At 70.5% G+C, this 56,969-nt stretch carries 48 protein-coding genes (1 of these 48 running past the window's edge); 20 read left to right on the top strand and 28 right to left on the bottom strand.

All coding sequences use genetic code 11. The features are described 5' to 3' along the window. The 3 genes from ABZT49_RS11350 to ABZT49_RS11340 form a co-directional block, all read left to right on the top strand. Positions 1-141 carry the end of an aspartate aminotransferase family protein gene (locus ABZT49_RS11350; protein ID WP_355286174.1) on the top strand. Its footprint begins 1,191 nt before the window's first position, so 141 of the gene's 1,332 nt are visible here — the last part of the coding sequence; its start codon lies off the left edge, out of view; it ends in the stop codon at positions 139-141. 238 nt (positions 142-379) lie between these two features. Beyond that, positions 380-1,876: a CoA-acylating methylmalonate-semialdehyde dehydrogenase gene (locus ABZT49_RS11345; RefSeq protein WP_355286173.1), complete on the top strand. Its 1,497-nt coding sequence runs from the start codon at positions 380-382 to the stop codon at positions 1,874-1,876. 469 nt (positions 1,877-2,345) lie between these two features. Next, positions 2,346-3,155, top strand: coding sequence for a GGDEF domain-containing protein (locus tag ABZT49_RS11340; protein ID WP_355286172.1), 810 nt, complete (start codon positions 2,346-2,348; stop codon positions 3,153-3,155). 209 nt (positions 3,156-3,364) lie between these two features. Here ABZT49_RS11340 and ABZT49_RS11335 read toward each other — a convergent pair whose 3' ends face one another. The 14 genes from ABZT49_RS11335 to rimP all read right to left on the bottom strand — a co-directional run bounded on the left by ABZT49_RS11335 (position 3,365) and on the right by rimP (position 19,152). Next, the gene (locus ABZT49_RS11335; protein WP_355286171.1) at positions 3,365-4,177 is read right to left on the bottom strand and encodes an ATP-binding cassette domain-containing protein; all 813 of its coding nucleotides are present in this window, start codon (positions 4,175-4,177) and stop codon (positions 3,365-3,367) included. Next, positions 4,174-5,028 (bottom strand): ABC transporter ATP-binding protein, encoded by an 855-nt coding sequence (locus ABZT49_RS11330; RefSeq protein ID WP_355286170.1) that lies wholly within the window; start codon positions 5,026-5,028, stop codon positions 4,174-4,176. Before ABZT49_RS11330 ends, ABZT49_RS11335 begins: the two co-directional genes overlap by 4 nt. Next, the gene (locus ABZT49_RS11325) at positions 5,028-5,876 is read right to left on the bottom strand and encodes an ABC transporter permease (protein WP_355286169.1); all 849 of its coding nucleotides are present in this window, start codon (positions 5,874-5,876) and stop codon (positions 5,028-5,030) included. Before ABZT49_RS11325 ends, ABZT49_RS11330 begins: the two co-directional genes overlap by 1 nt. After that, entirely contained in the window at positions 5,873-6,805 is a 933-nt protein-coding gene (locus tag ABZT49_RS11320; protein ID WP_355286168.1) for an ABC transporter permease, read from the bottom strand. Before ABZT49_RS11320 ends, ABZT49_RS11325 begins: the two co-directional genes overlap by 4 nt. Positions 6,806-7,215: 410 nt before the next feature. Continuing rightward, positions 7,216-8,736 (bottom strand): ABC transporter substrate-binding protein, encoded by a 1,521-nt coding sequence (locus ABZT49_RS11315; protein WP_355286167.1) that lies wholly within the window; start codon positions 8,734-8,736, stop codon positions 7,216-7,218. A 124-nt stretch (positions 8,737-8,860) separates the two neighbouring features. Then, entirely contained in the window at positions 8,861-9,772 is a 912-nt protein-coding gene (locus tag ABZT49_RS11310; RefSeq protein ID WP_355286166.1) for a LysR family transcriptional regulator, read from the bottom strand. A 121-nt stretch (positions 9,773-9,893) separates the two neighbouring features. Then, on the bottom strand, positions 9,894-10,499 hold the full coding sequence (locus ABZT49_RS11305) for a hypothetical protein (RefSeq protein WP_355286165.1): 606 nt from the start codon (positions 10,497-10,499) through the stop codon (positions 9,894-9,896). A gap of 160 nt (positions 10,500-10,659) precedes the next feature. Next, positions 10,660-11,085 carry a thioesterase family protein gene (locus ABZT49_RS11300; protein ID WP_355286164.1) on the bottom strand — a complete coding sequence of 142 codons (426 nt, stop codon included), beginning with the start codon at positions 11,083-11,085 and terminating at the stop codon, positions 10,660-10,662. An 18-nt stretch (positions 11,086-11,103) separates the two neighbouring features. Next, positions 11,104-12,129 (bottom strand): tRNA pseudouridine(55) synthase TruB, encoded by a 1,026-nt coding sequence (truB, locus tag ABZT49_RS11295; RefSeq protein WP_355286184.1) that lies wholly within the window; start codon positions 12,127-12,129, stop codon positions 11,104-11,106. 104 nt (positions 12,130-12,233) lie between these two features. Next, positions 12,234-12,665, bottom strand: coding sequence for a 30S ribosome-binding factor RbfA (gene rbfA, locus ABZT49_RS11290; RefSeq protein ID WP_407943488.1), 432 nt, complete (start codon positions 12,663-12,665; stop codon positions 12,234-12,236). 168 nt (positions 12,666-12,833) lie between these two features. After that, on the bottom strand, positions 12,834-15,863 hold the full coding sequence (infB, locus tag ABZT49_RS11285) for a translation initiation factor IF-2 (protein ID WP_355286162.1): 3,030 nt from the start codon (positions 15,861-15,863) through the stop codon (positions 12,834-12,836). A gap of 114 nt (positions 15,864-15,977) precedes the next feature. Then, positions 15,978-16,769, bottom strand: a complete 792-nt coding sequence (locus ABZT49_RS11280; protein ID WP_355286161.1) for an RNA-binding protein — start codon at positions 16,767-16,769, stop codon at positions 15,978-15,980. A 14-nt stretch (positions 16,770-16,783) separates the two neighbouring features. After that, positions 16,784-18,484 (bottom strand): transcription termination factor NusA, encoded by a 1,701-nt coding sequence (nusA, locus tag ABZT49_RS11275; RefSeq protein WP_355286160.1) that lies wholly within the window; start codon positions 18,482-18,484, stop codon positions 16,784-16,786. 50 nt (positions 18,485-18,534) lie between these two features. Further along, positions 18,535-19,152 carry a ribosome maturation factor RimP gene (gene rimP / locus ABZT49_RS11270; RefSeq protein WP_407943487.1) on the bottom strand — a complete coding sequence of 206 codons (618 nt, stop codon included), beginning with the start codon at positions 19,150-19,152 and terminating at the stop codon, positions 18,535-18,537. A gap of 368 nt (positions 19,153-19,520) precedes the next feature. Between rimP and ABZT49_RS11265 the strand changes: the two genes are divergently transcribed. Beyond that, positions 19,521-19,877, top strand: a complete 357-nt coding sequence (locus tag ABZT49_RS11265; protein WP_355286159.1) for a nucleotidyltransferase domain-containing protein — start codon at positions 19,521-19,523, stop codon at positions 19,875-19,877. Between the two features lie 46 nt (positions 19,878-19,923). Here ABZT49_RS11265 and ABZT49_RS11260 read toward each other — a convergent pair whose 3' ends face one another. Continuing rightward, positions 19,924-20,289, bottom strand: a complete 366-nt coding sequence (locus tag ABZT49_RS11260) for a hypothetical protein (RefSeq protein ID WP_355286158.1) — start codon at positions 20,287-20,289, stop codon at positions 19,924-19,926. On the opposite strand from ABZT49_RS11260, the gene ABZT49_RS11255 reads away from it, so the two are divergent. Then, on the top strand, positions 20,273-20,638 hold the full coding sequence (locus tag ABZT49_RS11255; protein ID WP_355286157.1) for a hypothetical protein: 366 nt from the start codon (positions 20,273-20,275) through the stop codon (positions 20,636-20,638). The two genes, ABZT49_RS11260 and ABZT49_RS11255, sit on opposite strands and share 17 nt — an antisense overlap. Before the next feature lie 47 nt (positions 20,639-20,685). Here ABZT49_RS11255 and urtE read toward each other — a convergent pair whose 3' ends face one another. From urtE to urtA, 5 genes are all read right to left on the bottom strand, one after another. Continuing rightward, positions 20,686-21,381, bottom strand: a complete 696-nt coding sequence (gene urtE, locus ABZT49_RS11250; RefSeq protein WP_109971356.1) for an urea ABC transporter ATP-binding subunit UrtE — start codon at positions 21,379-21,381, stop codon at positions 20,686-20,688. A gap of 14 nt (positions 21,382-21,395) precedes the next feature. Next, positions 21,396-22,187 (bottom strand): urea ABC transporter ATP-binding protein UrtD, encoded by a 792-nt coding sequence (urtD, locus tag ABZT49_RS11245; protein WP_407943486.1) that lies wholly within the window; start codon positions 22,185-22,187, stop codon positions 21,396-21,398. Further along, positions 22,184-23,338 carry an urea ABC transporter permease subunit UrtC gene (gene urtC, locus ABZT49_RS11240; protein ID WP_355286156.1) on the bottom strand — a complete coding sequence of 385 codons (1,155 nt, stop codon included), beginning with the start codon at positions 23,336-23,338 and terminating at the stop codon, positions 22,184-22,186. Before urtC ends, urtD begins: the two co-directional genes overlap by 4 nt. A gap of 1 nt (position 23,339) precedes the next feature. Continuing rightward, entirely contained in the window at positions 23,340-24,929 is a 1,590-nt protein-coding gene (gene urtB / locus ABZT49_RS11235; protein WP_355286155.1) for an urea ABC transporter permease subunit UrtB, read from the bottom strand. A 194-nt stretch (positions 24,930-25,123) separates the two neighbouring features. Then, positions 25,124-26,410 carry an urea ABC transporter substrate-binding protein gene (urtA, locus tag ABZT49_RS11230; RefSeq protein ID WP_093570122.1) on the bottom strand — a complete coding sequence of 429 codons (1,287 nt, stop codon included), beginning with the start codon at positions 26,408-26,410 and terminating at the stop codon, positions 25,124-25,126. A 260-nt stretch (positions 26,411-26,670) separates the two neighbouring features. Between urtA and ABZT49_RS11225 the strand changes: the two genes are divergently transcribed. After that, the gene (locus ABZT49_RS11225; RefSeq protein WP_355286154.1) at positions 26,671-28,335 is read left to right on the top strand and encodes an alpha-amylase family protein; all 1,665 of its coding nucleotides are present in this window, start codon (positions 26,671-26,673) and stop codon (positions 28,333-28,335) included. A gap of 77 nt (positions 28,336-28,412) precedes the next feature. Here the strand turns inward: ABZT49_RS11225 and prfB are convergent. From prfB to ABZT49_RS11195, 6 genes are all read right to left on the bottom strand, one after another. Further along, positions 28,413-29,541 (bottom strand): peptide chain release factor 2 gene (gene prfB / locus ABZT49_RS11220; protein ID WP_143132133.1). Its coding sequence is split into 2 segments (ribosomal slippage): positions 28,413-29,471 and positions 29,473-29,541, totalling 1,128 coding nucleotides; the frame shifts between segments, so codons are not numbered across the junction. Between the two features lie 78 nt (positions 29,542-29,619). After that, positions 29,620-29,991 (bottom strand): type II toxin-antitoxin system PemK/MazF family toxin, encoded by a 372-nt coding sequence (locus tag ABZT49_RS11215; RefSeq protein WP_355286153.1) that lies wholly within the window; start codon positions 29,989-29,991, stop codon positions 29,620-29,622. After that, positions 29,991-30,257: an AbrB/MazE/SpoVT family DNA-binding domain-containing protein gene (locus ABZT49_RS11210; protein ID WP_355286152.1), complete on the bottom strand. Its 267-nt coding sequence runs from the start codon at positions 30,255-30,257 to the stop codon at positions 29,991-29,993. Before ABZT49_RS11210 ends, ABZT49_RS11215 begins: the two co-directional genes overlap by 1 nt. A 119-nt stretch (positions 30,258-30,376) precedes the next feature. Beyond that, a complete protein-coding gene (locus ABZT49_RS11205; protein WP_355286151.1) occupies positions 30,377-32,656 on the bottom strand; it encodes an HAD-IIIC family phosphatase in 2,280 nt (759 codons plus the stop codon). Positions 32,657-32,785: 129 nt separating this feature from the next. Then, the gene (locus tag ABZT49_RS11200; protein ID WP_355286150.1) at positions 32,786-35,215 is read right to left on the bottom strand and encodes a penicillin-binding protein 1A; all 2,430 of its coding nucleotides are present in this window, start codon (positions 35,213-35,215) and stop codon (positions 32,786-32,788) included. Positions 35,216-35,409: 194 nt separating this feature from the next. Beyond that, positions 35,410-36,723, bottom strand: coding sequence for an N-acetylmuramoyl-L-alanine amidase (locus ABZT49_RS11195; protein WP_355286149.1), 1,314 nt, complete (start codon positions 36,721-36,723; stop codon positions 35,410-35,412). A 761-nt stretch (positions 36,724-37,484) separates the two neighbouring features. Between ABZT49_RS11195 and ABZT49_RS11190 the strand changes: the two genes are divergently transcribed. From ABZT49_RS11190 to ABZT49_RS11155, 8 genes are all read left to right on the top strand, one after another. After that, the gene (locus tag ABZT49_RS11190) at positions 37,485-40,811 is read left to right on the top strand and encodes an Rne/Rng family ribonuclease (RefSeq protein ID WP_355286148.1); all 3,327 of its coding nucleotides are present in this window, start codon (positions 37,485-37,487) and stop codon (positions 40,809-40,811) included. A 308-nt stretch (positions 40,812-41,119) separates the two neighbouring features. Further along, the gene (locus ABZT49_RS11185) at positions 41,120-42,439 is read left to right on the top strand and encodes a methyl-accepting chemotaxis protein (protein ID WP_355286147.1); all 1,320 of its coding nucleotides are present in this window, start codon (positions 41,120-41,122) and stop codon (positions 42,437-42,439) included. Between the two features lie 87 nt (positions 42,440-42,526). After that, positions 42,527-42,916: a YciI family protein gene (locus ABZT49_RS11180; protein WP_355286146.1), complete on the top strand. Its 390-nt coding sequence runs from the start codon at positions 42,527-42,529 to the stop codon at positions 42,914-42,916. Then, positions 42,913-44,166: an RNA polymerase sigma factor gene (locus ABZT49_RS11175; protein WP_355286145.1), complete on the top strand. Its 1,254-nt coding sequence runs from the start codon at positions 42,913-42,915 to the stop codon at positions 44,164-44,166. Before ABZT49_RS11180 ends, ABZT49_RS11175 begins: the two co-directional genes overlap by 4 nt. A 106-nt stretch (positions 44,167-44,272) precedes the next feature. Beyond that, positions 44,273-44,683, top strand: a complete 411-nt coding sequence (locus ABZT49_RS11170; protein WP_355286144.1) for a glyoxalase/bleomycin resistance/extradiol dioxygenase family protein — start codon at positions 44,273-44,275, stop codon at positions 44,681-44,683. A gap of 59 nt (positions 44,684-44,742) precedes the next feature. Beyond that, the gene (locus ABZT49_RS11165) at positions 44,743-45,207 is read left to right on the top strand and encodes an SRPBCC family protein (protein ID WP_355286143.1); all 465 of its coding nucleotides are present in this window, start codon (positions 44,743-44,745) and stop codon (positions 45,205-45,207) included. Between the two features lie 18 nt (positions 45,208-45,225). Then, complete coding sequence (locus tag ABZT49_RS11160; protein ID WP_355286142.1) at positions 45,226-45,702, top strand: VOC family protein; 477 nt, start codon at positions 45,226-45,228, stop codon at positions 45,700-45,702. 64 nt (positions 45,703-45,766) lie between these two features. Beyond that, positions 45,767-47,170, top strand: coding sequence for a sulfatase-like hydrolase/transferase (locus ABZT49_RS11155; protein WP_355286141.1), 1,404 nt, complete (start codon positions 45,767-45,769; stop codon positions 47,168-47,170). Between the two features lie 225 nt (positions 47,171-47,395). Here the strand turns inward: ABZT49_RS11155 and ABZT49_RS11150 are convergent, their stop codons facing one another. Both ABZT49_RS11150 and ABZT49_RS11145 read right to left on the bottom strand, forming a co-directional pair. Next, positions 47,396-48,184, bottom strand: coding sequence for a methyltransferase domain-containing protein (locus tag ABZT49_RS11150; RefSeq protein ID WP_355286140.1), 789 nt, complete (start codon positions 48,182-48,184; stop codon positions 47,396-47,398). A gap of 13 nt (positions 48,185-48,197) precedes the next feature. Next, positions 48,198-49,364: an aminotransferase class I/II-fold pyridoxal phosphate-dependent enzyme gene (locus ABZT49_RS11145; RefSeq protein ID WP_355286139.1), complete on the bottom strand. Its 1,167-nt coding sequence runs from the start codon at positions 49,362-49,364 to the stop codon at positions 48,198-48,200. A gap of 186 nt (positions 49,365-49,550) precedes the next feature. Here ABZT49_RS11145 and ABZT49_RS11140 point away from each other — a divergent pair, with 186 nt between their 5' ends. The 6 genes from ABZT49_RS11140 to ABZT49_RS11115 all read left to right on the top strand — a co-directional run bounded on the left by ABZT49_RS11140 (position 49,551) and on the right by ABZT49_RS11115 (position 56,704). After that, positions 49,551-50,378 (top strand): DsbA family protein, encoded by an 828-nt coding sequence (locus tag ABZT49_RS11140; RefSeq protein ID WP_355286138.1) that lies wholly within the window; start codon positions 49,551-49,553, stop codon positions 50,376-50,378. Between the two features lie 256 nt (positions 50,379-50,634). Then, on the top strand, positions 50,635-51,129 hold the full coding sequence (accB, locus tag ABZT49_RS11135) for an acetyl-CoA carboxylase biotin carboxyl carrier protein (protein ID WP_355286137.1): 495 nt from the start codon (positions 50,635-50,637) through the stop codon (positions 51,127-51,129). A gap of 112 nt (positions 51,130-51,241) precedes the next feature. After that, positions 51,242-52,597 carry an acetyl-CoA carboxylase biotin carboxylase subunit gene (accC, locus tag ABZT49_RS11130; protein WP_355286136.1) on the top strand — a complete coding sequence of 452 codons (1,356 nt, stop codon included), beginning with the start codon at positions 51,242-51,244 and terminating at the stop codon, positions 52,595-52,597. A 260-nt stretch (positions 52,598-52,857) separates the two neighbouring features. After that, positions 52,858-53,142 carry a hypothetical protein gene (locus ABZT49_RS11125; protein ID WP_355286135.1) on the top strand — a complete coding sequence of 95 codons (285 nt, stop codon included), beginning with the start codon at positions 52,858-52,860 and terminating at the stop codon, positions 53,140-53,142. 157 nt (positions 53,143-53,299) lie between these two features. Further along, on the top strand, positions 53,300-53,962 hold the full coding sequence (gene aat / locus ABZT49_RS11120) for a leucyl/phenylalanyl-tRNA--protein transferase (RefSeq protein ID WP_355286134.1): 663 nt from the start codon (positions 53,300-53,302) through the stop codon (positions 53,960-53,962). Positions 53,963-54,235: 273 nt separating this feature from the next. Further along, on the top strand, positions 54,236-56,704 hold the full coding sequence (locus tag ABZT49_RS11115; protein ID WP_355286133.1) for a TonB-dependent receptor domain-containing protein: 2,469 nt from the start codon (positions 54,236-54,238) through the stop codon (positions 56,702-56,704). The last annotated feature ends 265 nt before the right edge of the window (positions 56,705-56,969 follow it).

Here is a 56,969-nt window from a genome sequence, read left to right as displayed (position 1 = left end):
TTCACCGACTGCTTCGAGAAGGGCCTGCTCATCCGCGTCACCGGCGACATCATCGCCCTGTCGCCGCCGCTGATCGCGGAGCCCGAGCACATCGACACGATGGCCTCGATGCTGGGCGAGGCGCTGCGGCGGGCGGCGTAACCCCCCTCATACCCTCCACGTCATCCCGGGGCCGCGAGAGCGGAACCCGGGATCCATAAACGCTGACGGTACAGGACGAAGCGGGACGGCTTCTGCCTTTGTCGTTCACGTCAGCGGTTATGGATCCCGGGTTCTCGCCTGCGGCGAGCCCCGGGATGACGCGGAGATTTACGGTCGATGTTCGGCTCGCGAAGCAGCGTGAGTTCGACGCAGTTTACCATTGGACCTGACAAGAACCATGACCACCATCGGACACTTCGTCGGCGGCACCCAGACGGCCGGCCGCTCGGGCCGCACCGCGCCGGTCTTCAACCCGGCCACCGGCGAGCAATCGGGCACCGTCTCCCTCGCCAGCGCCGACGAGGTCGGGGCAGCCGTCGCCGCCGCCCGCGCCGCCTTCCCGGCCTGGGCCGCCACACCGCCCCTGCGCCGCGCCCGCATCCTCAACAAGTTCCTGCGCTTCCTCGAGGAGCGCATCGACGAGCTCGCCGCGGTGATCACCGCCGAGCACGGCAAGGTGCTGTCCGACGCCAAGGGCGAGATCCAGCGCGGCATGGAGGTGGTCGAGTTCGCCACCGGCGCGCCGCAGCTCCTCAAGGGCGAGATCACCGAGAATGTCGGCACCCGCGTCGACAGCAGCGCGATCCGCCAGCCGCTCGGGATCGTCGCCGGCATCACGCCGTTCAACTTCCCCGCCATGGTGCCGATGTGGATGTTCCCCGTCGCGCTGGCCTGCGGCAACTGCTTCATCCTCAAGCCCTCCGAGCGCGACCCCTCCGCCGCCCTGATGATGGCGGAGTGGCTGAAGGAAGCCGGCCTGCCCGACGGCGTGTTCTCGGTGGTACAAGGCGACAAGGAGGCGGTCGACGCCCTCCTGCACCACCCCGACATCGCCGCCGTGTCCTTCGTCGGCTCGACCCCGATCGCGAAATACATCTACGAGACCGCGGCGCGGACGGGGAAGCGCGCGCAGTGCCTCGGCGGGGCCAAGAACCACATGGTGGTGATGCCCGACGCCGACATGGACCAGGCGGTCGACGCGCTGATGGGCGCCGCCTACGGCTCGGCCGGCGAGCGCTGCATGGCGATCTCGGTGGCGGTGCCGATCGGCGAGGAGACCGCCGACCGGCTGATGGAGAAGCTGATCCCGAAGGTGCGCGCCCTCAAGGTCGGTCCCGGCACCGATCCGGAGGCCGAGATGGGCCCGCTCGTCACGGCGCAGCACCGCGACAAGGTGAAGGGCTACATCGACCGCGGCGTGGCCGAGGGCGCCGAGCTGGTGGTCGACGGGCGCGGCCTGACGCTCCAGGGCTACGAGAACGGCTACTTCGTCGGCGGCACGCTGTTCGACCGGGTGACGCCCGAGATGACGATCTACAAGGAGGAGATTTTTGGGCCGGTGCTGGCCGTGGCGCGCGCGCCCGACTACGCGACGGCGGCGCGGATGATCAACGAGCACGAGTTCGGCAACGGCACGGCGATCTTCACCCGGGACGGCGACGCGGCGCGGGAATTCGCCCACCAGATCCAGGTCGGGATGGTCGGCATCAACGTGCCGATCCCGGTGCCGATGGCGTTCCACTCCTTCGGCGGCTGGAAGGCCTCGCTGTTCGGCGATCACCACATGCACGGGCCGGAGGGCGTGCGGTTCTACACCCGGCTCAAGACGATCACGACCCGCTGGCCCACCGGCATCCGCGCCGGCGCCGAGTTCGTGATGCCGACCATGCGCTGAACGCCGCGCGGACGGGCGGGGCCGGCCCCGCCCGAGATCGACGACATCAGGGACCGCGCCCCGCGCGGTCCCTTTTTTCGTCCGCGACCCCCGGGGATGCGAGCCGCGCTCCTTACGGGAAACGGCCTGGCCGGGCTCTCGGCACGCGCGAATGAGCGATTTTCGTCGATCCGCCACCATGTCTTCGCGGCGTCTTGTTGCACTGCGATCGTGCGATTGCTTTCAAGAACAAACATCGGATGCCACCCCCGTCCGACGATCTTGTTTCTTTAATTTCTCGATATGCCGATCGAATTTCGGCGTTAACTTTTACGATTTTGTCGATCCCGCCATCTATAGTCTTGTATAAAAACATGAATCGCGATACATCCCCAGGGGAAAGCCGAACACGGCAGACATCGTCTCTGTCCGGTCCTTGTCCAGGACCTGGCCCCGCTCACCGTTCGTCCGATTCCGGGATCCGCGCCTCATGGTCTCCCTCAGCCCGGTTCTCGACGTCCTGGCTGTGAGCATCGCGCTGCTCTCCCTCGCGCCGCTCCGGGACGTCGCGCGCCTGGCGCGCGAGCCGGCGGCGAAGCGGGGCTGGCAGGCCCTGCTGGCGGCAGTGGCGTTCTGCATGCTGCTCGTCACCATCAAGGCCGTCCGGGAACTCCACCACCCCCTCGACACCGCGACCGCGCTGCAGCTCATCCTCCAGCTCGTCGGCGCCTCGATCATCACGACCTTCGCCCAGCTGGCGCGCCGGACGGCCCTCGACGTCGTCCGGCTCGCGCGGTTCGAGGCGCAGGCCCTCACCGACGGGCTGACCGGGCTCGGCAACCGCCGCCTGTTCACCGAGCGCCTGGAGGAGGAGACCGCCCGCGCCCGGGAGACCGGCGCGTCCCTGTCGCTGGTCGTGCTCGACATCGATCATTTCAAGCGGGTCAACGACACCTACGGGCACGCGATCGGGGACATGGTGCTCAAGCACATCGCCGACGCGGCGATGGCCGGGATGCGCAACGCCGACACGGTCTGCCGGATCGGCGGCGAGGAGATCGTGATCATCATGCCGCGGATCGACCCCGCCCAGGCGGCGGAGATGGCCGACGCCTTGCGCGCCACCGTGGGGGCGATGGCGGTGTCGGTCGGCGACGGCCGTTCGGTCACCGCCACAGTCAGCCTCGGCTTCGCCACGCGCCAGCTCGAGGAAGGCGGCGAGTCGCTCTTTCGCCGCGCCGATGCCGCGCTCTACGCCGCCAAGCGCGACGGCCGGGACCGGGTGATCCTCGCGGCCTGACGCTCGGCAGGCAACCTCTGGGCAGAAAAAAGGCCGCCCTTGCGAGGCGGCCCGAAGTCTAGGGAGGAAACGCCCAAGAAGGGCAGCACCGCCGCGACGCCATCGCCGCGGTGCGTGAAATCGATTTCACACATCACGGCTCACACAGCAAGCGCCGGAATGGAGGGGCGGCCATGCGTCAACCACATGACGCGGGGTCGCCCCTCCCGTCACGCCCGGCGGCGCCTCTGGCCCAGCGCCGCGAGCGTCGGCTCGGCGGCGAGCAGGGTGCGGGTGTAATCCTCGCGCGGGTGATCCAGCACCTCGCGCACGGAGCCTTCCTCGACCAGGCGGCCCGACTGCATCACCCCGACCCGGTCGGCGATCTCGTCGACGACGCCGATATTGTGGGTGATGAATAGCACCGTCAGGCCGTGGCGGTCGCGCAGGGACAGGATCAGGCGCAGGATCTGGGCCTGGATCGAGAGGTCGAGGGCCGAGACCGCCTCGTCGGCGACGACGAGCTTCGGGTTGGTGATCAGCGCCCGGGCGATGGCGATGCGCTGGCGCTGGCCGCCGGAGAATTCGTGCGGATAGCGCTCGGCGGCGCTCGCCGGCAGGCCGACATCCTCCAGCGCGCGGGCGACCAGGGCGGCGCGGTCGCGGCCTCGCGGCGCGTCGTCGAGGAGATGGAGCGGTTCGGCGACGATGCGCCCGACCGAGTGGCGCGGGTTGAGCGAGCCGTAGGGGTCCTGAAACACCATCTGGAAGTCGCGGCGCTTGCGCGCCAGCGCCTTCGGCGTGAGCGCGAACAGGTCGTCGCCGCCGAGCCGCACCGCGCCGCCGGTCGGCCGGTCGAGGGCCATGACGATGCGGGCGAGGGTGGACTTGCCGCAGCCCGATTCGCCCACCACCGCGAAGATGCTGCCGGCCTCGACGTCGAGGCTCACGCCGTCGACCGCCCGCAGATGCCGCGTGACGCCGCCCTTGCCCCGGAGCGCGTAGTCGCGGGTCAGGTTCTCGATCGAGAGGAGCGCGGTCATCGGGCCCCTCCCGCGGCGCGGCGCGGCTCGCCGCCGGACTTGTCCTCGCCCGACCCAGTCTCGCCGAGGCCTGCCCGGGCGCGGCGCGGCAGGGCGGCGATCAGGTCGCGCGTGTACTGGGCGGTCGGGTGGCGCAGCACCTGCTCGGTCGGCCCCTCCTCCACCGCGCGCCCGCGGCACATCACCAGGGTCCGGTCGGTGCTGCGGGCGATCACCCCGAGGTCGTGGCTGATCAGGATCAGGGACAGGCCGAGATCGGCCACCAGCTCGTCGAGGATGTCGAGGATCTCCTTCTGCACCGTCACGTCGAGGGCCGTGGTCGGCTCGTCGGCGATCAGGAGGTCGGGCTTGAGCGCGAGCGCGATGGCGATGCCGACGCGCTGGCGCTGGCCGCCGGACATCTCGTGCGGGTAGCTGTCGATGCGCCGGGCCGGATCGGGGATCCGCACCCGCTCGAGCAGGCGGAGCGCCTCCGCCCGGGCCTCCGCGCCGCCGACGTCGCGGTGCAGGCGGATGCCTTCCGCGATCTGCTGGCCCGCGGTCATGGCGGGGTTGAGCGCCGTCATCGGCTCTTGGAAGATCATGCCGATGCGCCGGCCGCGCAACGAGCACAGCTCGCGCTCGCGCATCTGCAGGATGTCGCGGCCCTCGAGCAGGATCTCGCCGGAGGTGCGGGCGCTCTTCGGCAGGAGCCCGATGGTGGCGAGCGACAGCATCGACTTGCCGGAGCCCGATTCGCCGACGATGCCGAGGCTCTCGCCGCGGCCGACCGCGACCGAGACGTCGTCGACGACGCGGACCGGGCCGCCGGGGCGTGGGAAGGCGATGGAGAGGTTGCGGATCGCGAGCATCAGGAGGCCTGCCGGCGGCGCGGGTCGAGGCGGGCGGCGAGCCCGTCGCCCAGGAGGTTGAGGCCGAGCACCGCGGCCGCGATGGCGAGGCCGGGGGCGAGGGCCAGGTGGGGGGCCTGGAGCAGGTAGGTCTGCGACTCCGCCAGCATCCGCCCCCAGGTCGGAGCCGGCGGCGGCAGGCCGAGGCCGAGGAAGCTCAGGCCCGCCTCGGTCAGGATCGCCATGGCGAGCTGGATCGTGACCTGGACGATGACCTGGCCGGCGATGTTGGGCAGGACGTGCTCCAGGGTGATGCGCGGAATGCCCTTGCCGGCCATGCGGGCGGCCATGATGTATTCCCGCGCCCAGATCTGCATCGCCGCGCCCCGGGTGACCCGGGCGAAGACCGGGATCATGAACACCCCGATCGCCACGATGGCGGTGAGCGCGCCGGGCCCGAGCAGCGCGCCGAGCATGATCGCCGACAGGATCGGCGGCAGGGCGAACAGCGCGTCGCAGATCCGCATCAGGATCGCGTCGCAGGTGTGGTTCGCGGCCGCCGCGACGCCGGCGAGCGTGCCGAGCACCGCCCCGACCGCGACCGCCGCGAAGGCGGTGGTGAGCGAGTTGAAGGCGCCGCGCATCAGCATCGAGGCGACGTCGCGCCCGAGATGGTCGGTGCCGAGCAGCCCCGAGACCAGCGGCCCCTTGAGCTTCTGGAGGATACGCATCCGGGCCGGATCCTCGGGGGTCCAGACCAGGGAGGTGAGCGCGATCCCGACCAGGAGCGCCGTCAGGATGCCGCCGACGAGGAGGGTGACGCTGCCGGGGCGCCAGCCGCCCCGGAGCTTCAAGGCGAGGGCGGTCATGCGCGCTTCCTCAGGCGGGGATCGACCACGGTGTAGAGCAGATCCACCCCGAGATTGACCACGATGACGATGGTGGCGAACACCATCACGACGTTCTGGATCACGATCAGGTCGCGCTGCGCCAGGGCCTGCCAGGCGAGCCGGCCCATGCCCGGCAGGGTGAACAAGTTCTCGACCAGCACCGCGCCACCGATCAGGAACGAGATCTGCAGGCCGAGCATGGTGATGACCGGCACCAGCGCGTTCGGCACCGCGTGGCGCCACAGGGCGCGGGAGACCGAGGCGCCCTTGGCCCGGGCGGTGCGCACGAAATCCTCGTTCATCACCTCGACCACCGAGGCCCGCGTCACCCGGGTCAGCACCGCCGATTGCGGGATGGCGAGCGCCAGGGCCGGCAGGAGCAGGGCGCGCAGGGCCGAGCCCGGCGCGTCCCAGCCCGGAAAGCCGCCGGCCGGCAGCCAGCCGAGGCCGAGCGCCACCACCATGATCAGCAGGAGCCCGATCCAGAAGTTCGGCACCGCGATGCCGGCCTGTGCGTAGAGGGTGGCGGCGCCGTCGGGCCGCGAGGCCGCGGTGACCCCGAGCGGCAGGGCGATGCCGACGGCGAGCAGCACCGCGAGCCCGGTGAGCGGCAGCGTCACCGCCAGCCGCTCCCGGATCAGCGCGCCCACCGGCACGCCGTAGGTGTAGGAGGTGCCGAGATCGCCGCTCGCGAGCCCGCCGAGCCAGCGCAGGTACCGGACGAGCGCCGGCGCATCGAGGCCCATCTGGGCGCGCAAGGCCGCCAGGGTCTCGGGCGTCGCCGAGGTGCCGAGCATCGCCGAGGCCGGATCGCCCGGCACGATCTCCATCATGCAGAAGACCAGTATCGAGATCAGCAGGAAGGTGACCGCGAAGCCGGCGGCGCGGCGGGCGAGGTGCCTCAACATGGGGTGGGCTCGGGCATTGGAAGTGCTCTTGGTGTGGCAGTCATCGGAGCGAGAGACGCTCCCTCGCTCGACGAGGCGCGTATCTCGCCTCTCCCCGCCCGCGCAGGGCTGTCCGGGGGGAAAAATGGCGCGGGCTTTTCCCTCCCCCCTCTGCGGGGGAGGGTGGCCCCCGCGTCAGCGGGGGTCGGGAGAGGGGACGCCGCTTCCGGAGAGGTCGCGCGCTTGATGAAGGGCGCTACATCCTTCACCGTCGCGTTCCCCTCTCCCGGCTCACTCCGTTCGCCACCCTCCCCCGCAGAGGGGGGGGAGGGAAAAAGCCTGCGTCTTTTCGTTTCCCCGGACAGCTCTGCCGCCCGCGGGGAGAGAACAAGCTCACATCCCTCGCGCGAACTCACTCGCGACGAGATGTTTTACTCCGTCCAGCGCACTTCCGTCAGGTCGTTCGACGGCACCGGCTCGTTTTTCCAGAAGCCCGTGAGCTTGGCCTTCCACACGCTGAGCTTCGGCAGCACGAACAGGAACAGGGCCGGCACGTCGTCGGCCAGGATCTGTTGCGCGTCGCCGTAGAGCTTCAGCCGGGTCGCCTCGTCGGTCGCCTGCGCCGCCTGCGTCACGACCTCGTTGAAGGCCGGGTTCTTGTAGCCGAAATAGTACGGGTCGTTGGAATAGATCGCGATGTCGAGCGGCTCGGCATGAGCGATGACCGTCATGTCGAAGCTGCGGTCGCGCATCACCTCCTGCACCCACTTCGCCGGGAACTCGGTCGGCACGATGGTCATCGTGACGCCGACCTCGGAGAACATCGCCTGCAGGATCTCGGCGGTGCGGGTGGCGTAGGCCATCTGCGGCGACTTGAAGGTGAAGGTCAGGCCCTTGGCGTAGCCGGCTTCCGCCAAGAGCGCCTTCGCCTTCTTCGGGTCGTAGGGGTAGACCCCCGTCAGGTCCTTGTAGCCCGGGTCGTTGGGCGTGTAGTGGCTGCCGATCGGCGCGCCGTAGCCGGAATAGGCGCCCTCGATCAGGAGCTTGCGGTCGACGGCCATCATCAGCGCCTGGCGCACGCGCTTGTCGGCGAAGGGTTTTCCGGCATTGTTCACGCCGGCCACGACCTTCATCTCGGTCAGGCCCGGCTCCGCCTTGAACGCCTTGTCTTTCTGGAACGCGCCGTAGAGCTCGGGCGCCGGCAGGAGCGGGAAGGCGTCGACGTCGCCGGCCCGCAGCGCCGCGGCAGCGGCCTGAGGATCGCCGATGAAGCGGAACGTGACCTTGTCGAGATGGACCTTGCGAGCGGCATCCCAATGGTCGGGGCTGCGCGTCAGCTCGACCCGGTCGCCCTTGCGCCAGGCGGCGAAACGGAACGGCCCGGTGCCGACCGGATTGCTTTTCAGGCCGTCGCGCGACTTCGGCTCGACCATCACGGCCGCCGGCAGGCCGAGCCAGAACAGCAGGTTGCCGGAGGGCTTGGAGAGCGTCAGGACCAGGGTGGCGGGGTCCAGCGCCTTGACGTCGGCGATGACCGCGTAGAGCGCCTTCTGCGGATTGACCGAGCCCGGCGCCCGGATCGCGTCGAGGGCGAATTTCGCCGTCTCGGCGTTGAACGCCTCGCCGTTGTGGAACTTCACGCCCTGCTGGAGCGCGAAGGTGTAGGTCAGGCCGTCTGGAGAGACAGTCCAGCTCTTCGCCAGTTGCGGCTGCACCTTGCCGTCGCGGTCGACCCGGGTCAGGCCCTCGAACACGTTCTGCCACACCACCTGGCCGATCACGGTCGGGGCGGCGCTGGTCGGGTCGAGGCCCGGCGGCTCGACCGGCATGCCGAGCACGAGGTCGGTGCGCGGGGCGGCCAGGGCGGCACCGGCGAGCCCCGGCAGGGCGAGCGCGGCGAGAAGGGCGCCCGTCAGCAGGCAACGACGGGGGAAGCGCGTGCGTGAGACCATGGAACCCCTCGATTGGCGTTGGAACCGGCCGCCTCTGCCGTGCGGCTTCTCGGTTCCGCTAGGAGATCAGTATTTTTGGTGTGGCCGCAACAGCGATCTGGTGCGCACCCCGTAGCCGAAACCGCTACACCTCGCCGTCTGCGCGAAAACCGGGCATGTGCTGCTCCAGAACCGCCACCAGCTTGGCGGCAGCGAAGGAGAGCGGCCGGTCCTTGAGGTGCGACAGGTCGAGATGGGTGCGCACGCGCAGATCGCGAAAGGGCCGCGTCACCAGCGTGCCCGCCGCCTCGTCGCGGCGCACGGTGAAGGGGGGTAGGACCAGCAGCGCCCGGCCGCGGCGGGCGAGTTCGAGCTGGATCTCGAGGGCGCTGGTGGTGAAGACCGGATCGAGGGCCGGCAGGCCGGCCTCGCGCATCTGTCCGTCGAGGGCCTGGCGCACCCCGAAGGCCGCGTCCGGCACAGCCACCGGATAGGAGAGGAGATCGCGCGGGCCGACCTGCAGGCGGTCGGCGAGGGGATGATCGGGCGCCATCACGGCGGCATGGTCGACCGGCACGCGGCAGCGCACGGCGGTCTCGGCCTGCTGCGGCGTGAACAGGGTGACGGCGAGGTCCGCCTCCCCGTCGGCGAGGGCCTGCATGGTGCGCCCGACGCTCGCCACCACCACCTCGAAGCGCACATCCGGATAGCTCGCGGAGAAATCGGCCAGCGCCGGCACCAGCAGGCCGGAGGCCGCCGCCCCGCTGGCATAGACCGTGACGCGGCCCGCCCGCAGGCCCTTGAGGTCGTCGATCAGGGTGCGGACGTGGTCGAGCTCGCGCAAGGACCGGGCGGAGCGGGCGGCGAGCAGCTCGCCGGCGGCGGTGAGCCGGATCCCGGTCGGGTCGCGCTCCACCAGGGGCGCACCGAAATGGTATTCGAGGTTCTCGATCTGCCGGCTGATCGCGGTCGGCGCGATGCCGAGCTTCTCCGCCGCCCGCCGCATCGAGCCGTGCCGGGCGAGCTCGTTGAAGTAGATCAGGGCCCGCAGCTGCACGGCACGCACCATCCTGGCGATCGACAGGCCGTCGCGGCGGCCTGCCGCATGGATTACGGCGCGGCGGGGCCGGCGTCCACGCCTCTCGGTGCGTCCCTCGAGAAGCTGGGGACACAGCCCGTCACGCGGTCGGCGCCTCCTCCATGAGCGCTGCCAGTTGCAGGTCCTGCTCCGACAGGTCGCTCGCAGGGCGGATCGGGATCAGACCTTGCCTCCGGTACAAGGCCGTCAGGAACTCCCACTCGCGGAGCACGATCGCGTAGATGCCGCGATAGATGAAGTTCTTGGCCGCGAGCTCCCGGGCCGCGGCCGGACCGAGGAGGTCGGCGGCCGCCGCGACCTCCAGGTAGTTCACGACGACGTGGAGATACGAGGAATGCTCGTTCTCCGCTCCCTGCGGGAAGCCGATCGGCATCGAGGGGAGCGCCGCCCGGATCGACCGCCAGATCTCGCGCCAGCCGGACGGGTTGGTGTGCGAGTACCACGTCGCGTACCAGTGCATCTGCTCGTGCAGATAGGTGCACAGGATCGCCGGCTCGGCCCAGAGGCTGGTGTTCAAGGTCAGCACCGGGTGGCTGTAGGCCGGCCCGGTCGGGGCGATCCTGATGCGTCTCGTGTATTCGTAGCGGCCGAGATCGTGGGTCGCGCGGAGCTTGATCAGCGCGGCCCGGACACGCTCGGCGGAGGCCTGCGCCATGGACAGGTCGATGTCGATGCGATCGTCCATGTGCGGCCTCCCCCGGTCGGTGCGCGGCCGTCCGGGGACGACTCGATGTCTGCCCCATGGTAAGGTCTATTCCGCCGGCCGTCGACAACGCGCGACGACACCGTCGATCGGGGCGACCGAAAAATGGCATCCCCGGGAGAGGTTCGGCCGGCGCGTCCCCTCAAGCCCCCTCGATCACCAGCCGCGCCGCCGCCTCGCCGGCCGGCCCGAGCGGCGCCGGCCGGCGCGTCTCCTTCGACAACAGCACGCAGACCGATTCCGCCTCGCCCGCCACCGTATCGCCGGTGAGGATGCGGTGGTGGAAGCCGAGCGAGGTGCGGCCCGCGCGGGCGAGCCAGGTCGCGGTGCGGATCCGGCCCGGATAGTGCAGCTCCGCCCGGTAATCGATGACGAAGCGGGCGATGACGAAGAAGGTATCGGGGGTGAGCAGCGGGGTCAGGTGGGTTGCGAAGAACTGCACCCGGCCGCTCTCGCAGAAGGCGGCGAAGACCGCGTTGTTGACGTGGCCGTTGGCGTCGGTGTCGCGGTAGCGCAGGACGTCCTCGCTCCACAGCACCCGCGGATCGGCCATCAGCCCGTCGGTCATCGCCCCCTGCCCTCTTCTCTAGCCGTTGCGCGGGGCGGTGCCGCCGAGGTGGAACACCCGGTGCGGCACGAGCTCCCCCCGCTCGACGTCGCCGACCGCCACGAGCACGCCGCCGCAGGTCGCGTAGGCCTTGCCCTCGGTCGGCGCGTCGCGGCCGCGCAGGATCACCGGCTGGCCGCGCATCAGCCGCATCGCCATGTCGCGGGAGACCGGCACGTGCGGCACAGCGTCGAGGGCGGTCTCGACCGGGCGCAGGACCGCGGCGTTGGCCTCGGCCTCGGCGGCCTCGAGCGCCCCGATGGTGCAGGACTGGTCCTCGGCGAAGGGGCCGACGCGGGTGCGGCGCAGGGCCGAGACGTGGCCGTAGCAGCCGAGCGCCCGGCCGAGGTCGCGGGCGATGGCGCGCACGTAGGTGCCCTTGCCGCACTCGGCCTCGATCACGGTTCGCTCAGGACTGTGGGCGACGATCGCCAGCCGGTCGATCTGCACCGGGCGCGCGACCAGCTCCACCACCTCGCCGTCGCGGGCGAGGTCGTAGGCGCGCTCGCCCTGGATCTTGATCGCCGAGTAGCGCGGCGGCACCTGCTCGATCGCGCCGACGAAGCGCGGCAGCATCGCCTCGACCTGCTCCTGGGTGGGGCGGTCGTCGGAGGTCGCCACGGGGCGCCCTTCCGCGTCGTCGGTGTCGGTCTCGACGCCCCAGGTGACCGAGAAGACATAGGCCTTGCGGCCGTCCATCACGAAGGGGACGGTCTTCGTCGCCTCGCCCAGCGCGATCGGCAGGATGCCGGAGGCGAGCGGATCGAGCGTTCCGGCGTGGCCGGCCTTCTTGGCGTTGAGGGCGCGCTTGACCGCCGCGACCGCGTGGGTCGAGGTCATGCCGACGCCCTTGTCGAGGATCACCCAGCCGCTGATCTCGCGGCGCTTGGGCCGGTCGCCCGGCGGGCGCCCGCGGCCGCGGGGCCGGTCCTGACGGGGGGCTCCGTCGCGCGCGGGGCGGCTCGCCTGCGGCGCGGGGGGCTCTGCGGGCTGATCCTCGTGCATCGTCATCCTGTGTCCGTTCTCGAACGGCGGTCGCCGCGGGACTTGTCGCCCGCGTTCGTCCGTGCCGATCCTGTAGGGTCTCAAGTCTTCACCCGGGCGCGGGTTCACCGGCCCGGGGAGGCGTCCTCGTCCTCGGCATCCGGCTCCTCGGAGCCGAGATCGCGCTGGACCTTGTCGCTGCGCAGGAGCGCGTCGATCCGCGCCGCCTCATCGAAGGTCTCGTCGCGGCGGAAGCGCAGGTCGGGGGCGAATTTGAGCGCCACCCGGCGGGCCACCTCCTGGCGCAGCACCTTCTTGTTGCGCTCCAGCGCCTCGATCACCGGGCGCTCGTCCGTGCCGCCCAGCGGCATGACGTAGGCGGTGGCGAGCTTGAGGTCCGGCGACATGCGGACCTCCGGCACCGTGATCACGTGCTGGCTCAGCACCGGATCCTGGATGTCGCCGCGGCTCAGCACCTCGGCGAGGGCGTGCCGCACGAGTTCGGCCACGCGCTGCTGGCGCTGCGAGGGGCCTGCGGATTCCTGGGGTTTGCGCACCATCGTCTCTCCGGGCTCGGACCGGGCCGCGGGGCGGCCATCTGGCCTCCAGGCCCACGCGGCTGTCATCCTATGAACCGACGAGCCCGGGACGCTGGCGTCCCGGGCTCGCGGTCTTCGTGGCGGCCGCCGCCATGACGGCGGACGGCCGATGGCAGCGGGGTCGCGTCAGAGCGTGCGACGCTCCTCGTGCACGATGTAGCACTCGATCACATCACGCGGACGCATGTCCTGGTAGTTCTCGAAGGCCATGCCGCATTCCTGGCCGGCCGCCACTTCCTTGGCGTCGTCCTTGAAGCGCTTGAGCTGCGAGAGCTTGCCCTCGTGCACCACCACGTTGTCGCGGATGAGGCGGACATGGGCGCCGCGCTCGACCCGGCCGTCCTCGACCCGGCAACCGGCGATCTTGCCCACCTTCGAGACGTTGAAGATCTCGAGGATGCGCGCCTCGCCCAGGCGCTCCTCGCGGAGCGTCGGCGGCAGCAGGCCCGACATCGCCGCCTTCACGTCATCCACGAGGTCGTAGATGATGTTGTAGTAGCGGATCTCGACGCCCGCCCGCTCGGCGGCCTCGCGGGCCTCCTTGTGGGCGCGGACGTTGAAGCCGAACACGACCGCACCCGAGGCCTGGGCCAGGGTGATGTCCGACTCGGTGATGCCGCCGACACCCGTGTGCAGGATGCGGGCCATCACCTCGTCGTTGCCGAGCTTCTCGAGCGAGCCGGCGATGGCCTCGACGGAGCCCTGCACGTCGCCCTTGATGACGAGCGGGAACTCCTTGCGGCCGGCGCCCTCCTTGAGGTCGCGCATCATGTCCATCAGCGTCCGGCCGGCACCGCTGCCGGTGGCCGCCGCGCGCTCGCGCTTCATGCGGGCGCGGTACTCGGTGACCTCGCGGGCCCGGGCCTCGTTCTCGACCACCGCGACGCGGTCGCCCGCCTCCGGCGTGCCGTTGAAGCCCAGCACCTCGACCGGAACCGACGGCGCCGCTTCCTTGGTGTTGCGGCCGGTATCGTCGACCAGGGCGCGCACGCGGCCCCATTCGGCGCCCGCCACCACGATGTCGCCGGTGCGCAGGGTGCCGCGCTCGACGAGCACCGTCGCCACCGGGCCACGACCGCGGTCGAGCTTGGCCTCGATCACCGTACCCTCGGCCGACCGCTCGGGGTTGGCGCGCAGGTCCAGGATCTCGGCCTGGAGGGCGAGGCCCTCCAGCAGCTCGTCGAGGCCGTCCTTGGTCTTGGCCGAGACCTCGAATTCGAGGGTCTCGCCGCCCATCGACTCGACCTGGATGTCGTGCTGCAGGAGCTCGGTGCGGACCCTTTGCGGGTTCGCGTCCGGCTTGTCGATCTTGTTGATCGCCACGATCAGCGGCACCTCGGCAGCCTTGGCGTGGGAGATCGCCTCGATCGTCTGCGGCATGACGCCGTCATCGGCCGCCACCACCAGCACCACGATGTCCGTCACCCGGGCGCCGCGGGCGCGCATCGAGGTGAAGGCCGCGTGGCCGGGAGTGTCGATGAAGGTGATCTTGCCGCCGGAGGGCGAGGTCACCTGATAGGCGCCGATATGCTGCGTGATGCCGCCCGCCTCGCCGGAGACGACGTTGGCGTTGCGGATCGCGTCGAGCAGCGAGGTCTTGCCGTGGTCGACGTGGCCCATGATGGTCACGACCGGCGGGCGCGGCTGGGTGTCGTCGTCGGTATCGGGCTCGTCGAACAGGCCCTCCTCGACGTCCGACTCCGCGACGCGGCGCACAGTGTGGCCGAGCTCCTCGGCGATGAGCTGCGCCGAATCCGAGTCGATCACATCCGTGATCTTGTGGATCTGGCCCTGCTTCATCAGCATGCGGATGACGTCGACCGCCCGCTCGCTCATCCGGTTGGCGAGCTCCTGGATGGTGATCGTCTCCGGGATGACCACCTCGCGGGCCAGCTTCTCCTTCTGCTCCACCTGGCGGTGGCCGGTCAGGCGCTGGTTGCGGCGGCGGAACGACGCGAGCGAGCGGGTGCGCTCGTCCTCGCCCGAGGTCGCCGTCGCGATGGTCAGGCGGCCGCGGTTGCGGTCGCCGCCCGGCGACTTCGGCGTCTTAGGCGGGGTGATGACCTTGAGCGGCATGCCGGGACGGCGGATGACCCGCTTGGTCTCGGCCTCCTCCTCCGCCGCGGCCGGACGGCCGGTGGCGGGACGCGCGGTGGCGGCGGCGCCCGTCGCGGGCTTGGCCGCAGCTGCGGTCTTGGCGGCCGCGGGCTCGGGCTTCGCGGGCTCGGGCTCCGGCTTCGGAGCCGGACGGGCCATGAAGTTCAGGTCGCGCGGCTTGCGGGCATCGGCCGTCAGCGTGCGACGCGGCTCGGCCGGAGCGCTCGGACGGGTGATTCCGGTGCTCGGGGTCGCCGGGCGGGTTCCGGCGGGCGCAGCCGGACGCGCACCGGCCGGGGCGCCCGGACGGGCACCGGCGGCGGCAGGGCGGGCCCCTGCGGCGGCAGGACGGGCGCCGGGAGCAACCGGGCGAGCGCCCGCAGCGGCGGCGGGACGCGCACCGGCCGGAGCGGCGGCACGGGCCGCAGCCGGGGCCGCCTGGCGCGGGGCCGCAGCGGCCGGCGCAGCCGCAGCCGCCGGAGCCTCAGGGGCGGCCGGAGCCGGAGCCGAGGCGGCGCGGGCCGCATCCTCCTGGGCGCGGCGCTCGGCCTCCTCGGCGGCACGGCGCTTGCGCGCATCCTCCTGCCGACGACGCTCCTCCTCCTCGTGCTTGCGGGCCTCGGCGGCCTCACGCTCACGCAGTTCGGCGGCCTCGCGCTCGACGCGGCGCTGCGCCTCCTCGGCGGCGCGGCGGCGCTCCTCCTCCTCGCGACGCTTGGCGTCGACGAGGGCGGCCATGCGGGCGCTCTGTTCCTGATCGCTCAGCGTGCGCAGCACGACGCCGGAGCGCGCAGCGCCCGGACGGTCCTGGCGCGACGCGCCGGAGCGGCCCTGCCCCTGGGGAGCGGAACGCGCCTGGCTCGGCGCCGCGTCTTTCGGCGCGGCCGGGGCCGGCGCGCCGCCGGGGCGACGTTTCACCGTCTCGACCACGACCGCCTTCGAGCGGCCATGGGAGAAGCTCTGGCGCACCGTGCCCTGCTCGATCGGACGCTTCATCGACAGCGTCTTGGCGGGGCCGGGTTGCAACGTCTTGTCGCCCGGATTCTTCGTCTCACTCATTCAGTTCAGACCCTGGGGGTTCTCGTCCGTCCCGGGACCCGGCCTCCCGGTGGCCGCCTCCCATCGTGTTCCCGGGAGCGCACCCAGCAACCGGGCCGATCCCATTCGATTCGTTCAACCACCGGCCTCCGGGGGGCCGGTCCGCAGCGATGTTCCACCATCCTGGACAGCGTCCGGGAGCGCCGCGTCGGAGCCCGAAGGCTCCGTTCCGGCACGTCCCGACGTCGCCGTCCCGCCGCGGAAGACGTGGAGCCGACGCCAACGCGCGAGCAAGCCGGCAGTGCCGGCTCCCGCGACGAGGGCAGCGTGTATCACATGATCCCGGCCCAAGGCCATGTCCAATTCTTCACCGGACAGGTCGTCGAGCACCGGGATCCTCGATATGGCATCGCCATAGCGCCTTCGCAATGCCTGGGCGAGCTTGCGGCGCCCGTCCGGGCTCGCATCGCTGGCATGGACCAGGGCCTTGACCCCGGTCGGGCTATCCACCGCGCTCTCCACCTTGGTGAAGCCGGTGACGACGCACCCCGCCTTGTTGGCGAGGGAGAAACTCTGGCGCAAGTCCTCGCGCAGCCCCGCCTCGATCACATCGGCGAGATCGGGCGCCACGCGGGCGTCCTTCTGCCGGAAGGCGCGCTGGAACAGACGCTTCTTCACCGCCTCCTGCACCATGGCCCGGGTCGCCGTGACCCAGGCGCCGCGGCCGGGGAGCCGGGCGCGCAGGTCCGGCACCACCTGGTTGTCGGGGCCGAGCGCGAAGCGGAGCATCCGCTCGGGAGGGCCCGCCTCGCGCGTGACCAGGCAGGTGCGCTCCGCATTGGCGCGGCCGCGCCCGGCGCCGGCGTCGAGGACGTCCGGCGGCAGCGCGTCCGCGTCCTGGGTGTCGTCCTGCATGGTCGGGTCCATCGTTGCGTCGGGCCTCAGGTCGGCTGCCGCTCGGCGGTCGCGGCGGCCTCCTCCTCGACCGGAACGGCCTCGGACTCGTCGCCCTCGTCCTGACCCTCGGCGTGCTCGGCCTCGACGCCCTCTTCACCCTCGGACTCGTCGCCGTCCTGCACCTCTTCCGGCGGGGGTGCCTCGATCCAGCCGGCATGGACGCGGGCGGCCATGATCATCGCCTCGGCCTCGGCGCGGGAGACCTCGAACCCGTCGAGGTAGCCGGCATGGCGCACTGCTTCGGGACCGCGGCCTTCGGTGTAGCCGACGAGGTCGTCGGTGGCGCAGCCGGCGAGATCCTCGACGCTCTTCACGTCGTTCTCGCCGAGTGCGACCATCATCGGCGTCGTGATGCCGTCGATGTCGCGCAGCTCGTCGGCGACGCCGAGTTCGATGCGGCGGGCGTCGTTCTCGGCCTCGATGCGGTTGAGGTAGTCGAGGGCACGGGCCTGGATCTCGGCGCCGGTCTCCTCGTCGAGGCCCTGGATGTTGGCGAGCTCCGTCGGCTCGACATAGGCGATCTCCTCGACGGAGCGGAAGCCTTCCGCGGCGAGGAGCTGACCCACGGTCTCATCGACGTCGAGGGCCTGCATGAAGGTGTTGGTGCGCTCGACGAACTCCTTCTGCCGGCGCTCCGATTCCTCGGCCTCGGTCAGGATGTCGATGTCCCAGCCGGTGAGCTGGGAGGCGAGCCGCACGTTCTGGCCGCGCCGGCCGATGGCGAGCGAGAGCTGGTCGTCGGGCACCACCACCTCGATGCGGTCGGCCTCCTCGTCGAGCACCACCTTGACCACCTCGGCCGGCTGGAGCGCGTTGACGATGAAGGTCGCCTGGTCCTGCGACCACGGGATGATGTCGATCTTCTCGCCCTGCAGCTCGCCGACCACCGCCTGGACGCGGGAGCCGCGCATGCCGACGCAGGCACCGACCGGGTCGATCGAGGAATCGCGCGAGATCACCGCGATCTTGGCGCGCGAGCCCGGATCGCGGGCGACCGCCTTCACCTCGACGATGCCGTCGTAGATCTCCGGCACTTCCTGGCCGAAGAGCTTGGCCATGAATTGCGGGTGCGAGCGCGAGAGGAAGATCTGTGGCCCGCGCACCTCGTGGCGGACGTCGAACAGGTAGGCGCGGATGCGGTCGCCGGGGCGGAAGGTCTCGCGCGGGATCGACTCGTCGCGGCGCACGATGCCCTCGCCGCGGCCGAGATCGACGATGACGTTGCCGTACTCGACGCGCTTGACCAGGCCGTTGACGACCTCGCCGATGCGGTCCTTGTACTCGTCGTACTGGCGCTCGCGCTCGGCCTCGCGGACCTTCTGGACGATGACCTGCTTGGCCGACTGGGCGGCGACGCGGCCGAAATCGAACGGCGGCAGGGTGTCGGAGATCACGTCGCCGACCTGGGCGGCGGGGTTGTGGCGCCGCGCCGACGGCAGGTCGATCTCGCGGGCGTCGTTCTCGACCTCGTCCACCACCAGGAGGTGGCGCGACAGGCGCAGCGCCCCGGTGCGGGGGTCGATCTCGGCGTGCACGTCGGTCTCGGCGCCGTAGCGCGAGCGGGCGGCCTTGGCGATCGCCTCCTCCATCGCGCCGATCACGATCGAGCGGTCGATGACCTTCTCGCGCGCGACCGCCTCGGCGATCTGGAGGAGTTCGAGCCTGTTGGCGCTGACGACGGCCATCGGATCAGTCCTTCCTGGTTCTTCGTTGGTTACGGGTCGCTGGGGCGGTCTCAGTGGCTGACGGCGGGGCCTTGGCCCTCGTCCTCGTCATCCTCCTCGTCGTCCTGCGGCGGGGCCGAGCCGCGCCGCAGGGATTCGCGCACCAGGGCGTCGGTGAGGACGAGGTGGGCCTCGCCGATGTCGCGCAGGGGAATGTCGTAGGAGGATGGCAGGCCCTCCTTCACGTCGGGCAGGTCGATGCGGACCGTGTCGCCTTGCGGGGCCCGGATGATGCCGCGGAAGCGCTTGCGCCCGTCGAGCGGCATCGCCAGCTCGACCTTGGCCTCGTAGCCGGCCCAGCGGGCGAAGTCGCCCGCGCGCACCAGCGGCCGGTCGATCCCCGGCGAGGAGATCTCGAGGTAGTAGGCGCCGCCGATCGGATCGTCGACGTCGAGGATCGGCGAGATCGTGCGGCTGACGGTCTCGCACTCGTCGACCGACATGGTGCCGTCCGGCCGCTCGACCATGATCTGCACCGTGCAGCCGTTCTGGCTCGAGACCTTCACCCGCACGAGGCGGAAGCCGAGGCCCTCGATCGCGGGCTCGATGATCTGCGCCACGCGCGCGGCGATGCCGGTCTCGGTGATGAGGCGCTTCTCGGCCGGGTTCTGGTCTGGGGCGTCGGTCATGGATGTCTGTGCCGCGGCTCCCCCGAGGGGCGCCCTTGAGGGGAGGCAATCTGGCGTTCGGCTCGCGCCCGGGGAGGCATCGCGGCAATAAAAAAGAGCGGGCCCCGGGGGGACCCACTCCCGCACCGCAGCCTCACCGGCCACGAACAGAACTGTTGTTCGAGGAGATAATCCGGGTGCGGGCGGAATGCAAGGTGGTCGGGGGCGGTGTCGGACGGTAGGGTCGGGGTATGAAAGCTTGACAGGACCTTCATCGGAGCACGGCCCCGGCGTGCACCTCGGCCTTCGCAGCCCGACATCCCCTCCGAGTCAAGGCTCGATGACGGCAGGCCATGCGCTTGCTAAGATGGGGAGGTGAGGATCAAACGATGACCACGCCGGCATCCGTCGCGGAACTCGTGCCCGCCACGGGCGAATATCCCGCGCTGAAGACACTCCTGGAGCGGATCGAGGCCGTGCACGCTCCGGAGGACGTGCTGCTGTTCGGCAGCCGTGCGAAGGGTACGGCGGGTCCGGACAGCGACTGGGACATTCTCGTGGTTCTGCCCGACGATGCCGACGAGCGCCTGCTCGATCCACTGCTCGGTTACGAGACGCAGCGAGGGTCGAGGGTCTACGCGGACGTGCTGTGCTCTCTCAAGAGCGAGTTCCTGTCGGACCTCACTGTCGCGAATTCGCGGACGCGGGACATCGCCGGGCACGCCGTCCGTGTCTTCTCCCGCTAGCCTTGGATGGCTGGCGCTCCAGCCTTCCGCGAGGCACCCCGCCTCGCTACGATAGAATCTTGACCGGATGTGATATTTCCTTGAGCCGGTACACTTCATACGTATCTGTCTTGCCTACCTGAAGCACAACCAAAGCACCGAGACGAACGATAGACGACAGAACATCGGCTCTCAGATCGAGAATGCCGGCTGCCCCGGCGGCTCGCCCCGCTACGAGTTCCGTTACGATGCCATGAGCCTGGGACAGATCGAGACCGAGTTCTCGCAGCACGCGGGCAAGACTCACCGGCTCCGTGATGGGACCAAGCGGATGGAACTCAGCGGCGGCGAGGATACCGGAAGGGGCGGGGCGGTCGGTCGGGGTTTCGGCCGGTAGTCCGAGACGCTCCCGCAACGTGGACGACGTCGACATCGTAGATCTCCAAGATCTTGCGACCGAGGGAGTTGAGGCCCGCCCGGCCGAGCGCGCCGGGGGAGAGGCCCTGGATATGGGCATTTGTAACGCGGAGTTCCCGGCCGCGGAAATCCGCCTCTCCGATCACCTCCAGCACACCGACCGGCAGTGCGATCCTGACCAGAACCGTATTCCCGTATACCTCCTCGATGGTGATGGTGATCTGCGCCGAGGTCCACATCACGTCGCCTCGACCGGAATGGAAAAACAGTTGCGTCCTGACGCGAGCACCCTGGCCCCCTGCCCCGGATCTCTTGCCAATGCGGAGCGTCGCCGCATTGGCCGGCTCACATCAAACACGTATTGAGAAGTGCAGCCGCCGACGTTCAAGCCACATACTCAGGTCGCCGCCCGTCACACCGACAACCACCGCCGCACCTGCGCCTCGACCATCCCCGAGCGCGGCCCCGCCTCGACCACCTGGCCGCGGTCCATCACCGCGTAGGTGTCGCAGAGGTCGCGGGCCCATTCGAAGTACTGCTCGACCAGCACGATCGCCATGTCGCCCTTGCCCCGGAGGTAGTCGATCGCCCGGCCGATATCCTTGATGATCGAGGGCTGGATCCCTTCCGTCGGCTCGTCGAGGACGAGGACGCGGGGGCGCGTCACCAGGGCGCGGCCGATCGCAAGCTGCTGCTGCTGGCCGCCCGAGAGGTCGCCGCCGCGGCGGCCCAGCATGTCCTTGAGGACGGGAAAGAGGTCGTAGATCTCGGCCGGCACGTAGCGGTCGGCGCGCTTGCAGGGGGCAAAGCCGGTCTCGAGGTTCTCCTTGACGGTGAGCAGCGGGAAGATCTCGCGTCCCTGCGGCACGAAGGCGATGCCCTGGCGGGCACGGTCGTAGGGGGCGAGCCGGCTGATGTCGCGGCCATCCAACTTGACCGCGCCCTTCGATACCGGCTGCTGGCCGACGATGGCGCGCATGAGCGACGTCTTGCCGACACCGTTGCGGCCGAGTACCGCCGTCACCTTGCCGAGTTCGGCCTGGAGCGAGACGCCGCGCAGGGCCTGCGCCGCGCCGTAATGAAGATCGATGGTCTCGACGGAGAGCATGTCGAAAAGAATCCTCAGCGGCCGAGATAGACCTCGACCACCCGCGGGTCGGCCGAGACGGAATCGATCGAGCCCTCGGCCAGCACCGCGCCCTCGTGCAGGCAGGTGACGCGGCACTGGAGCGCCCGCACGAAGTGCATGTCGTGCTCGACCACGATCACCGCATGGTCCTTCGCGATGCGGCGGAGCAGCGTCGCGGTCGCCTCGGTCTCGGCGTCGGTCATGCCGGCGACCGGCTCGTCGACGAGGAGGAGCTTGGGGTCCTGCGCCAGCAGCATGCCGATCTCGAGCCACTGCTTCTGGCCGTGCGAGAGATCGGCCGCCGGGCGCCCCCGGTGGGCGATCAGCCCCACGGTCTCCAGGATGGCGTCGATCTGCGCCCGCTCGACCCGGTTGCGCCAGCCGAACAAAGAGGCGGTCGCGGCCCGGGGGCCTTTCAGCGCCAGCAGGATGTTGTCGGCGACCGTCTGGCTCTCGAACACCGTCGGCTTCTGGAACTTGCGGCCGATGCCGAGCTCGGCGATGGCCGCCTCGTCCATCCGGGTCAGGTCGTGCATGCCGTCATAGATCACCTGGCCGGTATCGGGCCGGGTCTTGCCGGTGATGCAATCCATCATCGTGGTCTTGCCGGCGCCGTTCGGACCGATGATCGCCCGCATCTCGCCGGGCATCAGGGTCAGGGACAGACCGCGCAGCGCCCGGTAGCCGTCGAACGTGACCTTGATGTCGTCGACGTAGAGCAGGGCCTGGGTGAGGCGCTTCTCGTGAACGGGATCGGAAACGGGCAGAGCCATCGCGGCACTCATGATCCGCGGCCCTCCTCGGCCAGGGCAGGGGGGATGTCGCCCGGCTTCGGGCCCGGCAGGCGGGCCTTGGCGCGGCGGGAGCCGAGCCGTTCGGTCAGGGTGCCGAGGATGCCCTTGGGCAGGAACAGGGTGACGACGACGAACAGGGCGCCGAGCGCGAACAGCCAGGCGTCGGGCAGCGCACCGGTGAGCAGCGTCTTGGCGTAATTGACCAGCACCGCGCCGAGCGCCGCACCGACCAGCGTCCCGCGCCCGCCGACCGCGACCCAGATCACCGCCTCGATCGAGTTGGCCGGGGCGAATTCGGACGGGTTGATGATGCCGACCTGCGGCACGTAGAGGGCGCCGGCGACCCCCGCCATCATGGCCGAGACCGTGAAGGCCAGCGCCTTGTAATGCGCCGTGCGGTAGCCGAGGAAGCGGGTGCGCGATTCGGCATCCCGGATTGCGATCAGCACCTTGCCGAAGGCGGAGGTCGTCATGAAGCGGGCGACGAGATAGGCGAGCGCCAGCGCCACGGCGGTGAGGACGAACAGGACGACGCGCGTCCCTTGCGCCTGCACGCTGAAGCCCAGGATGTCCTTGAAGTCGGTCAGCCCGTTGTTGCCGCCCAATCCCATGTCGTTGCGGAAGAAGGCGAGCATCAGCGCGAAGGTCATCGCCTGGGTGATGATCGACAGGTAGACGCCGGTCACCCGCGAGCGGAAGGCGAGCCAGCCGAACACGAAGGCGAGGATGCCGGGCACCAGCAGCACCATCACGGCCGCGAAGGGAAACCAGTCGAAGCCGTGCCAGTACCAGGGCAGCTCCTTGTAGTTCAGGAACACCATGAAGTCGGGCAGGATCGGGTTGCCGTAGACGCCGCGCGGGCCGATCTGGCGCATCAGGTACATACCCATCGCGTAGCCGCCGAGCGCGAAGAACGCCCCGTGGCCGAGCGAGAGGATGCCGCAATAGCCCCAGACGAGGTCGAGGCTGAGCGCCAGGATCGCGTAGGCGAGGTACTTGCCCATCAGCGAGACGGCGTAGGTCGGCACGTGGAGGCCTGAGCCCGGGGCCGTCAGGAGGTTCAGGGCCGGCACCACGATGCAGGCTGCGGCGATCACGCCGAGGAAGATCCAGCCCGGCTTGTCGATGCGGGAGAGCAGCATGTTAGGCCTCCACCGCCCGGCCCTTGAGCGCGAACAGGCCGCGCGGCCGCTTCTGGATGAACAGGATGATGAAGACGAGGAGCAGGATCTTGCCCAGCACCGCGCCCGCATAGGGCTCGAGGAACTTGTTGGCGACGCCCAGCGTCAGTGCGGCCACCAGCGTGCCCCACAGGTTGCCGACGCCGCCGAAGACCACGACCAGGAACGAGTCGATGATGTAGCCCTGGCCGAGATTCGGCGAGACGTTGTCGATCTGCGACAGGGCCACCCCGGCGACGCCGGCGATGCCGGAGCCGAGGCCGAAGGTGAAGGCGTCGATCCACGGCGTGCGGATGCCCATGGCGGCCGCCATGCGGCGGTTCTGGGTGACGGCACGGGTCTTCAGGCCGAACGAGGTCGCCTTCAGGATCAGGTTGAGGGCGACGAAGACGGCCATCGCGAAGACCACGATCCAGAGCCGTCCCCAGGTGATCGAGAGGCCGAACAGGTCGAAGGCGCCCGCCATGTAGGACGGCGCGCCGACCTCGCGGTTGGTCGGGCCGAAGACCGAGCGCACCGCCTGCTGCAGGATCAGGCTGATGCCCCAGGTGGCGAGCAGGGTCTCCAGCGGCCGGCCGTAGAGGTGGCGGATGACGGTCCGCTCGATCAGGATGCCGACGGCGCCGGCGACCAGGAAGGCGAGCGGGATCGCGATCGGCAGCGACCAGTCGAACAGGCCGGGGGCCTTCTGGCGGATCAGCTCCTGCACCAGGTAGGTGGTGTAGGCGCCGAGCATCACCATCTCGCCGTGGGCCATGTTGATGATCCCCATCACCCCGAAGGTGATGGCGAGCCCGATGGCGGCGAGCAGCAGCACCGAGCCGAGCGAAATGCCGTACCAGGCGTTCTGCACGTTCGCCATCAGCGCCTGGCGGGTCTCGATGGCCGAGACGCCGCGGGCGGCGGCGTCGCGCACGCTCTGGACGGAATCGCCCGAGAGGCCGCGCAGGATGGCCAGCGCCTCCGAATCGCCGCGGGCCTGGAGGGTGTCGACGGCCGAGAGCCGTTCGATCTCGGACGCGCCGGGCTTGGCCAGCAGCGCCGCGGCGCGGGCCTCCTGCAGGCTGCGCTTCACGCCCGCATCGGTCTCGCGGGCGAGCGCCGCGTCGAGGGCCGGGAGCGCAGCGACGTCGCGGGCCCTGAGCACCGCGTCGGCGGCGGTCCGACGGGTGGCCGGGTCGGGAGCGAGGAGGTTCAGGGTGCCGAAAGCCGCATCGATCGCGCGCCGCACCCGGTTGTTGACCCGCACGGGTTTCAGGCCCTCGGGCGCCACCGCGGCGCCGGTGCGGGCGTCGGCGACCTTGGCACCGTCCTTGATCGCCAGCGCCTTGTCGTCCGGGCGGTAGAGCAGCCGGTTGTCGGCGAGCGCCCGCAGCACGAGCCCGGCCTTAGGGTCGCCGCTGGCGGCGAGGCCCGCGATGGCGGCCTCGATGTCGGAATAGCTGTCGCTGGCGAGCCGGGCATAGGCGGCGTCAGGCCCGGTCTGCGCGGCGGCCGGGAGGACCCAGGCGGCGCAGCAGAGCGCGAGGAGAAGGACGAGGCAGCGGCGCATTCAGGCTGTCCAGGCAAGGTGCCAAAATTCCCCTCTCCCGTGTGGGAGAGGGGTTAGGGGTGAGGGTGCTACGATTCCGCAGAAAGCACTGAGCGTTGAGCTGCCAGCACGACGGTCACAGCTTCACACTGAAGCGTGTCACCCTCACCCCCGACCCCTCTCCCACCCGGGAGAGGGGGGATTGCGCTAGACGATCACGCGCCGCCGCACTTCTTCGTCTTGGTGTTGTAGTTGCCGCAATTCAGCTTGACCCAGTCGGCCTCGAGATCCTTCGAGCCATCGAGCTGCTTCGACCAGGCCTCACCGGGGATCAGGCCCTCGGTCTTCCACACCACGTCGAACTGGCCGTTATCCTTGATCTCGCCGATGAAGACGGGCTTGGTGATGTGGTGGTTGGCCAGCATCTCCGAGGTGCCGCCGGTCAGGTTGTCCTGCTTGATGCCCGGCAGCGCCGCGATCACCTTGTCCGGATCGGTGGTGCCGGCCTTCTCGACCGCCTTCACCCACATGTTGAAGCCGATATAGTGGGCCTCCATCGGGTCGTTGGTGACGCGCTTCGGGTTCTTGGTGTAGGCGTGCCACTGGTCGATGAACGCCTTGTTGGCCGGCGTGTCGATCGACATGAAGTAGTTCCACGCGGCGAGGTGGCCGAGCAGCGGCTTGGTGTCGATGCCGGCCAGCTCCTCCTCGCCGACGGAGAAGGCCACGACCGGGATGTCGGTCGCCTTGACGCCCTGGTTCGCCAGCTCCTTGTAGAACGGCACGTTGGCGTCGCCGTTGACGGTCGAGACCACCGCGGTCTTCTTGCCGGCCGAGCCGAAGCTCTTGATCGCGGCGACGCGGGTCTGCCAGTCGGACTGGCCGAACGGGGTGTAGTTGATCGAGATGTCCTCGGGCTTCACGCCCTTGGCCTTCAGGTAGGCCTCGAGGATCTTGTTGGTGGTGCGGGGATAGACGTAGTCCGTACCCTCCAGCACCCAGCGCTCGACCTTCTCCTCCTTCATCAGGTAGTCGACGGCCGGGATCGCCTGCTGGTTCGGGGCGGCGCCGGTATAGAACACGTTGCGCTCGCTCTCCTCGCCCTCGTACTGGACGGGGTAGAACAGGATCGAGTTCAGCTCCTTGAACACCGGCAGCACGGACTTGCGCGACACGCTGGTCCAGCAGCCGAACACCGCCGAGACCTTGTCCTTGGCGATCAGCTCGCGCGCCTTCTCGGCGAAGAGCGGCCAGTTCGAGGCCGGATCGACCACCACCGCCTCGAGCTTCTTGCCGAGCACGCCGCCCTTCTTGTTCTGCTCCTCGATGAGCATCAGCATGACGTCTTTGAGCGTCGTCTCGGAGATCGCCATCGTGCCCGAGAGCGAGTGCAGGATGCCGACCTTGATGGTCTCCTGCGCCGAGGCGACCGTCGTCGCCAGCGTGCCGAGCGCCAACCCGCCCGCGACCGCGGCGCGCGAGAGCCAACCCTTCCACGTCATGGTGTTCTTCTCCCTGGGCCGTTGCGGCCGGACCCTGTTCCGCAAAGGCCGTGCCAGGAAAAATTTCGAAAAAGTTCCCTGAGATTCGGGCTCAAATTCTGGGCACCCGCCGGCATCTGACGCCGCATGCCCGATTTTTGCCGCAGGTGCTGCCCGCCTGCGCGCCATTCTGCCCAAGCCGGCGCCAAGGCTACGCTTGGATTCTGTCTGCCCTAGATGAGTCTCCCAGCCGGCATCGTCGCCGGCCGAGGAGAACCGGGGTGATCGAGGACCTCTGGTACAAGAACGCGGTGATCTACTGCCTCTCGGTCGGCTCCTTCATGGATGCCAACGGCGACGGCATCGGCGATTTCGAGGGGCTGGAGCGGCGCCTCGATTATCTCCTCGGCCTCGGGGTGACGGCGATCTGGCTGCACCCGTTCCAGCCTTCGCCGGGCCGCGACCACGGCTACGACGTGGCGGATTATTACGGCGTCGATCCACGCTACGGCACGCTCGGCGACTTCGTCGCCTTCACCCACGCGGCCAAGCAGCGCGGCATGCGGGTGCTGATCGACCTCGTGGTCAACCACACCTCCGACCAGCATCCCTGGTTCCAGGCCGCCCGCTCCGACCCCAACGCCCGCACCCGCGACTGGTACGTCTGGTCGAAGACGAAGCCGGCGAACGCCAACGAGGGCATGGTGTTTCCGGGTGTGCAGAAGAGCACCTGGACCTACGACAAGGAAGCCAAGGCCTGGTACTTCCACCGCTTCTACGAGTTCCAGCCCGACCTCAACACCGCCAATCCCCACGTCCAGGCCGAGATCTTGAAGATCATGGGATTCTGGATCCAGCTCGGCGTCTCGGGCTTCCGGATGGACGCGGTGCCGTTCGTGATCGCCGAGAAGGGGCCGGACATTTCGGGCGAGCCGCGCGAGCAGTTCGAATTGCTGCGGCTGTTCCGCGAGTTCCTGCAATGGCGCCAGGGCGACGCGATCATCCTGGCCGAGGCCAACATCCTGCCGCGCCAGGATCTCGACTATTTCGGCGACGACGCCGACCGCATGCACATGATGTTCAACTTCCAGGTCAACCAGGCTCTGTTCTACGCACTCGCCTCGGCCGATGCGCGCCCGCTGGTGAAGGCGCTGCAGAAGACCTGGAACCGGCCGCCCTCAGGCCAGTGGGCGATCTTCCTGCGCAACCACGACGAGCTCGATCTCGGCCGCCTGACCGAGAAGCAGCGCCAGACCGTGTTCGACGCCTTCGGCCCCGAGCCCGAGATGCAGCTCTACGACCGCGGCATCCGCCGGCGCCTCGCGCCGATGCTCGGCGGCGACCGGCGCCGGATCGAGCTCGCCTACAGCCTGATGTTCACCCTGCCGGGCACGCCGGTCCTGCGCTACGGCGACGAGATCGGGATGGGCGACGACCTCTCGCTGCCCGAGCGCGACTGCACCCGCACGCCGATGCAGTGGTCGCACGAGCCGCATGGCGGCTTCACCTTGAGCGACCACCCGGAATCGCCGCCGATCCACGAGGGTCCTTACGCCTATTCCCACGTCAACGCCGCGGCGCAGCGCTGCGCGCCGGAATCGCTCCTCAACTGGATGGAGCGGGTCATCCGCATGCGCAAGGAGGTGCCGGAGATCGGCTGGGGCGACTTCACCGCCCTGGAGACCCGCGATTCCAGCATCCTCGCCCTGCGCTACGACTGGCGCCAGAACTCGGTGCTCTGCCTGCACAACCTCGCGGCCGAGCCGAAGGAAATCACCTTCGCCACCGGCCTCGACGGCGACGGCCGCAACCTGATCGACCTCCTTACCGGGCAGCGGAGCCTGGCCGACGACGACGGCCACCACCGCGTGCTGCTGGAGGGCTACGGCTACCGGTGGTACCGGGTCGGCGGGCTGGACTACCTGCTGCGGCGAAGCGAGATCTGAGGAACTGGTACAAGAACGGGCGCGGCCCCTCCCCCACTCCGGGGGAGGCACTGCGCCCGTTTCGTCATCCGGACAACTCAGTCGATGTCCTCGACCGCCTCGGCCCCGCCATAGACCCGCTGGGCGAGCGACGCCTCGATCAGGTCGTCGATGTCGCCGTCGAGGACGTCGTCGGGGCTGGTCGACTGGGCGCCGGTCCTCAGGTCCTTCACCAGCTGGTAGGGCTGGAGCACGTAGGAGCGGATCTGGTGGCCCCATCCGATATCGGTCTTCGAGGCCGCCTCGGCATTGGCCTTCTCCTCGCGCTTCTTCAGCTCGAGTTCGTAGAGGCGGGCGCGCAGCATGTTCCAGGCGGTGGCCCGGTTCTTGTGCTGCGAGCGCTCCTGCTGGCACGCCACCACGATCCCGGTCGGGTTGTGGGTGATGCGCACCGCCGAATCGGTGGTGTTGACGTGCTGGCCGCCGGCGCCCGACGACCGGTAGGTGTCGATCCGGCAGTCCGATTCCTTGATCTCGATCGTGATCCGGTCGTCGATGACCGGGTAGACCCAGACGCTGGCGAAGCTGGTGTGCCGCCGGGCGTTGGAATCGTAGGGCGAGATCCGCACCAGGCGGTGGACGCCCGACTCGGTCTTCAGCCAGCCATAGGCGTTGTGGCCCTTGATCAGGAGCGTGGCGCCCTTGATCCCGGCCTCTTCGCCGTCGGCCCACTCGACGATGTCGACCTTGTACTTCCGGCGCTCGGCCCAGCGGGCGTACATGCGCTGGAGCATGTTGGCCCAGTCCTGGCTCTCGGTGCCACCGGCGCCGGCATGCACTTCGAGATAGGTGTCGTTGGCGTCGGCCTCGCCCGAGAGCAGGGTCTCGATCTGGCGGCGGGCCGCCTCGACCTGCACGGCGCGGATCTGCTCCTCGCCCTCGCGGATGCTGGCGGCATCCTCCTCCATCTCGCCGAGCTCGATCAGCGTCGCGCCGTCCTCCAGCCCCTGCTCCAGGCGCCGGATCGCCGTAACGGCGTCGTCGAGCTGCGTGCGCTCGCGCATGACCTTCTGGGCCTCCTCCGGATCGTTCCAGAGCGAGGGGTCCTCCGAGCGAGCATTCAGCTCCGCGAGGCGTTTGTCAACGGTATCCCAGTCAAAGATGCCTCCTCAGCAGTCCGATCGACTGCTTGGCGGCATCCGAGAGTTGCTCGATCTCGGCGCGCATCTGGTGTGGGTTCACTCGCGTGAGGGTGGGGCCAGGGTGATAGCGCCGGGGGCGGCGGGTGTAAACGGCGGGGTGCGCTCACGCCTCGGGCGCGGGGTCGATCAGGCTGGCGACGCGGGAGGCGATCTCGTCGACGGCGGACGCGTCTGCGAAGCCCGCGAGGCGCGCCGTCCCGTCCGACACACGCGCCCGAAGATTGAAGCTGCGCAGATGCGTGCAGATCGCAACGCCCGTCACGCCGCCCCCGCTCACCCGAACGGTCAGGCCGGCGGCACGGGCACCCACCGCGGCGGTGGAGACGGCGACAGCGACTGCGACGCCGTGGGCGTTCACGGCTTCGGGCGTCAGGACGATCCAGTAGTGCCGATCCCGCATCTCGCGCCCGGCCACCGGGTTCGGGTCAATGGAGTAGATCTCGCCGCGCTTCGGGGCCCTCGGACGAGGTCCCATCAGCCCGGCTCGCAGCCGACCGGATCGCCGTCGAGCGCGCCCGCAACGCTGTCGTAGATCTCGGGCAGATGCTCAGCACCGACCAGAAGCTCGGCCATCGTGTAGCGCCGTCGAGGCTTGGCCGCCTCCTCCGGAACCGGGATCGCCACGATGGCCCCGTCCTTCACATCCAGTGACAAAGCGGTCCCAACATCCGCGCCGATCCGCTCCAGGAGCGCGGCCGGCAGGGTGACGACGCGCGCGCCGCCCTGCTGACGCACCTTCATGATGGTTGGCATCCGCCTACCTTCGTTCTCTGTGCTACAAAAGTAGCACAAATCGGTTTGCTACGCGAACGCCGCTCTCTCCCGGCGACGAACCGGACGCCGATTCGTCGTAGCCCGCGCTACCGCCGCCTGAGCCCGAACAGCCGCTTGGTCCATCCCAAGCCCCCGGCGCGCGCCGGGGGTGCGGCCGGGCCCGAGGCATCGTTCGCCGCGCGCTTCAACCCGATCTCCGGCGTCACCGCGACGTGGGCCGGCGCGACCACGTCCTGGTCCGGCGCGAGCCGGAAGGCGGGGCCGTCGCTCTCCTCCACCCGGGCGAAGCCGGCGCGCGCGAACACCTCGCGGCAGGGCCCGTTCGCCGACGTCTCGATCAGGCGGCCGGTGATGGCGGCGGCCGGCCGGGTCTCGCGCAGCCGGGCGCAGAGATAGGCGAGCGCCGCCTTCTCGACCTCCATGCCGAGCACCCGGCAGCTCATCACGAACTGCACCACCTCGGCACCGCCCTCGCCGGCCTTGGCGTAGAGGATGCCGACGAGGCCGTATTCCGAAAACTTGTCCTTGACCGTGAAGGCGTGGATCTCGCCGCCCTCGGCCAGGAAGGCCAGGATCTCGGGGTGGGTCCAGCGCCGGCCCGTCGTGTTGAACTGGTTGGTCTTGTTGGTGAGTTCCAGCACCCGGGGGAATTCCAGCTGGTCGGGCCCGGTGACGCGGGTGAAGGCGACCGCGCAGCCGAGGCCGGCCAAAAATTCCTCGCGGCTGAGCTTCGCCCGGGTCTCCTCGCGGGCGGCCTGGTTGCGGATCGAGGTCTCGCGCAACTTGGCCTCGGCCGAGAGCCGGGGCAGCTGCAGCTCGGGCGCCCAGAGCAGGATGCGCCGGGTCAGGTAGGGATTCGAGCCGATGGTGCGTATCTCCGGCAGGGCGTGGCGCACCGCCTCCCGCTCGACCGGGTTGTCGTCGACGAACACCACGCTCTTCGGCGTCAGGTTGAAGGCGCGGCAGATCTCGGCGACGTTCTCGGCCTTCGGCTGCCAGTTGATCCGGGTCAGCGCGAAATCGGACAGCTTCAGGAACGGCGGATCGACGACGTTGTCCCAGTGCGCCTCGACGATGTGGTGGTCGTTCTTGGAGCAGATTGCGACCAGGATGCCGCGGGCGCGCAGGTGTTGGATCGCCTCCCAGATCCCGTTCTGCCAGCCGCCGCGCGGCCAGGGGAAGCGGTCGGGGTGGAAATCCTCGGCGATCAGGCCGCGCCACAGGGTGTTGTCGAGATCGAAGATCACCGCCTTGACCTGGTCGATCTGCCGGACCGTGCGGTAGGTCGCCACCGCCTGGTCGTAGACCGCGAGCAGGAACTCGCGCTGGCGCGACTCGTAGAAGGTGTTGATGAGCGGCACCGGCTCGATCCGGGCCGCGGGCACCAGGTCGACCCCGTCCTGCTGGACGTTGGAGCCGTGGGCGTAGAAGCCGGTGATGTCGTCGAGGAAGTAGCGCTTGCCGAGGCTCGCGGCGACGGCATCGACATCGCACAGGAAGACGTTCTGGTACGGCGTGATGGCTTGCGCGATGTAGTGGTTCAGCCGCCGGATCAGGAAGGCGAGGTCGCCGTCGGCCGAGCGGCGGTCGAGGCTCGCCGCGATGTCGAGCTGCGGCACGATGAAGGTCGCCACGAAGGTCAGGAGCCCGTGCGCCCGGTTATAGGCGAGCCCGGCCTCCAGCATCGCGTCGATCATCACGCAACCGTCGCGATAGGTCTGATCGAGGAAGGCCGGATCGAAGATGCGCCCGCCGGTGATGATCCGGTCGGTCAGCACCGTGCGCAGGGGAATCTGCAGGTACTGGAAGTCGTAGGACCCGATCGGATGGGGCGGGTTCGCCGGCAGGTCGCTGGCGCTGTTGAACAGCACGTAGTCGAAGGCGACCTCGGGAAACGCCTGGGCATAGGTGCGGTGATAGAGCTCGGTCAGGCACGAGCCGACGAGCAGCACCCGGGTGATGCCGGTCGGCGTGACCTGGAGGTCGCGGGGAAACAGGAACTCGCCCGCCGGCAGCCCGGCCTGGCCGCCGAAGCCGAGATGCCCGTCGGGCGTGCATTCGTAGAGCAGGGCCTCCCGGCCCGGATCCTCGACCCCGCGGAGCGCGACGTGCAGGCTGCCGTCGCGGACGTAGAGGTGGTCGGCGCGCCAGGAATTCTGCCACGTATCCTGCCCCTTGGCCGAGGCGAGGCGGAACTCGTCGCCCTCGATCGACCAGCGGTCGCCGCCGAGCGGGCTGTCGCCGGTGATCGCGCCGTCGGGGGCGAAGTGGACGTTCGCCGAGAGCGGATGTCCCTCGGCGGTCGCGAAGGCCCATCGGGTCGTCACGAGCTTCTGGATCGTGAGGCTCTTGCCAAGATGCAGCATCGCGGGAGGTTGTCCGTCTCGCGGCGGGGCTCTCGTGCCGATCGCCGCACGATGGCTCTCACGCCGGCATGCGTGTCCGAATGAAGCGGGCGGCGCGCTGGTGCGCGCCGCCTCGCCGTTTCGAGTCCGTCAGTACAGCCCGCCAGCCTGCGCCGCCCGATCGGCATCCGCCGGCACCGCGGCCGGGGCGGCCGGCTGGGAACTCGCCGGGGCCGAGTAGCTGTCGGGCGGGGCGGTGCCGGGCTTGAACGCCTCGAGCAGGCCTCCATCCGAGCCGCCGGCGCGGGTGCCGGAGGCGGCGTTGACGCGGATCAGCTTGATGCCCGGGGGCACGCGGAACGGCGTCGGCGGCTTGTCCTTCAGGGCGGCCTTCAGGAAATCGCGGGCGATCGGGGCGGCGAGACCGCCGCCGGTGGCGCTGTCGCCGAGCGAGCGGGGCTTGTCGTAGCCGATATAGATGCCCACCGCGAGGTCGGGCGAGAAGCCGACGAACCAGGCGTCCTTGGAGTCGTTGGTGGTGCCGGTCTTGCCGGCGAGCGGCTTGCCGATCTCCTTCAGGATCGTGGCGGTGCCGCGCTGGACCACGCCCTCCATGATCGAGACGATCTGGTAGGCGGTGAGCGGGTCGAGGACCTGCTCGGAATCGTCCACCAGCTTCGGCTCGTCCTGGCCCGACCATTTCTCGGCGTCGCAGCCGATGCACTTGCGGGTGTCGTGGCGGTAGATGGTCTCGCCGTTGCGGTCCTGGATCCGGTCGATCAGGGTCGGGCGGATGCGCCGGCCGCCATTGTCGAGCATCGAGTAGGCGGTGACCATCCGCATCACGGTGGTCTCGCCGGCCCCGAGCGACATCGGCAGGACGGGCAGCATGTCATCGTAGACGCCGAAGCGGCGGGCATACTCAGCGATCAGCGGCATGCCGACATCCTTGGCGAGCCGCACCGTCATCAGGTTCTTCGAGTGCTCGATGCCGTAGCGCAGGGTGTGGGGGCCGCCGCCGGCCTTGCCGCCGTAGTTCGTCGGGGTCCAGGCCTCCTGGCCGGGGCCCGCCTCGATGGTGATCGGGGTGTCGAGCACCATCGAGGACGGGGTGTAGCCGTTGTCGAGCGCCGCCGAGTAGACGATCGGCTTGAACGACGAGCCGGGTTGGCGCATCGCCTGGGTGGCGCGGTTGAACTCGCTCTCGTCGTAGGAGAAGCCGCCGACCATCGCGTGGACGCGGCCGGTATAAGGATCCATGGCGACGATGGCGCCGGAGACCTCCGGAATCTGGCGCAGGCGGTAGGCGTTGCCGGCCCCCTCCATGCGCTCGACATAGACCACGTCGCCGGAATTGAGCGCCGCCGCGACGCCGCGGCCGGTCCAGCGCACGCCCTCCGCGGTGATGATCCCGGTCTCGCGGTCCTTCGAGACCTGGCCCGAACTCTCGCGCTTCGGCTGCAGGCCGATCGTGGCGCGGCCGCCCGAGGTGTCGAGCACCACGGCCAGGCGCCAGGGCTGCACGTCGCCGAGCGCCGGCACCTCGGCCACCGCCATGCCCCAGTCGCGGCCGGCGAGATCCACCCGGCTCTTCGGCCCGCGCCAGCCGCGGGCCTGGTCGTAGCGGACGAGGCCGTCGACGAGGGCGCGGCGCGCCATCGCCTGCATCTTCGGGTCGAGGGTGGTGCGGACCGACAGGCCGCCCTCGTAGAGCTTCTTCTCGCCGTAGCGCTCGGAGATCTCGCGGCGGACCTCCTCGGCGAAGTAGTTCGCGTTGGCGGTGTTCGGCGAGACGCTGCGCGGGTTGACGCCGAGCGGCAGCTTGCGCTCCGATTCGGCCTCCTCCTTCGTGATGTACCCGTTCTGGGCCATCAGGCCGATGATCTCGTTGCGGCGCGCCAGCGCCTGCTGGGTGCGGCGGTAGGGGTGGTAGTTGTTCGGGCCCTTCGGCAGCGCCGCCAGATAGGCCGCCTCGTGGATCGTCAGCTCGTGGACCGACTTCCCGAAATAATCGAGGGCAGCGGCCGCGATGCCATGCAGGTTGCGGCCCGGCACGATCGTGCCGAGGAAGATCTCGTTGAGGTAGAGCTCGAGGATCTTGTCCTTCGAGTAGGTCGATTCGATGCGCAGGGCGATCAGCGCCTCGCGGACCTTGCGGTCGAGGGTCTGCTCGGAGGAGAGCAGGAAGTTCTTGGCGACCTGCTGGGTGATGGTCGAGGCGCCCTGCTTCTTGCCACTCGAGGCGTTGGTCAGGATCGCCCGGACGATGCCCTCGGGGTCGATGCCGCCGTGCTTGTAGAAGTTCTTGTCCTCGGCCGACAGGAAGGCCGCGATGACGATCTTCGGCATCGCCTGGATCGGCAGGTAGAGCCGGCGCTCGCGGGCGTACTCGGCCAAGAGGCTGCCGTCCGCGGCGTGGACGCGGGTCATCACCGGCGGCTCGTAATTGGCGAGCGCCGCGTGGTCGGGCAGGTCGCGCGAGTACTTCCAGAAGAAGTAGCCGCCCGCCGCGGCACCGACGACGACCGCCATCGCCGCGATGCTGAAGAGGAAGCCGAAGAAGCGGAGGATGAAGCGCATCGAAACCCGATCCGTCGATGATGCCGCGCGGCCCCGATGGGGCCCGAAACTCAAGCCCGAGGCAACGCCCGGGCACGGCTCCTCACGGAAACGCGACAGCCATGGCGACGCGGGACGCCGTTCCCGCGCTTAGCGGAAGAGGCGTGCGAAAGCCAGGACAGCGAGGGGCCGACGGGGCCCTATCGACACGGGATCTATGGTGAAACTGGGGCGGGTCCGATCTGGGCGGCCCGCCCGATCCGGGGGGTGTCCGCCCCGCGGGCGGTCGCGGCGGCCGGCAGGCGACCGGCGAAGAACGCCTCGATCGCCCCGGCCATCTGGCCGGTGACGTTGGCGCGCCACTCGTCGGAGAGCAGCAGGTCGAGGTCGCGCTTGCTCGACAGGTAGCCGAGCTCGACCAGCACCGAGGGCACGTCGGGCGAGCGCAGCACCCGGAACCCCGCCTCGCGGTGGGGCTTCACGCTCATCTCCATCACGCCGGAAAGGCGCGTCAGCAGGCCCTTCGCGAAGCGGGCCGAGAAGCCGCGGGTCTCGCGCAGGGTGAGTTCCTGGAGGATGTCGGCGACGTCGGCCGGGCCGTCGCCCTGGTCGGCGCCGGCCGTCGCGTCGGCCTTGTTCTCGCGGTCGGCGAGACGCGCCGATTCGGCGTCGGTCGCCTTCTCCGAGCCGGTATAGATGGTGGCGCCGCGCACCTGCGGCGCGGCCGAGATCGAATCGGCGTGGATCGACACGAACAGGTCGGCGCGGGCGTCGCGGGCGATGCGCACCCGCTCGTTGAGCGGCACGAACACGTCGCGGTCGCGAGTCATCTGGACCCGGATCCGGCCGCCGGCCTCGAGGCGCTGCACCAGCCCCTGCGCGACCCCGAACACGATGTCCTTCTCGTAAACGCCGGGGCCCGCGATGGCGCCGGGATCGATGCCGCCATGGCCGGCATCGACGATGACGAGGGGACGCGAATCGACGGCCTCGCGGGCGGGCGCCTCCGCCGCGCGTGCGGGCTCGGGGGCTTGCGCGGCGCGGCGGAAGGCGTCGCGGTCGCTGCGGTTGAGATCGATGGTGAGCAGGGTCGCCCCGTCCCGCGGGCGCGTGGTCGTGGCGACCCGCGCCACGGTCGCGGCCTGGGCGAGGTCGATGACGATGCGCGAGCGCCCGGGGGCGAACAGGCCGTAGCGGTAGGAGGCGACGAGGCCATCGCGCTTGCGCCCCGCCTCGGGCGGCAGCTGGAAGTTGACCTCGGGCAGGTCGACGATCGCCCGGTCAGGCCGCTCCATCACGAAGGCCCGCGCCTCGACGGGGCGCGACAGCACCACCGTCAGGCGGGTGCCGCCCTCCGGCGAGGCGGCCGTCTCGGCGGCGATGGCCACCGCCGGCCGCTCCGCCGCGGGGCGGTCCGCGGCGGCGCCCGGCGCCGACGGGGTGGCGCCCGCAGTTGCCGGCAGGACGAGGCCCGCGGCCAGAACGGCGGCGCGGACGAGAAGGCGGATCGGACGTGCGCGTGTCGGCATGGTCTCGCGGCGACCTCAGGCGGCATCCCGGTTACGCGATAACCGCGCCATGGTTAACGCATCGCAAAGGCGTTCGGATCGCCGGCGCCGCGCTGTGGCCGCGCGGGTACACAGGGGATGGCGGGATCGTTGGCCTTGGACCCGGTGATGATGCTTGCAAATTCCGGCGGACACTCTGTAATGATGGTGACCCCTGCCCGTTGCCGCCGGCTTTTCGCCGCGGACCTCGGGCTCGCCCGGGCGCTCCCGGAGCGGCTTCGGCGCTGGCCGGCCGCCGGCGGATCGTCCGACGATCTCGCGAGCCGGGCAGGTGTCGCTGATCCGCGACGGCGTTCGTGAACGTCGTCGCCCGTTTTTACCGGCGGCCGGACCCTCGCGTCCCGGCGCCTCGATTCGAAAGGTCGGTGGGAGTATGCGTGGACGCACAGCCTTCGGTCTCGAAGCTGCCGTCCCCGGCGCACGCGTCCGGCGTCGCGCCCGTCCGCGCCCCCTGCCCCCGGCCCTCGTCAACCCCTCGCGCGCGTGGATGCGCGCAGCGGCGATTGACGGCACCCCCCGCACGACATCATCCGCCGCGCCCGACCGGGCACGGCACGGGACAGCCCTCCCGGCGCAGGATTCCGCGCCCGGGGCGGCACCGGACTACGGAGGCTCGTCCTCCCGCGCACGGCCAGGATCCCCGAGGCTTCCCTCCTCGGGCTCCGTTCCCGGATGCCCCCGTCCAGCGGCGCTGCCGTTGATCGCCATGCCGAAAGTTCGTCATGGCCAACAAGATGCTCATCGATGCCGCCCACCCGGAAGAGACCCGGGTGGTGACGGTCAAGGGTTCGAAGGTCGAGGAATTCGACTTCGAATCGGCTAGCCGCCGCCAGCTGCGCGGCAACATCTATCTCGCCAAGGTCACGCGGGTCGAGCCGTCGCTGCAGGCCGCCTTCGTCGAGTACGGGGGCAACCGCCACGGCTTCCTCGCCTTCAGCGAGATTCATCCCGACTACTACCAGATCCCGATCGCCGACCGGATGGCGCTCCTCGAGGAGGAGGCGCGGGCCGAGCGCGAGCATGAGGAGCGCCCCGAGCGCCAGGAGCGCGGCGAGCGTCCGGAGCGGGCCGAGCGCAGCGACCAGCCGCGCCGCCGGCGCCGCCGCGGCCGCCGGGCCGAGGCCTCGTCGCGCCCGGCCGACGCCGTGGTGACCGCCCCCGTCGGGGAGGTGCAGGAGACCGGCCAGGAATCCGGCCAGGAGCCCGGTGCCGAGGCGACCGGCTGGCAGGACGCGCATCCCCAGGCGATGGTCGGGGAAGAGACGTTCGCGCAGGAGACCCCCGCGCAGGAGGCCTCTGGTGAAGAGGCCCCGCGGCCGGAGGGCATCGAGCCCGGGACCGGCGAGCACCCGACGCAGGAGTCCGCCTCGGCGGGCGAGTCGCAGGACGGCGCCGAGGCGCCGGCCGGAGACGTTCCCGCGCAGGAGCATCCGGCTCAGGAGCACTTCGCCCAGGAGACTTCGGCCGAGGCGGCGTCCACGCAGGACGCCCCCGCCGCCGAGGCTCACGCGCAGGCCGAGGCGACGCCTGCGGCCGACGCCGCTCCGGCGCAGGACACCGTGAGCGGCAGCGTGGCCGACCTCGCGCCCGAGCCCCCGGCGGCGATCGCCGCGGCCGTCTCGGCGGAGCCCGCGCCCGTCGTGGTCGCCGCCGACGAGGCGCCCGCGTCCCAGGCCGCCGAGCCCGCCTCCGAGGCGTCCGACGAGGGCGTCCTGCCCCAGCCCGTCGCCGCCTCGCAGCCGGTCGATGCCGAGGATGAGGACGAGTCCGACGAGGATGACGATTCGGACGAGGACGACGAGTCCGACGAGGATGACGACGAGGACGAGGACGACGGGGAAGACGAGGACGACGACGAGGACCACGAGGAGCCGGTCGTCGAGCAGGTCGGCGGCCGCGGCGACGCGCTGGCCGAGATCCCCGAGCGGCCCCGCACCCCGCGCCGGCACTACAAGATCCAGGAGGTGATCAAGCGCCGGCAGGTCATCCTGGTCCAGGTCGTCAAGGAGGAGCGCGGCACCAAGGGCGCGGCGCTCACCACCTACCTGTCGCTGGCCGGCCGCTACTCGGTGCTGATGCCCAATACCGGCCGGGGCGGCGGCATCTCGCGCAAAATCACCAGCGCGGCCGACCGCAAGCGCCTGAAGGAGATCGCCACCGACCTCGAGGTGCCCGAGGGGATGGGCGTCATCTTGCGCACGGCGGGTGCCTCGCGCACGAAGCCGGAGATCAAGCGCGACTTCGAGTACCTGATGCGGCTGTGGGAGAGCGTGCGCGAGCTCACCCTGTCCTCCGCCGCGCCGGCCCTGGTCTATGAGGAGGGCTCGCTTATCAAGCGCGCCATCCGTGACCTCTACAACAAGGACATCGACGAGGTTCTGGTCGCGGGCGAGGACGCCTACCGCGAGGCCAAGGACTTCATGCGGATGCTGATGCCGACGCAGTCGAAGGTGGTGAAGCCCTACCGCGATCCGACGCCGGTCTTCGCCCGCTTCGGGGTCGAGCAGCAGCTCGACGCGATGTTCTCCAACCACGTCTCCCTGCGCTCGGGCGGCTACCTCGTCATCAACCCGACCGAGGCCCTGGTCTCGATCGACGTGAACTCGGGGCGGGCCACCCGCGAGCACGACATCGAGGACACCGCGTACAAGACGAACCTGGAGGCCGCCGAGGAGGTGGCGCGCCAGCTGCGCCTGCGCGACCTCGCCGGCCTCATCGTCATCGACTTCATCGACATGGAGGAGAAGCGGAACAACCGCGCCGTCGAGAAGAAGCTGAACGAGTGCCTGAAGAACGACCGCGCCCGCATCCAGGTCGGCCGGATCTCGCCCTTCGGCCTGCTCGAGATGTCGCGCCAGCGCATCCGCACCGGCGTGCTCGAATCCTCGTCGGTGCCCTGCCCGCATTGCGGCGGCTCGGGCTTCGTGCGGGCGACCGCCTCGGTGGCCCTGCTGATCCTGCGGGCGATCGAGGAAGCGCTGATCAAGTCGAGCAGCCACAACCTGATCCTGCGCACCCGGACCGAGGTGGCGCTCTACATCCTCAACCAGAAGCGCGCCCACCTCTCGGAGCTCGAGGCGCGGTTCGGCGTCGCGATCATCATCGCGGCCGACGAGCGGCTGCCGGCCACCTCGGCCTTCCACCTCGAGCGCGGCGACGTCGCCCAGCGGCCCGAGCCGCGCCCCGTCACCAGCATCCGGGCCGAGGCGGTGCTGCCGCCCCCGCTGGAGGAGGATGACGAGGACGAGGAGGAGATCGTCGAGGAGGCCGAGGGCGAGACCGAGGGCGACGCCGAGACGGATGCCGAGGGCGAAGGCGAGGCGGAGACCGCCGAGGGCGCACCCGGCGACGACGAGGGCGCGGGCAAGCGCCGCCGCCGCCGGCGCCGCCGGCGCGGCGGCCGGGGCGAGCGCGGTGCCGACGAGGCCGAGGGCCACGAGGAGGCCGACGAGGCCGCCGGCGAGGCGGTCCAGGCCTCCGAGGCCGGTTCCGAGCAGGGATCCGGAGCGGTGTCGATCCCGATCACCGAGGACGGCGCGGCGCCCGAGCGCGAGAGCCGCGAGGAGGCCCTGAGCCGGCGCCGCCGGCGCGGACGCCGCGGCGGCCGCGGGCGCGACCGCTTCGAGGAGAGCGTCGGCACGATCGGCGACGAGGTCGTGGCCGGGGCCGAGCCGGGCGAGACCGGCGGTAGCCTGGTGCAGGATGCCCTCGCCGAGGAGATCGTCGCCCTCGACGAGATCGCTGGGCCGGCGCCCGAGGCGGTCGGCAGCCCGGTCGCCGCGCCGGACCTGCCGGCCCAAGATCTCCCGGCGCAAGATCTTCCGGCTGTCGAGCGCGAGGCCCTGACCGCCGAGGCGATCGAGGCCCCGACCGGCGGCTTCGAGCCCGCCCGGGCGGCGGACGCCCCGCCGGCCCCGGAGGCGGCTCCTGCCCCCGCGCCGGAGCCCGAGCCGGAGCCGGTGGCGGTCGTGCTGACCCCGCCCGATCCGGACCGTCCGAAGCGGGCCGGCTGGTGGTCCCGCACCAAGGCGGCGATCGGCGGCGAGTGACCGAGGCCGGGACGGGCGTCCGGCCCGTCCCGCACAAGGCATGACGTTTCACGGCGGGCCGCGCTCCGGACAGGGGCGCGGCCCGCTCCGTTTCGGTCGCCGGCCGTCATCCGGCGCGCTCGATCTGGCGCCCAGACCGACGAGAATAGTAAGAGTGCGCTGTGAATCGCCGACGCGAGTCCTTGCGTCAGGCCGTGTACAATGACTTTTGGTCAAATAGCGCGCTAAATGCAAAGTGGCGGCGTGCTGTTAACGGAACCGATACGGGCTTGGCACGAAATCATCGTGTTGCCTCGCGAGTCGCCCCCATGTTCCGCTTCCGCCCAGCCCCCGCGCCCGCGCCCGTCGAGATGCCCGAGATGGTAGAGGACCGGCTCGCCGGCCTGGTCGACCGGGCCGGCGCCGGGGCCGAGCTGGGGACCGGCCGGCTGGCGAGTGCGCTCGCCCGCCTCGTCGGCCAGATGCGCGGGGCGGCGGCGTCCGATCTCGGCAGCACCGCCCGCGTCGCCGCGGAGGCTTCGGAGGCGGCCACGGTGCTCGGCTGGATGACCCACGACGCCGGCGAGATCGCCGGGCAGACCCGCGCCATGGCGGCGGCGGTCGAAGAGGTCGCGGCCTCGACCCGGGAGCTCGCCGGCCGCTCGCAATCCAGCGCCGACGTCGCCGAGCAGGCGAGCGGCGGCATCGCGGCCTGCGCCGCCGACATGCGCGAGGCGAGCCGCACCATGGCGGCGATCGAGACCCATGCCGGGCAGATCGAGCAGCGCCTGACCGGCTTCGAGGGCGCGGCGCTCCAGATCCAGGAGATGGCGGGCACGATCGAGGCGATCTCAAGCCAGACCAACCTGCTCGCCCTGAATGCCACGATCGAGGCGGCCCGGGCCGGCGAGGCGGGCCGCGGCTTCGCGGTCGTCGCGGCGGAGGTCAAGCAGCTCTCCGGCCAGACCGCGCGGGCCACCGAGCAGATCCGCGGCCGCCTGGCGGTGCTGCTCCAGGAGCTGGCCGCCATCCAGGCCGCCGTGGCCGAGAGCCGCCACGCCGTGGCGAGCGGCACCGCCGCGGTCGGCCGGGTCGAGGCCCGGGTGGCGCAGGAGGGTCAGGCCGTGGCCCGTTCGGCCGAGGGCATCCGGGCGCTCGCCGAGGTCCTTGGCCAGCAGGAGGCCGCCACCGCCGAGATCTCGGCGGGCGTGCAGCAGGTCGCCGGCAAGGCGCAGAAGACCCGCACCGAGATCGACGGGCTGATGGCGATCCTGGTGCGGGCCGAGACGGCGGCGCAGGACGCACTCGCGGCCGGGGCCGCCCGCGGCTTGCCGGCCTACGCGCTGGTGCGCCTGCCGGCCGACATGGGCGTGTGGAAGCGCCGCCTTGCCGCGGCCCTGGTCGGGCTTGGGCCCGTCGGTGCAGCGGTTCCGCCCTTCCGCGACGCCGCGGCGGATCTCGGGGTGGATGCCGCCGATCCCGCCGCCGCCCGGCTCATCGCCGCCGCCGCCGATGCGCACCACCACGCCGCCGCCATGGCCGACGCGCTGGGACAGGGCGCCTGGGACCGGGCGATCCCCGCCTTCCAGGCCTTCGAGGCCGCCGCCAAGGCGATGGTGGCCGCCGCGGACGGGATGGCGCGGCCCTGACGGGGCCGTCGCCCGTGTGAGATTTTTCGGCGATCCTCGTCGGATTCGCGCTGCGCCGCGCGTACTGGCCTTAAGGGAGGATCGACCATGCTCTACGCCATCCTGTGCTACAAGGACGAGGACGTCGTCGCCGCCTGGAGCGCGGCGGAGGACGAGGCCGTGATGGAGCGGCTCGGGCAGGTGCACGAGCAGTTGGAGCGCCGGGGCCAGCTCGGGCCCTCGCTGCGGCTCCTGCCGACCACCGCCGCCACCACCCTGCGCAAGGCGAGCGAGCCGCCGCTGGTGATCGACGGCCCCTTCGCCGAGACCAAGGAGCAGTTGCTCGGCTTCTACGTCGTCGACGTCGCCGATCTCGACGAGGCGCTGGCGATCGCCCGCGACCTCGCGGGCGCCAATCCGGGCGGCGCCTACGAGCTGCGCCCGGTCCTGCTCTACAATCCGGACCCGCGCCCGACCGCCGCGGCGGGCGTGAAGTGAGCGAGGCCTCGCCCGACGCCGCCTGGCTGGCCTGCGCCCTCGCGGCGGCGAGGCCGCGGGTGGTCGCGGCCCTGCTGCGGGTGTTTCGCGATCTCGACACCGCCGAGGAGGCCTTTCAGGAGGCGAGCCTGCGGGCCCTGCGCACATGGCCCCGCACCGGCCCGCCGCGGGACGTGGCGGCCTGGCTGATCCTGGTCGGGCGCAACGCCGCCCTCGACGGCCGCCGCCGCGTCGCCCGCGAGGCGCCCCTGCCCGAGGACGGTGCGCTCTCGGAACTCGACGATGCCGAGACGCCGCTCGCCGAGGCGATCGACGCGCAGGCCTACCGGGACGACATCCTGCGGCTCCTGTTCATCTGCTGCCATCCGGAGCTGCCGGCGACGCAGCAGGTCGCGCTGGCTTTGCGCATCGTCTCGGGGCTGCCGCTCGCGCGCATCGCCCGCGCCTTCCTGGTCTCGGAGGCAGCGATGGAGCAGCGCCTCACCCGCGCCAAGGCCCGCATCAGTCGCAGCCCGGTGCCCTACGGGGCGCCGGGCCCGGCCGAGCGGGCGGAGCGGCTCTCCGCCGTCGCGGCGATGCTCTACCTCGTCTTCAATGCCGGCTACTCGGCGGCGACCGGCTCGGAGCGGGCCGCCCTGTGCGACGAGGCGATCCGCCTCGCCCGCCTGCTCCTGCGGCTGTTTCCCACCGATCCGGAGGTGATGGGGCTCCTCGCCCTGATGCTGCTCCAGCACGCCCGCTCCCCGGCGCGCTTCGATCCCGACGGCGAGATCGTCCTCCTGGAGGACCAGGATCGCGGGCTCTGGCGCAAGCCCATGATCGCCGAGGGGCTGGCCCTCGTCGACAAGGCGATGCGCCACCGCTCCCCCGGCCCCTACCAGGTCCAGGCCGCGATCGCCGCCCTGCACGCCCGCGCCAGCCAGCCGCAGGAGACCGACTGGGCGGGGATCGACGCGCTCTACGCCGCGCTGGAGCGGATGCAGCCATCGCCGGTCGTGACGCTCAACCGGGCGGTCGCGACCGCCAAGGTCGGCGGTCCGGCGGCCGGGCTCGCCCTCGTCGAGCCCCTGGCCGGGCCGCTCGACGGCTACTTCCACTTCCACGGCCTGCGCGGCGCCCTGCTGATGCAGCTCGGACGGACTGCCGACGCCCGGGAGGCGATGGGCCGGGCGATCGCGCTCGCCGGCACGCCCGCCGAGGCCGCGCATATCCGCCGCCAACTCGACCGGCTCACGGAAACTGGTCCCTAAAAAATCTGAGAGCGCCTGTCGGGACGGGCGGGGAATGCCCGTCCTTGAAGCGAGGCCGCGGGAAAACCGGCCCACCCCAAGAAAACCGGACCGAGGAGAGGACCACATGAGCAACGACACCCCGGCCGTCGCCCCCGTGAAGGGCGGCCTCGTCACCTATCTGATGCTCGACGGCGCCCTGAAGGCGGCGGAGTTCTACACCCGCGCCTTCGGCGCCGAGATCGTCGCGGCGATGCCGGCCGACCCGCAGGGCCGCACGCCGCACGTGCACCTCCACGTCAACGGCTCGTCGCTGATGCTGAGCGACGCCTTTCCCGAGCACGGCTGCGCGCTCGTAGGCCCCCAGGCCTTCACGCTGACCCTGATGGTCGAGGACATCGACGCCCGCTACGCCCAGGCCGTCGAGGCCGGCGCTACCGCCGTGATGCCACCGGCCGAGATGTTCTGGGGCGACCGCTACGGCCAGCTGCGCGACCCCTTCGGCGTCGTCTGGGCGATGAACCAGCAGAAACGCTGATCGTGACGCCGGGACCGGACCAAGCCGGTCCCCCCTCCCCTCGCCCGGAGCCCCACCCGATGGCCGATTCGAGCGGACGCGACCTCGTCCTCACCCGCCTCATCCCCGCTTCCCCGGCCGCGCTCTACCGGGCCTGGACCGAGCCGGCGCTGATCAAGCAGTGGTTCGCCCCCAAGCCCTTCACGGTCGCGGAGGCCGAGACCGAGCTCCGCCCCGGCGGCGCCACCCGCATCGTCATGCGCGGCCCGGACGGGACCGAATTCGCCATGAGCGGCGTCTATCTCGAACTGGTCGAGAACGCCCGCATCGTCTTCACCGACGCCTATACGCGCGCCTGGGAACCGGCGGCAAAACCGTTCTTCACCGGCATCATCACCTTCGCGCCGGAAGGGGACGCCACCCGCTACACGGCGCTCGCCCGGCACTGGACCACGGAGGACCGCGCCGCCCACGAGGCGATGGGGTTCCACGACGGCTGGGGCCGCTGCGCCGACCAGCTCGCCGACCTCGCCGCCCGGCTCTGACACGACGGAGGACACATCATGGCCAAGGTCGCCACCTGCCTGTGGTTCGAGCGCGACGGCGAGGAGGCCGTGCGCACCTACGTGTCCCTCGTCCCGGATTCGCAGATCGGGCCGATCTTCCGCGCGCCGGGGCCCTGGCCCGGCGGCGCGCCCGGCGACGCGATCCTGGTGAGCTTCACCCTCGGCGGGCAGAGCTTCCAGGCGCTGAACGGCGGCAGGCGGGTCGAGTACGGCACCGCCGCCTCGATCGCGGTCGCCTGCCGCGATCAGGCCGAGGTCGACCGGATCTGGGACGCCCTGATCGCCGGAGGCGGCAGCGAGATCCAGTGCGGCTGGCTGCGCGACCGCTGGGGCGTGCCCTGGCAGATTTTTCCCGAGATCCTGCCGCGGCTCCTCGCCGACCCGGATCCCGCCATCGCCGCCCGGGTCTTTTCCGCGATGCAGGAGATGATCCGGATCGACGCCGCGGCGCTGGAGCGGGCGGCCGCCGGCTGATCCGCCCCGGTTGCCCGCCGGTCCCCCACCCCGTAGCATCGCGCTAATACAGGGGAGGATCGGCATGGCGGGCATCACGCGCAGGCGCGTGCTGGGGAGCGCGGCCGCCGGGGCGGCGGCCTTCGCCGGGCCGCGGGCGGCCCGGGCGGCGGAGCGTCCGAACATCGTCTTCATCATGGCCGACGACCTCGGCTATGCCGACGTCGCCTGTTACGGCCGGCCCGACCTCGCCACCCCGCATATCGACCGGATCGCCGCGCGGGGCGTGCGCTTCACGCAAGGATATGCCAACTCGGCGGTGTGCTCGGCCACCCGCACGGCGCTGATCACCGGGCGCTACCAGTACCGGCTGCCAGTCGGGCTGGAGGAGCCGGTGACGACCCGCTTCGCCGGCGGCCTGCCGGCGGACCACCCGACCCTGCCGGGGCTGCTGCGCCAGGCCGGCTACCGCACGGCGCTCGTCGGCAAGTGGCATCTCGGCAGCGTGCAGGATTACGGGCCGCTGCAGCGCGGCTACGATCAGTTCTGGGGCTTTCGCGGCGGCACCATCGATTATTTCAGCCACCGCGGCACCGACGACAAGCCGGACCTGTGGGACGGCGACGTGCGGATCGAGGAGGTCGGCTACGCCACCCACCTCCTCGGCCATCGCGCGGTCGAGACGATCGCGGCATCGGCGAAGGCCGGGCGCCCGTTCTTCCTCAGCCTGCACTTCAACGCGCCGCACTGGCCGTGGGAGACGCCCGACGACGAGGCCGAATCGCGCCGGATCGCCGGCAGCAACCTGCGCCACTTCGACGGCGGCACTCAAGCGACCTACCGGCGCATCGTCGCCGAGATGGACACCCAGATCGGCCGCGTCCTCGACGCGCTGGAGGCGAACGGCGTCGCCGAGGACACGATCGTGGTGTTCACCAGCGACAATGGCGGCGAGCGGTTCTCCGACACCTGGCCCTTCACCGGCCGCAAGACCGAACTTTTGGAAGGGGGCCTGCGCATCCCGGCGATCGTGTCGTGGCCGCGGCGGCTCAAGGCGGGAGCGGTCTCGGCCCAGCCGATGATCACCATGGACTGGCTGCCGACGCTGCTCTCCGCCGCCGGCGCGGCGCCGGACCCCGCCTACCCGTCGGACGGCATCGACCTCCTGCCGATCCTGGGCGGAGCGGCGCCGGAGCGCCCGCGCACCTTCCACTGGCGCTACCGCGCCAACGCGCAAGCCGCGATGCGCGACGGCGACCTCAAATACCTCAAGATCCGCGACCAGACCTTCCTGTTCGACGTCGTCGCCGACCCGCTGGAGCGGGGAAACCTCAAGGCCCGGCGCCCGGAGGAGTTTTCGCGGCTCCAGTCGGCGTGGAATGCCTGGAACGCCACCATGCTGCCCGAGCGGGGAGACAGCTTCTCGGAGACCTATACGGGGGCGCAGCTGGCGGACCACTTCGGGGCGGGGGCGCCGGCGGGAAAGTAGGGTTCGGCGGCGGCCTCGACTGCTGTCGACGTGGTCCTGTCCTATTGGCTCCACGTCATCCCGGGGCCGCGCAGCGGAACCCGGGATCCATAACAGTCGGCGATGCCGAACGAAGCGGGGCGCGTCCCGATCAATCCCGAACCGTCAGCGGTTATGGATCCCGGGTTCCCGGCTGCGCCGGGCCCCGGGATGACATAGAGGGTGTCGATTCCGTCTCTGCAAGCCTCAGCTCACCCGCTCGCACCAATACACCTGCGTCCGGTACGGAAACGTCACCGTATCCCGCCCGGCGAGTTCCGGCGTGCGGGCGATCAGGTCGCGCACGGCCTGCACCACTCCCGCCCGCTCCGCCTCCGGCAGCGCCGCGATGAAGCTCACCGACAGGGTGCGGTCGAGGATCACCTGCTCCGGGGTGCCTTCATGGCCGTGCGCGAAGGCCTCCTTGTGCAGCGGCCCGAACCCTTCGGCCGGAAACACCTTCCGCCATGCCCCGGTGTGGAAGCGGGGCGCGTCGCCCTCGTGGGCGTTCATGATTGCCGTGAGCTCCGCCACCCAGGGCGTCGCCTCGTCGCGGACGTTCCAGATGAGGCCGAAGCGCCCGCCCACCTTCAGCACCCGGCGGATCTCGGCGAGCGCCGCCGGCGTCGAGAACCAGTGGAAGGCCTGGGCGCAGACGAGCGCGTCGAGGCTTCCCGCCGCCAGCGGCATCGCCTCGGCGGAACCTGCCAGGGCCGTCACGCCGGGGAGCGAGGCGGCGAGCCGCGCCCGCATGGCGTCGACGGGCTCGATCGCCGTGACGGCGGCGCCGGTGGCGGCGAGCAGGCGGGTGAACTTGCCGGTGCCGGCGCCGAGATCGGCGACGCTCCGGCCGGGCCCGAGGCGCAAGCCATCGCGCAGCCAGGCGGCGAGCGCCGCCGGGTAGTCGGGCCGGCCGCGCGCGTAGGTCTCGGCCCCGGCGGAAAAGCCGCCCGCGGCGGCAGGGTGCAAGTCACTCACAGGGTGCAAGTCGCTCATCCGTCTCCTCCGATCAGCGCAGCCATCCCTTGAGCCGCCGCACCGCCTCGTGCGCCTCCGCCTCGCCGCCGGCGAAGGACAGGCGCAGGTGGTGGGCGCCGGCGTCCGGGTCGAAATCGAGGCCCGGGGTCGCCGCGACGCCGGCCTCGTCGAGCATGCGGCGGCAGAAGCCGATCGAGTCGTTGGTGAGCCGGGCGACGTCGGCGTAGAGGTAGAAGGCGCCGTCGGCCGGGTGCACGTCGCCGAGGCCGAGGGCCGGCAGCTCGTTGAGGAGGAGCGCGCGGGCCCGGGCGTAGTCGGCCTTCACCACCTCCAGCTCCTCGGTGGCGTCGAAGGCGGCGAGCGCCGCCACCTGCGACAGGTAGGGCGCCGAGATGTAGAGGTTCTGCGCCAGGCGCTCGATCGGCCGCACCAGACCCTCCGGCACCACCATCCAGCCGATGCGCCAGCCGGTCATGCAGTAGTATTTCGAGAACGAGTTGATCACGACCGCGTCCGGATCGACCGCGAGCGCGGTGGCCGCCGGCACGCCGTAGGTCAGGCCGTGATAGATCTCGTCCGAGATGAAGCGCAGGTTCATGGCGCGGCAAGCCTGCGCCAGGGCAGCGAGACCCGCTCGGTCGATCATCGTGCCCGAGGGATTGGCCGGGCTCATCACCAGCAGCCCGGAGAGCGGCGCGGCCGCGTGGGCGGCGCGCAGGGCGGCAGCCGTCGGCACGAAGCCGTCCTCGGCCCGCAAGGTCAGCCCGACGGGCTCGAGATCGACGGCCTGGAGCACCGAGCGGTAGGCCGGATAGCCGGGAGCCGAGATCGCGACGCGCCCGCCGGCATCGAACAGGCTCAAGAAAGCGAGGACGAAGCCCGCCGAGGAGCCGGTGGTGACGACGACCCGCTCCGGCGCCACCGAAACCCCGTAGGCCTCGGCGTAGTGGCGGGCGATGCGCTCGCGCAAGGGGGCGATGCCGAGGGCCTCGGTATAGGGAATGCGGCCCGAGGCCAGCGCGGCTTGCGCCGCCGCAATGGCCGGGCGGGGGGCCGGCGCCGAGGGCTGGCCGACCTCCATGTGCACCACGCTGTCGCCCTGCCGCTCCCGCCGCGCCGCGGCGGCGAGCACGTCCATCGCCAGGAAGGGCGCGACGCGGGCGGCGCGGCGGGAGACCGGGTAGGCGGGATCGGACATGACGAACTCTTGAATCCGGATGCGCGGGTGCGCCCCCGCACATAGCGGGATTTGCCGGAGATTGCGCCCCGCGGCCGGCGAGAAGCGTGATTTGACAAGCCTGCCGCGAAACCGCCTAACCGGCGGCTCAAGGAGCGCGCCACGATTGTGCGCCACCGACCGTGAGCGACCCCGATGAGGACGACGATGCTGCCCCTGCCCCGCCTCCTGCCCGCCCTCGCGCTCGCGGGCCTCGTCGCCACCGCCGCCCCGACCCGCGCTCAGGCGCCGACGACCACGCCGGCGGCCCCCGGCACGGCGGCGCAAGGTCTCGCAACCTCGGGCCCGATGACCGACGTCCAGCGCCAGGCGATCGAGACCGTGGTGCGCGAGTACCTCCTGAAGAACCCGGAGGTGCTGCAGGAGGCGATGGCCGAGCTGGAGAAGCGCCAGCAGGACGCCCAGAAGGTCGCCCAGGCCAGCGCCCTCAAGGAAACCCGCGACATCCTGCACAACTCGCCGCACGGCTTCGTCGCCGGCAACCCGAACGGCGACGTCACCGTGGTCGAGTTCTTCGATTACAATTGCGGCTACTGCAAGCGCGCGCTCACCGACCTGCAGACCCTGATCAAGGGCGACCCCAAGCTGAAGGTGGTCCTGCGCGACTTCCCCGTGCTCGGCCCCGATTCGCTGGAAGCCAGCAAGGTGGCGCTCGCGGCCAAGCAGCAGCTCAAGGGCGACAAGCTGTTCGACTACCACACCCGCCTGCTCGAGAGCCGCGGCCGGGTGAACGGCGAGCGGGCGATCGCGGTGGCCAAGGAGATGGGCCTCGACATCGCGAAGCTCCAGAAGGACATGCAGGCTGCCGACATCCAGGCCGCCCTGCAGGAGAATGTGGGCCTCGGCGACAAGCTCGGCCTGTCGGGGACCCCGGCCTTCATCATCGGCGACGAGATCATCCCGGGCGCCGTCGGCGTCGAGCCGATCCGCAAGACGGTGGCGGGCGTGCGCCAGTGCGGCCACGCCACCTGCTGAGCCTAAGCATCATTCGCCGAAGTGGTCACCGGTTCGGCGGCGAAAATGATGCAAAAACAAGGAGCTAAGCAGAGTTGCCCCGTGCAACTCTGCTTAGACGCCCCGCTCATGCGGGCCGGCGCCCCTATCGCGCGCCGGCCGCATGGTCTATGAGGCCCGCCGATCGCCCGCCGGACAAAACGACGCCCCCGCGTCGTCCGGGACCGGGTCCCGGCGGGCCAACCCCCGCCCCCATCACGATTGCCGAAGACCCGCCGTGCCCTCCAACAACAAGCATGATCCCTTCGACCCGGAGCTCGTGCGCGAGCTCGCGACCCTGATCGCCGAGACCGATCTCAGCGAGATCGAGGTCGAGAAGGGCGACCTGCGCATCCGCGTCGCCCGCGAGCGCGTGGTGCAGCAGGTGCAGGTCCCGGTGGCGGCCGCGCTCGCCCCGCCCCTGCCCGCCGCCGCGGTCCCGGTCGGCGGCCCGCCCGTCCCCACCGCCGAGGCCGACCCGAAGGCGCTCGCCGCCCATCCGGGCGCGGTGCTCTCGCCGATGGTCGGCACCGCCTACCGCAAGCCCTCGCCGGACGCGAAGAACTTCGTCGAGGTCGGCTCGCGGGTCGAGAGCGGCGCCCGGGTGCTGCTCGTCGAGGCGATGAAGACCTTCAACGACATCGTGGCGCCGCGCGCCGGCACCGTGACGGCGATCTTCATCGAGGACGGTCAGCCGGTCGAGTTCGGCGAGCCCCTCCTGCTGATCGAGTAACCGCTCAGCGGATAAAGCATTGGCACGCCAACGCTTTATCCGCTTCGTTCCTTGCCGCAGGTTTTTATCGCAAAACCGGCGGCCACTTTTGCGAAACCTGCTTTAGGCGCCCATGTTCGACAAGATCCTGATCGCGAACCGGGGCGAGATCGCGCTCCGGATCCTGCGGGCCGCCAAGGAGCTCGGCATCGCGACGGTGGCGGTGCATTCCACCGCCGACGCCGATGCCATGCACGTGCGGCTCGCCGACGAGAGCGTCTGCATCGGCCCGCCGCCGGCCCGCGACAGTTACCTCAACATCCCGTCGATCATCGCCGCCTGCGAGATCACCGGCGCCGACGCGGTGCATCCGGGCTACGGCTTCCTGTCCGAGAATGCCCGCTTCGCCGAGGTGCTCGGCCATCACGGCATCGGCTTCATCGGCCCGAAGGCCGAGCACATCCGGGTGATGGGCGACAAGATCGAGGCCAAGCGCACCGCCAAGCGCCTCGGCATCCCGTGCGTGCCCGGCTCCGAGGGCGGGGTGACCGACACCGACGAGGCCAAGCGGGTCGCGGCGGATATCGGCTACCCGGTGCTGATCAAGGCGGCCTCGGGCGGCGGCGGCCGCGGCATGAAGGTCGCCCGCAGCGAGGCCGACCTCGAATCGGCGCTGATGACCGCCCGCACCGAGGCCAAGGCCGCCTTCGGCGACGACGCGGTCTACATCGAGAAGTACCTCGAGAAGCCCCGCCACATCGAGGTGCAGGTGCTCGGCGACGGCCGCGGCAACGCCATCCACCTCGCCGAGCGCGACTGCTCGCTCCAGCGCCGGCACCAGAAGGTCTGGGAGGAGGGTCCCTCCCCGGCGCTCAACGCCGAGATGCGCGAGCAGATCGGCGGCACGGTCGCCCGGGCGATGCAGGAGCTCGGCTATACCGGCGCCGGCACGATCGAGTTCCTCTACGAGGACGGGCAGTTCTACTTCATCGAGATGAACACTCGTATTCAAGTGGAGCACCCCGTCACGGAGATGATCACCGGGATCGACCTCGTCAACGAGCAGATCCGGGTGGCGGCGGGTGCGCCTTTGTCGGTGCGCCAGGAGGACGTGCGGGTCGAGGGCCACGCCATCGAGTGCCGCATCAACGCCGAGCACCCGGCGACCTTCCGGCCCTCGCCCGGCACCATCACCTATTTCCACCCGCCGGGGGGTCTGGGCGTGCGAGTCGATTCGGCGGCCTTCCAGGGCTACCGCATCCCGCCGCACTACGATTCGCTGATGGGCAAGCTCATCGTCCACGGCCGCACCCGCAACGAGTGCCTGATGCGGCTGCGCCGGGCCCTCGACGAGTTCGTGGTCGCAGGCGTCGACACGACCCTGCCGCTGTTCCGCACCCTGGTGCGCAACGCCGACATCCAGAACGGCGCCTACGACATCCACTGGCTCGAGGAGTTCCTCAAGACCGGCGGTCTCGAGATCGGCTGAGCGCCGCGCGAACGCAGTTCTGTCATGGGGAAGGGGCGCCGTGAGGCGCCCCTTTTTCGTGTCCGGTTGCGCCGATCCGGATGCGGCATCGCAGCAATCGGTGGTGCGCGAGATTTTTGCGGGGACCGCGGAACACGGTGACGTTTCGTCAGTTTTTCCGCCAGCAACGGACACCACGATCCGAGCCAACCCTGCGTCAGGCAGGGAACAGGTCCGGCCTGGACCGTGACGACACACCTCACATCTTGGAGACACTGACGATGCGCGTGATCAAGCTCGCCGCCGTGGCCGCCCTCCTGGCCACCCCCGCCCTGGCTCAGGCGCCCGTCTACCAGGGCCCGGTGCTGCCGAACCCGGTCGCCCCGGTGATCGACCCGCTCACCACCGGCACCGTGGCGAACCCCTATCGTCCGTCCCGCGTCGGCGGCGTCGGCAAGAACACCCTGCCGACCGACGTCGACTCGGCCACCGGCGGCAATGCCGACATGCCGAGCCGCATGAACCCGAACCTCGGCAACACCACGGGCGGCCCGCTCCTGCGCTGATCGCGGTGGAGCCGGGGCGGCCCGCGCCCCGCATGGCCCGCGGCCCCCGGCCGCGGGCCATTTTTCGTCTGCCGGCTCCGCGCGCCCTATCTTTGCCAGGGCTCGGCCATGGGGGAGAATGGCTTCCCCGCGCTCCCTGCGCCCGGAACCCCCGCCGATGCACGGCAGCCTGAACGTCGAGATCACCGCCGAGATCCTGCTCAAGGCCTACGCGGCCGGCATCTTCCCGATGGCGGAGGATGCGGACGACCCGACCCTGTACTGGGTCGAGCCGAAGGAGCGGGGCATCCTGCCCCTCGAGCGCTTCCATCTCGGTCAGCGCCTTGCCCGCACGGTGCGCAACGGCGGCTTCGAGGTGGTGACCGACCGCGACTTCGACGCGGTGATCGAGGGCTGCGCCGCGCCGCGGCGGGACAGCGACCGGACCTGGATCAACGCCCGCATCCGCGCCCTCTACGGCGAATTGTTCGATCTCGGCCATTGCCACACCGTCGAGGTCTATGCCGGCGAGCCCCGCACGCTGGTCGGCGGGCTCTACGGCGTCTCCCTCGGCGCGGCCTTCTTCGGCGAGAGCATGTTCCACCTCGCCCGGGACGCCTCGAAGGTGGCGCTGGTGCACCTCGCCGCCCGGCTCAAGCGCGGCGGCTACACCCTGCTCGACGCCCAGTTCGTCACCAGCCACCTCGCCCAGTTCGGCGCCGAGGAGGTGCCGCGCCACGTCTACAAGGCGATGCTGCGCTCAGCGATCGACCGGCCGGCGCAGTGGGACAGCGGGCCGCTCACCGGTGCGGAGGCGGTCGCGGTCCTCGGCCAGCCTTGAAAATCAGAAGCCGCCCTCAGGACGATTGATTTTTCGGGAATATCAAGCAAATTCGATTGCCGGATCTTCCCGAAAAAAGTCTCCTCGACATCACGGATTGTTGCTGCGAGGTCACGGCGCGCGGGGTTTCAGCGCCAACTCTGCCCCATAACTACCGGAACGTGCAATGCCCCGTCCGGCGGGATTGCGGCAGAACGGTGAAGCTCGCTATCTCTGCTCCCGAGGGCGGCGCCACGCAGCGCCAAGAAGAGTCGAGTGGGGAGTGTGTCGGGCATGACGGCGTCGCGCTGGGGATTTCTGGTCACGACCGCTCTCGTCTCGGCCGCGCTGATCGCGCCGGCGGCGGCGCAGGGCACCATCGCCCTCGAGACGATCGACGTGGTGCCGGTGACGCCGGTCGGCGGCGCGGCCGGCACGCGCAGCGGCCTCGGGACCAGCGGGCGGATCGAGAGCGGCGGCGCCCTGCCGCTCGCCAAGGTGCCGTTCACCGTCGAGACCGTGACGGCGCGGCAATTCGAGCAGGACCGCGCTACCCTCGACCCGACCTTCACGCTAGCCCGTACCACCCCGGGCGTGAACCTCTCCGACGGCCAGGGCAACAGCTTCCGCCAGACCCTGACCTATCGCGGCTTCGACGCCTCGCCGCTGCTCGGCGCGCCGCAGGGCCTCGCCGTCTACCAGAACGGCACCCGCATCAACGAGGCCTTCGGCGACGTGGTGAACTGGGACCTGATCCCCCAGGTCGCGATCAACCGCATCGATATCGTCACTGGCAACCCGATCTTCGGCCTCAACGCGCTCGGCGGCGCGGTCAACATCGAGATGAAGAACGGCTTCACCTGGCAGGGCAAGGAAGTCTCGGTGATGGGCGGCTCGGACGGCCGCATCCTGGGCACCCTGCAATACGGAGAGGTGGTCGGCCCCTGGAGCTTCTACTTCGCCGGCGAGGGCCTGCGCGATGCCGGCTGGCGCTACCAGTCGCCCTCGGAGATCGGCCGGGTCTACGCCGATCTCGGCCACCGCACCCTCGATTCCGAGTTCCACATCATCGCGTCCGGCGCCAAGACCTATTTCGGCGCCGCCGCCGCCTCGCCGGTCGACTTCACCCGCGACAACCAGCGGGCGATCTTCACCTATCCGCAATCGATCGACACCGCGGTCGGCCAGATCCAGGTCACCGGCAAGGTCAACATCTCCCCGACCTGGGACCTCTCGGGCAACGCCTATGTCCGCCGCCTCAGCCAGTACGTGATCGACGGCAACGACGGCAACTTCGAGAATTGCTCAACCCGCTCGAACTTCCGCGGGTTCCTGTGCTTCGAGGATGACGGGTTCTCGGCCGCGCCCGGCCAGACCCAGGCGCAGTTCCGCAACCAGTTCCTGATCCTGGGACCCCGCAACCAGCAGATCCCGTTCCGGGCCGGCGTGCCCTACGGCACGGTCGACACCGTCCGGACGGAGGCGACCGGCTACGGCGGCACGCTCCAGGCCACCAACCGCGACCGGATCTTCGACCGGCCGAACACCTTCATCGTCGGCGGCAGCATTGATGTCGCGAATTACGGCTTCAAGTCGTCGAGCACGCTCGGGGTGATCAACCCGGATCTCAGCGTCACGACGGACCCGCTCAACCCGACCTACGGCACCATTCCGGGCCTCGGCACCGGGCCGATCCGCACGGCGGCGGCGCTCGGCATCGCGCCGAGCCAGGTCACCGGTTCGAACCTCTATATGGGCCTCTACGCCCTCGACACGTTCGACGTCACCGACCGGCTCTCGCTCACCGCCGGCGCGCGGCTGAACTTCGCCCGCATCGCGACCCAGGACCTCACCGGCTTCTCGCCGGACGTCACCGGCACGCATTACTTCAGCCGGATCAACCCGGTCGCCGGGCTGACCTACCGGGTCTATGACTGGCTGAGCGTCTATGGCGGTTATTCCGAGTCGAACCGGGCGCCGACGCCGCTCGAACTCGCCTGCGCCAACCCGGACCGGCCCTGCCTGCTGCCGAACTCCCTCGTCGCCGATCCGCCGCTCCGCCAAGTGGAGGCCCGCACCTACGAGGTCGGCATCCGCGGTTCGGTGCCGAACTTCTACGAGGGCGGCCTCCTCACCTACAAGCTCGGCGCCTTCCGCACCGCCCTCACCAACGACATCCTCCAGGTCGCGGTGCCGGGCAACGCCGCGCGCGGCTACTTCATCAACGTGCCGGCGACGCAGCGCCAGGGTATCGAGGTCGCGGCCGAGTACACGACCGGGCGCCTCAGCCTCTACGCCAATTACGCGCTGATCGACGCCACCTTCCAGTTCCGCGGCGACCTGTCCTCGCCCAACAACCCGCTCGCCGATGACGGGCTGATCAGCGTGCGCCCGGGCAACAAGGTGCCGCTGGTCCCCGACCACCAGATCAAGGCCGGGTTCGACTACGCCATCACCCCGCAATGGCGCTTCGGCATGAACATGCAGGCCTTCTCGTCGTCCTATTTCCGTGGCGATGAGTCGAACCTCAACCGCAAGCTGCCGGCCTACTTCACCGCCAACCTCAACACCAGCTTCCAGCTGACGCCGACCGTGCAGATCTTCGGCCTGGTGACCAACCTGTTCAACAACCGCTACGCCAATTTCGGCACCTTCCTGGAGCGCGACGACAACTTCGCCGGCCGCTACGTGCTGAACGATCCGCGCACCACAACCCTGGTGCAGCCGCTCTCGGTCTATGGCGGCGTGCGGATGACGTGGTAGGCAGCTTGATTGACACAGGGGCTGCCGCGGGGCTCGTGTCATGAGACGGCTGTCCGGATCATCAACGTGATCGGAAGAGCGCGGGATCCCCTCTCCCGTGTGGGAGAGGGGTAGGGGTGAGGGTGGCTCGGCTTCCGGATAGATCGCTCAGCGTACAGCTGCCCAGCTCGACGCTCAGTGGATCATCCTGAAGCCGAGCCACCCTCACCCCCGGCCCCTCTCCCCCGCGGGCGGGGGGGGGCGGGGGGGAAAGGGTAACCCCCCC

Origin of the sequence: Methylobacterium sp. EM32, from assembly GCF_040593685.1 — a bacterium.
GTDB lineage: Bacteria > Pseudomonadota > Alphaproteobacteria > Rhizobiales > Beijerinckiaceae > Methylobacterium.
Note: the sequence above shows the minus strand (reverse complement) of the source record. Positions and strands in the feature narration are given on the sequence as shown.

What these genes read in the sequence shown, in the direction of transcription:
- nusA (WP_355286160.1), bottom strand. Translation starts at nt 18,484, where the DNA reads ATGGCCGTCGTCAGCGCCAACAGGCTCGAACTCCTCCAGATCGCCGAG.
- ABZT49_RS11200 (WP_355286150.1), bottom strand. Translation starts at nt 35,215, where the DNA reads ATGCGCTTCATCCTCCGCTTCTTCGGCTTCCTCTTCAGCATCGCGGCG.
- ABZT49_RS11215 (WP_355286153.1), bottom strand. Translation starts at nt 29,991, where the DNA reads ATGGGACCTCGTCCGAGGGCCCCGAAGCGCGGCGAGATCTACTCCATT.
- ABZT49_RS11160 (WP_355286142.1), top strand. Translation starts at nt 45,226, where the DNA reads ATGGCCAAGGTCGCCACCTGCCTGTGGTTCGAGCGCGACGGCGAGGAG.
- ABZT49_RS11325 (WP_355286169.1), bottom strand. Translation starts at nt 5,876, where the DNA reads ATGACCGCCCTCGCCTTGAAGCTCCGGGGCGGCTGGCGCCCCGGCAGC.
- ABZT49_RS11180 (WP_355286146.1), top strand. Translation starts at nt 42,527, where the DNA reads ATGCTCTACGCCATCCTGTGCTACAAGGACGAGGACGTCGTCGCCGCC.
- urtC (WP_355286156.1), bottom strand. Translation starts at nt 23,338, where the DNA reads ATGCTGCTCTCCCGCATCGACAAGCCGGGCTGGATCTTCCTCGGCGTG.
- ABZT49_RS11210 (WP_355286152.1), bottom strand. Translation starts at nt 30,257, where the DNA reads ATGAAGGTGCGTCAGCAGGGCGGCGCGCGCGTCGTCACCCTGCCGGCC.
- ABZT49_RS11165 (WP_355286143.1), top strand. Translation starts at nt 44,743, where the DNA reads ATGGCCGATTCGAGCGGACGCGACCTCGTCCTCACCCGCCTCATCCCC.
- accC (WP_355286136.1), top strand. Translation starts at nt 51,242, where the DNA reads ATGTTCGACAAGATCCTGATCGCGAACCGGGGCGAGATCGCGCTCCGG.
- ABZT49_RS11205 (WP_355286151.1), bottom strand. Translation starts at nt 32,656, where the DNA reads ATGCTGCATCTTGGCAAGAGCCTCACGATCCAGAAGCTCGTGACGACC.
- urtB (WP_355286155.1), bottom strand. Translation starts at nt 24,929, where the DNA reads ATGCGCCGCTGCCTCGTCCTTCTCCTCGCGCTCTGCTGCGCCGCCTGG.
- ABZT49_RS11330 (WP_355286170.1), bottom strand. Translation starts at nt 5,028, where the DNA reads ATGCTCGCGATCCGCAACCTCTCCATCGCCTTCCCACGCCCCGGCGGC.
- urtE (WP_109971356.1), bottom strand. Translation starts at nt 21,381, where the DNA reads ATGCTCTCCGTCGAGACCATCGATCTTCATTACGGCGCGGCGCAGGCC.
- ABZT49_RS11115 (WP_355286133.1), top strand. Translation starts at nt 54,236, where the DNA reads ATGACGGCGTCGCGCTGGGGATTTCTGGTCACGACCGCTCTCGTCTCG.
- ABZT49_RS11190 (WP_355286148.1), top strand. Translation starts at nt 37,485, where the DNA reads ATGGCCAACAAGATGCTCATCGATGCCGCCCACCCGGAAGAGACCCGG.
- ABZT49_RS11335 (WP_355286171.1), bottom strand. Translation starts at nt 4,177, where the DNA reads ATGACCGCGCTCCTCTCGATCGAGAACCTGACCCGCGACTACGCGCTC.
- ABZT49_RS11140 (WP_355286138.1), top strand. Translation starts at nt 49,551, where the DNA reads ATGCTGCCCCTGCCCCGCCTCCTGCCCGCCCTCGCGCTCGCGGGCCTC.
- ABZT49_RS11125 (WP_355286135.1), top strand. Translation starts at nt 52,858, where the DNA reads ATGCGCGTGATCAAGCTCGCCGCCGTGGCCGCCCTCCTGGCCACCCCC.
- ABZT49_RS11145 (WP_355286139.1), bottom strand. Translation starts at nt 49,364, where the DNA reads ATGTCCGATCCCGCCTACCCGGTCTCCCGCCGCGCCGCCCGCGTCGCG.
- ABZT49_RS11320 (WP_355286168.1), bottom strand. Translation starts at nt 6,805, where the DNA reads ATGTTGAGGCACCTCGCCCGCCGCGCCGCCGGCTTCGCGGTCACCTTC.
- infB (WP_355286162.1), bottom strand. Translation starts at nt 15,863, where the DNA reads ATGAGTGAGACGAAGAATCCGGGCGACAAGACGTTGCAACCCGGCCCC.
- ABZT49_RS11185 (WP_355286147.1), top strand. Translation starts at nt 41,120, where the DNA reads ATGTTCCGCTTCCGCCCAGCCCCCGCGCCCGCGCCCGTCGAGATGCCC.
- ABZT49_RS11280 (WP_355286161.1), bottom strand. Translation starts at nt 16,769, where the DNA reads ATGGACCCGACCATGCAGGACGACACCCAGGACGCGGACGCGCTGCCG.
- urtD (WP_407943486.1), bottom strand. Translation starts at nt 22,187, where the DNA reads ATGAGTGCCGCGATGGCTCTGCCCGTTTCCGATCCCGTTCACGAGAAG.
- ABZT49_RS11305 (WP_355286165.1), bottom strand. Translation starts at nt 10,499, where the DNA reads ATGGACGATCGCATCGACATCGACCTGTCCATGGCGCAGGCCTCCGCC.
- rimP (WP_407943487.1), bottom strand. Translation starts at nt 19,152, where the DNA reads ATGACCGACGCCCCAGACCAGAACCCGGCCGAGAAGCGCCTCATCACC.
- urtA (WP_093570122.1), bottom strand. Translation starts at nt 26,410, where the DNA reads ATGACGTGGAAGGGTTGGCTCTCGCGCGCCGCGGTCGCGGGCGGGTTG.
- ABZT49_RS11265 (WP_355286159.1), top strand. Translation starts at nt 19,521, where the DNA reads ATGACCACGCCGGCATCCGTCGCGGAACTCGTGCCCGCCACGGGCGAA.
- ABZT49_RS11345 (WP_355286173.1), top strand. Translation starts at nt 380, where the DNA reads ATGACCACCATCGGACACTTCGTCGGCGGCACCCAGACGGCCGGCCGC.
- ABZT49_RS11340 (WP_355286172.1), top strand. Translation starts at nt 2,346, where the DNA reads ATGGTCTCCCTCAGCCCGGTTCTCGACGTCCTGGCTGTGAGCATCGCG.
- ABZT49_RS11170 (WP_355286144.1), top strand. Translation starts at nt 44,273, where the DNA reads ATGAGCAACGACACCCCGGCCGTCGCCCCCGTGAAGGGCGGCCTCGTC.
- aat (WP_355286134.1), top strand. Translation starts at nt 53,300, where the DNA reads ATGCACGGCAGCCTGAACGTCGAGATCACCGCCGAGATCCTGCTCAAG.
- truB (WP_355286184.1), bottom strand. Translation starts at nt 12,129, where the DNA reads ATGCACGAGGATCAGCCCGCAGAGCCCCCCGCGCCGCAGGCGAGCCGC.
- ABZT49_RS11300 (WP_355286164.1), bottom strand. Translation starts at nt 11,085, where the DNA reads ATGACCGACGGGCTGATGGCCGATCCGCGGGTGCTGTGGAGCGAGGAC.
- ABZT49_RS11155 (WP_355286141.1), top strand. Translation starts at nt 45,767, where the DNA reads ATGGCGGGCATCACGCGCAGGCGCGTGCTGGGGAGCGCGGCCGCCGGG.
- ABZT49_RS11260 (WP_355286158.1), bottom strand. Translation starts at nt 20,289, where the DNA reads ATGTCGACGTCGTCCACGTTGCGGGAGCGTCTCGGACTACCGGCCGAA.
- ABZT49_RS11150 (WP_355286140.1), bottom strand. Translation starts at nt 48,184, where the DNA reads ATGAGCGACTTGCACCCTGTGAGTGACTTGCACCCTGCCGCCGCGGGC.
- ABZT49_RS11315 (WP_355286167.1), bottom strand. Translation starts at nt 8,736, where the DNA reads ATGGTCTCACGCACGCGCTTCCCCCGTCGTTGCCTGCTGACGGGCGCC.
- ABZT49_RS11195 (WP_355286149.1), bottom strand. Translation starts at nt 36,723, where the DNA reads ATGCCGACACGCGCACGTCCGATCCGCCTTCTCGTCCGCGCCGCCGTT.